Annotated in this window: 58 protein-coding genes (2 of these 58 cut by a window edge); 32 read left to right on the top strand and 26 right to left on the bottom strand. The window is 40.5% G+C overall.

Features of this window, described 5'->3' with window-relative positions:
* From H5162_RS02380 to H5162_RS02350, 7 genes are all read left to right on the top strand, one after another.
* Positions 1-1,089: the 3' portion of an acetate kinase gene (locus H5162_RS02380; protein WP_182777553.1), read on the top strand. The gene continues 123 nt to the left of window position 1, outside the view; 1,089 of the gene's 1,212 nt are visible here — the last part of the coding sequence; its start codon lies off the left edge, out of view; the stop codon is at positions 1,087-1,089.
* Positions 1,090-1,091: 2 nt separating this feature from the next.
* A complete protein-coding gene (pta, locus tag H5162_RS02375) occupies positions 1,092-3,242 on the top strand; it encodes a phosphate acetyltransferase (protein ID WP_182777551.1) in 2,151 nt (716 codons plus the stop codon).
* 224 nt (positions 3,243-3,466) lie between these two features.
* Entirely contained in the window at positions 3,467-3,865 is a 399-nt protein-coding gene (locus H5162_RS02370; protein ID WP_182730970.1) for an ACT domain-containing protein, read from the top strand.
* Entirely contained in the window at positions 3,865-4,359 is a 495-nt protein-coding gene (locus tag H5162_RS02365) for a PTS glucose transporter subunit IIA (RefSeq protein WP_145233732.1), read from the top strand. The genes H5162_RS02370 and H5162_RS02365 overlap by 1 nt, the downstream gene beginning before the upstream one ends.
* Before the next feature lie 5 nt (positions 4,360-4,364).
* Positions 4,365-4,712, top strand: a complete 348-nt coding sequence (locus H5162_RS02360; RefSeq protein ID WP_182777549.1) for an ArsC family reductase — start codon at positions 4,365-4,367, stop codon at positions 4,710-4,712.
* Positions 4,709-5,839 carry a succinyl-diaminopimelate desuccinylase gene (gene dapE / locus H5162_RS02355; protein ID WP_182777547.1) on the top strand — a complete coding sequence of 377 codons (1,131 nt, stop codon included), beginning with the start codon at positions 4,709-4,711 and terminating at the stop codon, positions 5,837-5,839. The genes H5162_RS02360 and dapE overlap by 4 nt, the downstream gene beginning before the upstream one ends.
* Entirely contained in the window at positions 5,836-6,537 is a 702-nt protein-coding gene (locus H5162_RS02350; protein ID WP_145233724.1) for a M15 family metallopeptidase, read from the top strand. Before dapE ends, H5162_RS02350 begins: the two co-directional genes overlap by 4 nt.
* Here the strand turns inward: H5162_RS02350 and H5162_RS02345 are convergent.
* Positions 6,518-7,399 (bottom strand): DMT family transporter, encoded by an 882-nt coding sequence (locus H5162_RS02345; RefSeq protein ID WP_145233722.1) that lies wholly within the window; start codon positions 7,397-7,399, stop codon positions 6,518-6,520. The two genes, H5162_RS02350 and H5162_RS02345, sit on opposite strands and share 20 nt — an antisense overlap.
* Positions 7,400-7,739: 340 nt before the next feature.
* Between H5162_RS02345 and H5162_RS02340 the strand changes: the two genes are divergently transcribed.
* Genes H5162_RS02340 through H5162_RS02325 form a run of 4 tightly spaced genes read left to right on the top strand, consistent with a single transcriptional unit; the run spans position 7,740 to position 10,673 of the window.
* Positions 7,740-9,104, top strand: coding sequence for a tetratricopeptide repeat protein (locus H5162_RS02340; protein ID WP_182777544.1), 1,365 nt, complete (start codon positions 7,740-7,742; stop codon positions 9,102-9,104).
* 8 nt (positions 9,105-9,112) lie between these two features.
* The gene (locus H5162_RS02335) at positions 9,113-9,538 is read left to right on the top strand and encodes a YcfL family protein (RefSeq protein WP_145233718.1); all 426 of its coding nucleotides are present in this window, start codon (positions 9,113-9,115) and stop codon (positions 9,536-9,538) included.
* A gap of 11 nt (positions 9,539-9,549) precedes the next feature.
* Positions 9,550-10,185, top strand: coding sequence for a penicillin-binding protein activator LpoB (gene lpoB, locus H5162_RS02330; protein WP_145233716.1), 636 nt, complete (start codon positions 9,550-9,552; stop codon positions 10,183-10,185).
* 20 nt (positions 10,186-10,205) lie between these two features.
* Positions 10,206-10,673: a glycine zipper 2TM domain-containing protein gene (locus H5162_RS02325; protein WP_182777592.1), complete on the top strand. Its 468-nt coding sequence runs from the start codon at positions 10,206-10,208 to the stop codon at positions 10,671-10,673.
* A gap of 71 nt (positions 10,674-10,744) precedes the next feature.
* On the opposite strand, the gene H5162_RS02320 is transcribed toward H5162_RS02325, so the two are convergent.
* Together H5162_RS02320 and H5162_RS02315 are read right to left on the bottom strand one after the other, a co-directional pair.
* A complete protein-coding gene (locus tag H5162_RS02320) occupies positions 10,745-11,962 on the bottom strand; it encodes a pyridoxal phosphate-dependent aminotransferase (protein WP_145233714.1) in 1,218 nt (405 codons plus the stop codon).
* 106 nt (positions 11,963-12,068) lie between these two features.
* Positions 12,069-12,413: an Hpt domain-containing protein gene (locus H5162_RS02315; protein ID WP_145233710.1), complete on the bottom strand. Its 345-nt coding sequence runs from the start codon at positions 12,411-12,413 to the stop codon at positions 12,069-12,071.
* A 149-nt stretch (positions 12,414-12,562) separates the two neighbouring features.
* Here H5162_RS02315 and H5162_RS02310 point away from each other — a divergent pair, with 149 nt between their 5' ends.
* A complete protein-coding gene (locus H5162_RS02310; protein WP_145233708.1) occupies positions 12,563-13,168 on the top strand; it encodes a tRNA-uridine aminocarboxypropyltransferase in 606 nt (201 codons plus the stop codon).
* The gene (locus tag H5162_RS02305; protein WP_182730976.1) at positions 13,165-13,944 is read left to right on the top strand and encodes a CLCA_X family protein; all 780 of its coding nucleotides are present in this window, start codon (positions 13,165-13,167) and stop codon (positions 13,942-13,944) included. Before H5162_RS02310 ends, H5162_RS02305 begins: the two co-directional genes overlap by 4 nt.
* Here H5162_RS02305 and H5162_RS02300 read toward each other — a convergent pair.
* From H5162_RS02300 to apbC, 3 genes are all read right to left on the bottom strand, one after another.
* Entirely contained in the window at positions 13,895-16,363 is a 2,469-nt protein-coding gene (locus H5162_RS02300; RefSeq protein WP_182777542.1) for a bifunctional diguanylate cyclase/phosphodiesterase, read from the bottom strand. The two genes, H5162_RS02305 and H5162_RS02300, sit on opposite strands and share 50 nt — an antisense overlap.
* Positions 16,364-16,633: 270 nt before the next feature.
* Positions 16,634-17,221: a dCTP deaminase gene (gene dcd, locus H5162_RS02295; protein ID WP_182777540.1), complete on the bottom strand. Its 588-nt coding sequence runs from the start codon at positions 17,219-17,221 to the stop codon at positions 16,634-16,636.
* Positions 17,222-17,224: 3 nt separating this feature from the next.
* On the bottom strand, positions 17,225-18,304 hold the full coding sequence (gene apbC / locus H5162_RS02290) for an iron-sulfur cluster carrier protein ApbC (RefSeq protein WP_182730978.1): 1,080 nt from the start codon (positions 18,302-18,304) through the stop codon (positions 17,225-17,227).
* A 176-nt stretch (positions 18,305-18,480) separates the two neighbouring features.
* On the opposite strand from apbC, the gene metG reads away from it, so the two are divergent.
* Positions 18,481-20,505 (top strand): methionine--tRNA ligase, encoded by a 2,025-nt coding sequence (gene metG / locus H5162_RS02285; protein WP_182759796.1) that lies wholly within the window; start codon positions 18,481-18,483, stop codon positions 20,503-20,505.
* Positions 20,506-20,638: 133 nt separating this feature from the next.
* On the opposite strand, the gene H5162_RS02280 is transcribed toward metG, so the two are convergent.
* From H5162_RS02280 to lepB, 3 genes are all read right to left on the bottom strand, one after another.
* Complete coding sequence (locus tag H5162_RS02280; RefSeq protein WP_182777538.1) at positions 20,639-21,028, bottom strand: hypothetical protein; 390 nt, start codon at positions 21,026-21,028, stop codon at positions 20,639-20,641.
* 115 nt (positions 21,029-21,143) lie between these two features.
* Positions 21,144-21,572: a hypothetical protein gene (locus H5162_RS02275; RefSeq protein ID WP_182777536.1), complete on the bottom strand. Its 429-nt coding sequence runs from the start codon at positions 21,570-21,572 to the stop codon at positions 21,144-21,146.
* Between the two features lie 347 nt (positions 21,573-21,919).
* A complete protein-coding gene (lepB, locus tag H5162_RS02270) occupies positions 21,920-22,570 on the bottom strand; it encodes a signal peptidase I (protein WP_145233690.1) in 651 nt (216 codons plus the stop codon).
* A 163-nt stretch (positions 22,571-22,733) separates the two neighbouring features.
* Here lepB and H5162_RS02265 point away from each other — a divergent pair, with 163 nt between their 5' ends.
* Positions 22,734-23,459 (top strand): flagellar brake protein, encoded by a 726-nt coding sequence (locus tag H5162_RS02265; protein WP_259397101.1) that lies wholly within the window; start codon positions 22,734-22,736, stop codon positions 23,457-23,459.
* A 54-nt stretch (positions 23,460-23,513) separates the two neighbouring features.
* Here H5162_RS02265 and H5162_RS02260 read toward each other — a convergent pair whose 3' ends face one another.
* The 4 genes from H5162_RS02260 to aceK all read right to left on the bottom strand — a co-directional run bounded on the left by H5162_RS02260 (position 23,514) and on the right by aceK (position 27,077).
* Entirely contained in the window at positions 23,514-23,768 is a 255-nt protein-coding gene (locus tag H5162_RS02260; RefSeq protein ID WP_145233688.1) for a DUF2999 family protein, read from the bottom strand.
* Positions 23,769-23,830: 62 nt separating this feature from the next.
* Positions 23,831-24,793 (bottom strand): zinc-binding dehydrogenase, encoded by a 963-nt coding sequence (locus H5162_RS02255; RefSeq protein ID WP_182777534.1) that lies wholly within the window; start codon positions 24,791-24,793, stop codon positions 23,831-23,833.
* 21 nt (positions 24,794-24,814) lie between these two features.
* Entirely contained in the window at positions 24,815-25,207 is a 393-nt protein-coding gene (locus H5162_RS02250; protein WP_182734820.1) for a hypothetical protein, read from the bottom strand.
* Between the two features lie 52 nt (positions 25,208-25,259).
* Positions 25,260-27,077 (bottom strand): bifunctional isocitrate dehydrogenase kinase/phosphatase, encoded by a 1,818-nt coding sequence (aceK, locus tag H5162_RS02245; RefSeq protein ID WP_182777532.1) that lies wholly within the window; start codon positions 27,075-27,077, stop codon positions 25,260-25,262.
* A 104-nt stretch (positions 27,078-27,181) separates the two neighbouring features.
* Between aceK and H5162_RS02240 the strand changes: the two genes are divergently transcribed.
* Together H5162_RS02240 and H5162_RS02235 are read left to right on the top strand one after the other, a co-directional pair.
* Positions 27,182-28,129, top strand: coding sequence for a LysR family transcriptional regulator (locus tag H5162_RS02240; protein WP_145233680.1), 948 nt, complete (start codon positions 27,182-27,184; stop codon positions 28,127-28,129).
* Between the two features lie 149 nt (positions 28,130-28,278).
* Positions 28,279-28,728, top strand: coding sequence for a hypothetical protein (locus H5162_RS02235; protein ID WP_149981184.1), 450 nt, complete (start codon positions 28,279-28,281; stop codon positions 28,726-28,728).
* Between the two features lies 1 nt (position 28,729).
* Here H5162_RS02235 and icd read toward each other — a convergent pair whose 3' ends face one another.
* Positions 28,730-29,989 (bottom strand): NADP-dependent isocitrate dehydrogenase, encoded by a 1,260-nt coding sequence (gene icd, locus H5162_RS02230; protein ID WP_182777530.1) that lies wholly within the window; start codon positions 29,987-29,989, stop codon positions 28,730-28,732.
* Positions 29,990-30,156: 167 nt separating this feature from the next.
* Here icd and H5162_RS02225 point away from each other — a divergent pair, with 167 nt between their 5' ends.
* A complete protein-coding gene (locus H5162_RS02225) occupies positions 30,157-30,969 on the top strand; it encodes a hypothetical protein (RefSeq protein ID WP_182777528.1) in 813 nt (270 codons plus the stop codon).
* Here H5162_RS02225 and H5162_RS02220 read toward each other — a convergent pair.
* From H5162_RS02220 to H5162_RS02200, 5 genes are all read right to left on the bottom strand, one after another.
* Entirely contained in the window at positions 30,958-33,660 is a 2,703-nt protein-coding gene (locus H5162_RS02220; protein WP_182734828.1) for a 7TM diverse intracellular signaling domain-containing protein, read from the bottom strand. The genes H5162_RS02225 and H5162_RS02220 overlap by 12 nt on opposite strands.
* 30 nt (positions 33,661-33,690) lie before the next feature.
* Positions 33,691-35,961, bottom strand: a complete 2,271-nt coding sequence (locus H5162_RS02215; RefSeq protein WP_145233672.1) for a TonB-dependent receptor — start codon at positions 35,959-35,961, stop codon at positions 33,691-33,693.
* A 106-nt stretch (positions 35,962-36,067) separates the two neighbouring features.
* Positions 36,068-38,314, bottom strand: a complete 2,247-nt coding sequence (locus H5162_RS02210) for an NAD(P)-binding protein (RefSeq protein ID WP_182734830.1) — start codon at positions 38,312-38,314, stop codon at positions 36,068-36,070.
* A 9-nt stretch (positions 38,315-38,323) separates the two neighbouring features.
* Positions 38,324-39,280 carry an acetoacetate decarboxylase family protein gene (locus H5162_RS02205; RefSeq protein WP_182777526.1) on the bottom strand — a complete coding sequence of 319 codons (957 nt, stop codon included), beginning with the start codon at positions 39,278-39,280 and terminating at the stop codon, positions 38,324-38,326.
* A gap of 69 nt (positions 39,281-39,349) precedes the next feature.
* Positions 39,350-39,901, bottom strand: coding sequence for a dienelactone hydrolase family protein (locus tag H5162_RS02200; protein ID WP_182734834.1), 552 nt, complete (start codon positions 39,899-39,901; stop codon positions 39,350-39,352).
* A gap of 449 nt (positions 39,902-40,350) precedes the next feature.
* Here H5162_RS02200 and H5162_RS02195 point away from each other — a divergent pair, with 449 nt between their 5' ends.
* On the top strand, positions 40,351-40,494 hold the full coding sequence (locus H5162_RS02195) for a hypothetical protein (RefSeq protein ID WP_182717921.1): 144 nt from the start codon (positions 40,351-40,353) through the stop codon (positions 40,492-40,494).
* Between the two features lie 126 nt (positions 40,495-40,620).
* Positions 40,621-41,478: a TIGR02285 family protein gene (locus H5162_RS02190; protein WP_145233663.1), complete on the top strand. Its 858-nt coding sequence runs from the start codon at positions 40,621-40,623 to the stop codon at positions 41,476-41,478.
* A gap of 50 nt (positions 41,479-41,528) precedes the next feature.
* On the opposite strand, the gene H5162_RS02185 is transcribed toward H5162_RS02190, so the two are convergent.
* The 5 genes from H5162_RS02185 to rnm form a co-directional block, all read right to left on the bottom strand.
* A complete protein-coding gene (locus H5162_RS02185) occupies positions 41,529-42,107 on the bottom strand; it encodes a YceI family protein (RefSeq protein WP_145233661.1) in 579 nt (192 codons plus the stop codon).
* Positions 42,108-42,110: 3 nt separating this feature from the next.
* Positions 42,111-42,665 (bottom strand): cytochrome b, encoded by a 555-nt coding sequence (locus H5162_RS02180; protein ID WP_149981004.1) that lies wholly within the window; start codon positions 42,663-42,665, stop codon positions 42,111-42,113.
* Between the two features lie 177 nt (positions 42,666-42,842).
* Positions 42,843-43,676, bottom strand: a complete 834-nt coding sequence (locus tag H5162_RS02175; RefSeq protein ID WP_182731448.1) for a ScpA family protein — start codon at positions 43,674-43,676, stop codon at positions 42,843-42,845.
* 15 nt (positions 43,677-43,691) lie between these two features.
* Complete coding sequence (locus tag H5162_RS02170; protein WP_145233655.1) at positions 43,692-44,312, bottom strand: L-threonylcarbamoyladenylate synthase; 621 nt, start codon at positions 44,310-44,312, stop codon at positions 43,692-43,694.
* Complete coding sequence (gene rnm / locus H5162_RS02165) at positions 44,305-45,162, bottom strand: RNase RNM (protein WP_145233653.1); 858 nt, start codon at positions 45,160-45,162, stop codon at positions 44,305-44,307. Before rnm ends, H5162_RS02170 begins: the two co-directional genes overlap by 8 nt.
* A 423-nt stretch (positions 45,163-45,585) precedes the next feature.
* On the opposite strand from rnm, the gene H5162_RS02160 reads away from it, so the two are divergent.
* The 6 genes from H5162_RS02160 to trpA are packed head-to-tail and all read left to right on the top strand — an operon-like array spanning position 45,586 to position 52,231.
* Complete coding sequence (locus H5162_RS02160) at positions 45,586-47,154, top strand: anthranilate synthase component 1 (protein WP_182777524.1); 1,569 nt, start codon at positions 45,586-45,588, stop codon at positions 47,152-47,154.
* A 1-nt stretch (position 47,155) separates the two neighbouring features.
* Positions 47,156-47,773, top strand: coding sequence for an aminodeoxychorismate/anthranilate synthase component II (locus H5162_RS02155; RefSeq protein WP_182777522.1), 618 nt, complete (start codon positions 47,156-47,158; stop codon positions 47,771-47,773).
* 53 nt (positions 47,774-47,826) lie between these two features.
* Positions 47,827-48,855 (top strand): anthranilate phosphoribosyltransferase, encoded by a 1,029-nt coding sequence (gene trpD, locus H5162_RS02150; RefSeq protein ID WP_149981183.1) that lies wholly within the window; start codon positions 47,827-47,829, stop codon positions 48,853-48,855.
* Positions 48,848-50,212: a bifunctional indole-3-glycerol-phosphate synthase TrpC/phosphoribosylanthranilate isomerase TrpF gene (gene trpCF / locus H5162_RS02145; protein WP_145233647.1), complete on the top strand. Its 1,365-nt coding sequence runs from the start codon at positions 48,848-48,850 to the stop codon at positions 50,210-50,212. The genes trpD and trpCF overlap by 8 nt, the downstream gene beginning before the upstream one ends.
* Positions 50,213-50,219: 7 nt before the next feature.
* Positions 50,220-51,404 carry a tryptophan synthase subunit beta gene (trpB, locus tag H5162_RS02140; RefSeq protein WP_145233645.1) on the top strand — a complete coding sequence of 395 codons (1,185 nt, stop codon included), beginning with the start codon at positions 50,220-50,222 and terminating at the stop codon, positions 51,402-51,404.
* Entirely contained in the window at positions 51,401-52,231 is an 831-nt protein-coding gene (gene trpA, locus H5162_RS02135) for a tryptophan synthase subunit alpha (RefSeq protein WP_182731444.1), read from the top strand. The genes trpB and trpA overlap by 4 nt, the downstream gene beginning before the upstream one ends.
* 60 nt (positions 52,232-52,291) lie before the next feature.
* Here trpA and H5162_RS02130 read toward each other — a convergent pair whose 3' ends face one another.
* Positions 52,292-52,561 carry an HU family DNA-binding protein gene (locus H5162_RS02130; RefSeq protein WP_145233641.1) on the bottom strand — a complete coding sequence of 90 codons (270 nt, stop codon included), beginning with the start codon at positions 52,559-52,561 and terminating at the stop codon, positions 52,292-52,294.
* Between the two features lie 174 nt (positions 52,562-52,735).
* On the opposite strand from H5162_RS02130, the gene H5162_RS02125 reads away from it, so the two are divergent.
* Together H5162_RS02125 and H5162_RS02120 are read left to right on the top strand one after the other, a co-directional pair.
* Positions 52,736-53,329 carry an inner membrane-spanning protein YciB gene (locus H5162_RS02125; RefSeq protein WP_182777520.1) on the top strand — a complete coding sequence of 198 codons (594 nt, stop codon included), beginning with the start codon at positions 52,736-52,738 and terminating at the stop codon, positions 53,327-53,329.
* Positions 53,330-53,389: 60 nt separating this feature from the next.
* Complete coding sequence (locus H5162_RS02120) at positions 53,390-54,031, top strand: CPBP family intramembrane glutamic endopeptidase (RefSeq protein ID WP_145233636.1); 642 nt, start codon at positions 53,390-53,392, stop codon at positions 54,029-54,031.
* Between the two features lie 66 nt (positions 54,032-54,097).
* Here the strand turns inward: H5162_RS02120 and H5162_RS02115 are convergent, their stop codons facing one another.
* Complete coding sequence (locus H5162_RS02115; RefSeq protein WP_145233634.1) at positions 54,098-55,522, bottom strand: sodium-dependent transporter; 1,425 nt, start codon at positions 55,520-55,522, stop codon at positions 54,098-54,100.
* A 316-nt stretch (positions 55,523-55,838) separates the two neighbouring features.
* Between H5162_RS02115 and H5162_RS02110 the strand changes: the two genes are divergently transcribed.
* The 4 genes from H5162_RS02110 to H5162_RS02095 all read left to right on the top strand — a co-directional run.
* Positions 55,839-56,141: a YciI family protein gene (locus H5162_RS02110; RefSeq protein ID WP_145233632.1), complete on the top strand. Its 303-nt coding sequence runs from the start codon at positions 55,839-55,841 to the stop codon at positions 56,139-56,141.
* A 218-nt stretch (positions 56,142-56,359) separates the two neighbouring features.
* The gene (locus tag H5162_RS02105; RefSeq protein WP_145233630.1) at positions 56,360-56,623 is read left to right on the top strand and encodes a PepSY domain-containing protein; all 264 of its coding nucleotides are present in this window, start codon (positions 56,360-56,362) and stop codon (positions 56,621-56,623) included.
* Positions 56,624-56,626: 3 nt separating this feature from the next.
* Positions 56,627-57,301 (top strand): response regulator transcription factor, encoded by a 675-nt coding sequence (locus H5162_RS02100; protein WP_016709350.1) that lies wholly within the window; start codon positions 56,627-56,629, stop codon positions 57,299-57,301.
* A protein-coding gene (locus H5162_RS02095; RefSeq protein ID WP_182777518.1) for an ATP-binding protein crosses the window boundary here: on the top strand, positions 57,295-57,671 show its 5' end (the start). It continues 961 nt past the right edge of the window; only the first 377 of its 1,338 coding nucleotides appear in the window; it begins with the start codon at positions 57,295-57,297; the stop codon falls past the right edge of the window. Before H5162_RS02100 ends, H5162_RS02095 begins: the two co-directional genes overlap by 7 nt.

Here is a 57,671-nt window from a genome sequence, read left to right as displayed (position 1 = left end):
GGCTCATCGTCGCCATCTGTGAAATACAAATACCTTGGCAAAAAACAACTGATAGAACTTGCGCCTAATCAAGCTCACAGTGCAGCAATCGATACCTTAGTTAGCCTTATCAACGAACACCATTTAGCTGAAAACCTTATTGCAGTAGGTCATCGCGTGGTTCACGGCGGCGAGCACTTTACTAAATCGGTACTGATTGACGACGATGTAATTAAAGGAATCACCCAAGCCGCTACTCTTGCGCCATTACATGGGCACGCTAATTTATTAGGCATTGCTGCAGCGCAAGCATCATTCAAGGGACTACCGCAAATTGCTGTGTTTGATACCGCGTTTCATCAAACCATGGGCAATGTTGCCTATTTATATGCCCTTCCTTATAAACTTTATACTGATTATGGTGTTAGACGTTACGGCTTTCATGGTACCAGTCATTATTATGTTGCAGGTCAAACAGCAGCCCTTTTAAACCAGCCTATTGAGCAAAGTAATTTTATCAGCGCTCACTTAGGTAATGGCTGCTCTGTGTGTGCAATTAAAAATGGCAAAAGTGTTGATACCAGCATGGGCTTAACTCCACTAGAAGGCTTAATGATGGGCACCCGCAGCGGAGATATTGATCCGGGTTTATTTAACTTTTTAACCACCCAACTTAACTACGATGCACAACAAATTGATGACTTATTAAACCAACAAAGCGGCTTACTGGGTATCAGTGAACTTTCTAATGACTGTCGTACAATAGAAGAAGCTGCTGTTGCAGGAAATGAAAAAGCCATTTTAGCACTGGAGATGTTTTGTTATCGTTTAGCAAAACAAATAGCCGCATTTATGGTGCCATTGCAACGCCTTGATGCGTTAATTTTTACCGGTGGTATTGGTGAAAACTCCGATATTATTCGTGATAAAGTAATAACACAACTGAGCTATCTTGGCCTTGATTGCGATAGTACAGCTAACCTTGCAGCCCGATTTGGCACACCAGGGGTTATCAGCAGTAATAATGCAAAAACAAAAGCAGTAGTAATGCCAACAAATGAAGAGTGGGTCATTGCTCTTGATGCCGCCTCAATTGCACAGGAGTTATAATTATGGCACGTCGAATTATGCTAGTACCTATCTCTACTGGGGTTGGTTTAACATCGGTCTCAGTCGGGTTAGTGCGTGCGTTAGAACAAAAAGCGGTCAAAGTTAATTTTTTCAAGCCCATAGCCCAGCCTCGCTCAGGTGAAACGGGCCCTGAAAAATCAACACAAATTGTCACCCAAGGCTCACCTATTACACCACCTACTCCTTTTGCACTAAATTATGCAGAGCAAATGATCGGGGATGGAAAAGGTGATGATTTACTTGAAGAAATTGTTGAGCGCTTTGAAAATGCCATAGGCAACGATGTAGTCGCAATTATCGAAGGTATGGTCCCTACTCGCCGCCAACCTTATGCAGGTAGAGTAAACCGCGAAATAGCACAAACTCTCGGCGCTGACATTGTGTTTGTGCTCACTCCTGGTAATGACAGTAACGATCAAATTGAAGACCGCCTAGAAATTGCAGCCGGGTATTATGGCAGTGTTGACCATGCCCGCGTATTAGGCTGTATTTTTAATAAAGTAAATGCACCACTGGATGATGAAGGCAGAGCACGCGCCGATCTCGTGGAAGCACATAAACCCGACGAGCTTGACAATGAGCTCAATCGCTTAGCATCTTTACCTATTTTTAGAAAACATCCGTTTATGTTACTTGGCTCGATCCCATGGGATTTTGAGCTGGTTGCTCCGCGCGTTAAAGATTTATGTGCGTATTTAAAAGCTGACGTGATCAACGAAGGTGATATGGCTCATCGTCGTCTACGCCGCGTAACATTTTGTGCCAGAACAGTGTCAAATATCTTAAATCATTTTACCCCAGGCGCACTGCTGGTGACCCCAGGCGATCGTTCAGATGTGTTAGTTGCGGCCTGTTTATCAGCCATGAATGGCACTAAATTAGGAGCTATCTTATTAACTGGTGGTTTTAAACCTGAGCCACGGATCATGACCTTGTGCGAACAAGCGATGGCCACTGGCCTGCCAATCCTCAGTACAGATGCTGACACCTGGCGTACTTCATTGCTACTGCATAACTTTAATATGGAAGTACCGTGCGATGACGTACAACGAATTGATAAAGTAAAGCATCATAATGCCAGCCATATTGATTCTGACTGGTTAGATACGCTTGCTAAAAGTGTCGGCAAAACTCGTAAAATGTCACCTCCAGCATTTCGTTATTTACTCACGGATAAAGCCCGCCAAGCGGCAAAAACTATAGTGTTACCTGAAGGCAATGAGCCTCGAACAATAAAAGCCGCCGCTATTTGCGGTCAACGTGGTATTGCGAAGACCATTCTATTGGGCGATCGAGAAGAAATTGAACGTATCGCTATACAACAAGGTGTTGAGCTAAACGAAAATGTAACCATTATCGAACCTCATGATGTGATCAACGACTATGTTGCGCCTATGGTTGATATTCGTAGAAACAAAGGCCTGACTGAAGTGGTTGCCCTTGAACAGCTCCAAGACAACGTTGTGCTTGGCACTATGATGTTAGAGCGTGGTCAAGTCGATGGTCTTGTCTCGGGTGCAGTAAATACAACCGCCAACACCATTCGTCCGCCGCTGCAATTAATAAAAACAGCACCAGGGTCATCATTAGTCTCGTCGGTGTTTTTTATGTTGCTACCTGATCAAGTACTGGTATACGGGGATTGTGCCATTAATCCTGATCCAACCGCTGAGCAATTAGCCGATATTGCCATTCAATCTGCAGACTCAGCCGCCGCATTTGGTATTGAGCCACGAGTAGCGATGATAAGCTACAGCACCGGCACGTCAGGCACTGGGGCTGATGTAGAAAAAGTCCGTCTGGCAACAAAGTTAGCGCAACAAAAACGCCCTGATCTGATCATCGATGGTCCTTTACAATATGATGCGGCGATTATGGAAAATGTCGCACTTAAAAAAGCACCAAATAGCCCAGTGGCTGGTAAAGCGACGGTGTTTATATTTCCAGACTTAAATACCGGTAATACCACTTATAAAGCGGTGCAACGAAGTGCTGATTTGATAAGTATCGGCCCAATGTTGCAAGGTATGCGCAAACCCGTCAATGACTTAAGCCGCGGTGCTTTGGTTGATGATATTGTCTATACAATTGCGCTTACTGCTATCCAAGCGGCACAAGCCGAAAATATTTAACACCATGGGTAAAGTGATTGCATGATGATCACTTTACCCTGTGCATTTCTTTAGCTAATAAAAATTATGAATAAAATAAATAGCTTAGCGTTGTTATACCTCCCTATTCCCAACCTTATCCACAGAAATTGTGGACAACATTGCTCTTTTATTTAAGTAAGATAATCTATACTATTGATCAGTATACACAGATGGGAAGTCTCACAATTAAAAAAGGGGTAGCAATGTCTAAGCAAACGTTACAACTGCATAGTACGGCCTTTACCATTCATAGCCTTGATGTTGATAGCGAGATCCCCGCTGCTTTATTCAAACAATCAATGTTTATTATCGCCAAAACCAACGATGAGTTATCTATTGTTTGCCCTAGCCAGTTCGCCATTGAAAGCCTTGATGCTGAGCACGATTGGCGCGCGTTAGAAGTGATCGGTCCACTTGGTTTTTCATTAACCGGAATAATGGCAAATATTTCTGGAGTTTTAGCCACAGCAAATATCTCTATTTTTGCTATTTCAACCTACGACACCGATTACGTTTTAGTAAAACAACAGCGTATTAAAGATGCCATCAGCGCGTTAAAAAAAGATGGCTATCAGTTTCTCAATGAGCCCAAATTAACATAATGAAATACACGGATATTAGTTATTTACCACAACGTCAGTTAGCGGCTAACAGTATTGCAATTTGTAGCCCTTTTAGTGGTAAAGTTGCCCCATTAAGCGAGCACCCAGAACCCTTCTTTAGCTACGGCACACTTGGCCCAGGGATAATGGTTGCCCTGAGCAATCATAAAATATTAGCGCCCTTTGATGGTACATTAATGCAAGTAAAAAATGCCGGTACTGAATTTATTTTACAAGCCAACAATGGCTTAAAAGTGCTTCTAAATTTATATTTAGACCAACAGCAACACATTAAACACACTCATATAGCCCAACTCAACGGCAGTAAAATAACCAAAGGGCAACGGCTCGCTTATTTTGATCTTAGAGATCTCAATAGCCCCTTACTTGCCAGCCTTATTTTACTTAACGGGCATCAACTTAAACCAATACATTATTCTTTATCTCAGGTTACAGCTGGGGTAGATACTCTTTTAACACTAACTAAGAAGTAATTAATATGACGACTCTTTACGGCATTAGTAACTGCGACACTATAAAAAAAGCCAAAAAATATTTAACCGATAACAACATTGACTTTAATTTTCATGATTACCGTAAAGACGGCATAAGCCTTGATATGATCACTGAGTTTGCAACGCACATCAACTGGCAAGATCTGGTCAATAAACGTGGCACAACCTATCGCCAATTATCAGATGAGCAAAAACAGAACCTTGATAAACACACTGCCTTGGCAATTTTGGTAGCACAACCAGCAATGATCAAGCGCCCAGTGCTTATTCGCAACAACAGCTATCATTTAGGTTTTAAACCAGCGCAATATGATGAGATTTTTGCATCATGAATCATCCCGTCATCGAACTTGCACAAGCCTTAATACAGCGTCGCTCAGTCACCCCTGAAGATGCAGATTGCCAAACTATGATGAATGAGCGATTGGCACAGCTTGGTTTTAATATTGAATCACTGTTTTTTACTGACACCCAAAATACATGGGCGCGTAAAGGCGACAGCTCACCGCACTTTTGCTTTGCAGGTCACACTGATGTAGTACCAACAGGACCAGAAAAGAACTGGCAGCACCCGCCTTTCTCTGGCTTTCTAGCCGATGGCATGTTGCATGGCCGTGGTGCGGCTGATATGAAAGGCTCTTTAGCTGCCATGGTGGTAGCAACCGAGCGATTTGTAACTAAACACCCCGATCATAAAGGCTCAATTTCTTTTTTAATTACCTCTGATGAAGAAGGCCCTTTTATCAACGGCACCACGCGAGTAATCGATACGCTGGAAGCCCGAGGTGAAAAAATAGATATGTGTTTGGTTGGCGAGCCTTCATCGCGTGATGTACTGGGTGATGTCGTTAAAAATGGCCGCAGAGGCTCACTGACTGGCTTTTTAACTGTTAAAGGCATACAAGGTCATGTGGCTTATCCGCAACTTGCTCTAAACCCTATTCATATTGCAGCGCCAATGCTTGCCCAGTTGAGTCAAACGGTATGGGACAACGGCAATGAATTTTTCCCTGCTACTAGTTTTCAGATTTCAAATATTAATGGCGGTACGGGAGCTGGCAATGTGATCCCAGGCGAGCTTGAAGTGCAATTTAATTTTCGCTTTAGTACCGAAGTAACTCATCAGCAACTCCAGCAACGAGTTAACGACATTCTGGCTGAATATGATTTTGCATACGAGCTGAGTTGGATTGTTAACGGTCAGCCATTTATCACCGAAGGCGGCCCGCTTATTGATGCGACGGTTGCAGCCATCAAATCAATAACTGGCTTAAATACCGCACTTGAAACCACTGGCGGTACTTCAGATGGACGTTTTATAGCACAAACCGGCGCAAAGGTTATTGAACTTGGCCCACGTAACGACACCATTCATAAAGTGAATGAGTGCGTTAATTGTGATGATCTCATTGCACTTGCTGATATTTACGAGCAAATTCTAGAGCAACTTTTAACATGATCCCTGCTAAGCTCACATCGCAGCAGTTGGCTGAGTGTGCCTGTGGTAAAGACGAGCTACTGCTTGTTGATTATCAAGATCATAAACTGCATAAAGACATTATTGATGACTTTATGCAGTTGCAAAATGCAGCTCGCGATGCAGGCTTTGCACTGACTATTGCATCAAGCTTTCGTAACTTTGAACGTCAAGCATTGATTTGGAATGCTAAATTTAATGGTCATCGACCTGTGCTCAATAAGCAGCAACAGCCCGTTGATTTAGCCTCCATGACAGACATTGAAAAATGCCATGCCATTATGCTTTATTCAGCCCTACCGGGAAGCAGTCGCCATCACTTTGGTACTGATCTTGATATTTTTGACCAAGCCAGTGTTTCTGATGACTATCAGCTGCAGTTAGAGCCTCACGAATACCAAGACAATGGCCCTTTTGCAGCGCTGACCAAGTGGCTTGATAGTCATTTAGAAAAGTATGGCTTTTATCGCCCTTATCAACATGATTTAGGCGGCGTTGCGCCTGAACCTTGGCATATTAGCCACATAGTGCAATCTGACATTTTACTACAACATCAGAGTTTAACCGTATTAGCTGATACTATAAATAACAGTCAGCTTGCCGGCAAAGCTGCTATTTTGGCGAATTTGCCGCAACTGTATCAGCGTTACGTGCTGAATGTCAGCCCTGCGGTTGTTTAGCCAGTAAAAAAACCAGCACAGCGCCAAGAATAACGGCGCTGGCAATAACAAACTGAATGCTTAGTTCTTCCGCTAAAAATAACATCCCTGCCAGTGCAGCTATCACTGGCACACACAGCTGAACCACTGCGGCTTGACTGCTTTTTAATAAGGGTACGGCAACATACCAAACACTATAGCCAATACCCGACGCAAGAGCACCAGATGCACATGCAAGCGCGATCCCCTGCCAACTGATCCCCGTTAAATAACCAAAACCCACGATCAACAATATCGGTAATGCAAATAAACTACGCACAAAATTAAACGTTGTGGTTTTCAGTGGGGATAGACACACTTTTCCGCGAATACTGTATATCCCCCACGCAATACCGCTAATCGTCATTAATAATGCTGGGCTCATTGACGGCATCGTTGCCGATGGCAGCATTAAATACACAAAACCAATGACAGCGATAATAAATGCACACCACTGTACAGTCGTGAGTCGCTCCTTGTTGAAAATCCCCCAGCCAATCATAGTCAATTGAACAGCAGAAAATAAAATCAACGCGCCAGTTCCAGTGTCCAATTCTACATAGGCAATTGAAAAACATAACGCATAAACCAGTAAGCTAACACTGCTGCGCCAACTACCACGTTCATGCTCTGCATTATTAAGATTGTTATCTTCCCTAGCTACAGACTCTGTTGGTGTTGCTTGTATAAGGAAAATAAATCCTAAACACAATGCGCCACTGAATAGCCGCAAAGCTGTAAAATTCCATGGATCAATGTAATTTTGTGCTAATGCCATACGACATAAAAGAGAATTAGCTGCAAATGCCACTAGGGCGAGTACCGTAAACAGTGTTGCTTTCAAAGTGATCCTTAGTTTTAATCTTGCTAAGCATTAAACCCTATGAGGTGAGTTATTCTATCGTTTAGTAGTCGGCAACCACTCGATCCATTAATTAATCAACATAATAAGAAAATCAGCTACCTGTTTGCCTGAAGTACCTATTTATACAGGATTGCCATAATAGCGCAAAGCTTACCTTTTGTTTTGATCATTCGAATGTATCGTGCAACAACTCAGTGACCAATGATCGCGTAACTATTTCTTATAAACACGGTGATTGCTACGCTTTTTTACATTGTTTAACATCTTCTCTGGATTAGATTATGCTAATCTGTATTAACGCTTATAAAAGGAGTGCCATGTGCAACGCAGTGTTATTTTTGGCTTTTGTGTCATGCTAAGTGGATGCAGCACAATTGGGTTTAGTGATCTGTTTTCAGATTACGCTACCCAAATGACGCCTGTACGCCAAGCTATTAAGACCAACAATATCGGCCAAGCCCAACAGCTTTTGCCGACTAATGGGCAGTCACATAGTAACTACTTGCTCAATCAATTAGAGCAGGCCCGTTTAAGCAATTTAAATAATCAAAATGAGGCTGCAAGACCACAGTACGAAGCGGTATATCAGCAAATGGAAATAAAACGCCAAGCAGCAAAAATACAAGTAAGCGCAGGGCTTGAACAAAGTAACGCCCTTTTTACCAATGATTCAGTCATTAGCTATACGCCAGCGGCTTATGAAATGAGTATGCTGCACAGTTACCAAGCACTTAATTATATATATCAACATAATATTGAGGGCGCATTAGTCGAAGTTCGCCGTGCAAATAAAGTACAAACAGATGCGTTAACGGCTAATCAAGACGACATAGATGCTAGCGTAAAAGCAGCACAAAAACATTACCCAAGTATGGATGAGGTGATCAAAAACGTAAAAAATGGCTATCAAAATGCGTTTACATTTTATCTGTCAGGTTTGCTCTATCAAAGTAATAAGCAATACGATGATGCCTATATTGATTATAAAAAGGCATTAGAGATCAACCCTGAAAACACCTATTTGCAGCAGGTTGTACTGCAATTAGCAAAACAGCAAGGATTTGATCAAGATTTTGCCGAGTATAAAAAACGCTTAGCTGAATTGCCAAAACAAGTCGCCAACAGCGGTGACGTTGTGGTCTTGATCGAACAAGGTTTAGTGCCAGAAAAAGATGAATTTGTGTTGCGCCTGCCGATTAATACATCCGGTGGTGATGCTCGTTTTTATAGCTTAGCGATGCCCGTTTATAAAGATAGAGCCTATATACCAACGGTTAATGCCATTAGTATCGGAACACAGACTTTACCTTTGAGTCCATTGGTAAGAATAGAAGCGTTAGCGGCTAAAACACTTGAAGAACAAACACCTGCAAGAGTATCGAGGCAAATACTAAGGTTAGTCGCTAAAGAAAAAGTACGGGCAGAGCTGGCTAGAAGTGGCGGCGATGTGGGTAATATACTCGCTAATCTATACAACCTAGCCTCTGAGCAAGCAGATACCCGCAGTTGGTTAACTTTACCTAATCAAATAAGTGTTGCGCGCACCCAGTTAACAGCAGGAGACCATGTTTTAAAACTTGCCAATCAGAAAGACATAAACTTTACGGTTAGTAAGCAAGGGTTAACCTTGATTTATCTAACCTCTATTAACAACTATTTTAATTCCCATGTAGTGCAACTTTAGGAGCTATCATGAAATATTTAGTGCCATTATTAACGGTCTGTCTACTTGCTGCCTGTACCAGTAGACCGACTACATCAGGTATAAGTGTTGAACAAGCTTCAGCGCAATACCAACAACAGCTAAAAGTCGATAATCCTGCACTAGGTAAAAAGCTGGCCATTAGTGATGTAAAGACTCGCCAAACGAATCAATTAACTGATGTTGTTGTCACACTTTCGAGTCAGTATAAAAAATCACAATATTTACAGTATCAATTTACCTGGTATGACGGCGATGGTTTTGTGATCAAAGGCAATCATTCTCCTTGGCAATCATTGACTTTATTTGGTTTTGCTAACGTGCAACTGCCTGGCCTTGCACCTACATCTGATGCGGTTACATTTTCATTAGCGGTACGCGAAGTATCGACACAAGCACAAGAATTTAAAGATTAAAGGACACCATTATGAATACAGTAAACACAACTAAAAAACCAACGCTTAAAACACTCTCGGGTTTTGCGTTGTTAGGTTTGAGTGCGCTTGCCCTCAGTGGCTGTGCCAATAAAGCCGTAGTCAGCTACGGAGACGCACAAGCTGTAGAAACAACTGATATTAACTTCGGTTCAACTGACTTACAAAAAGTCGCTAGCCAAATGACGGATTCACTGTTGGCATCACCTGTGGTCGGCACATTAACAGCTAATACTCGACCAATCGTATTTGTTGAACGTATAAAAAACAAAACCAGTGAACACATTGATACTGAATCAATTACCGATTCAATTTCAACACAATTATTGCGCAGTGGTAAATTTCGTTTTGTTGATATGGGCCGCGTAGAAGCCGCTCGAGAACAATTGAACTTTCAAAATGATGATGCCCTAGTAGACCCAACTAAAGCGATTGCATTTGGCCAACAAGTTGGCGCGCAGTATATGCTTTATGGCAACCTGTCGAGCATCGTAAAATCGAATGCCGATAAAGCCGACGTATACTATAAATTCACAATGCGCTTAATGGATTTAAAAAGTGGCTTAGTAGAATGGGCGGACGAAACAGAAATTCGTAAAACCCGCGAAAAATCAACCTTTGGCTGGTAATTCAGCTGAGGAGGTAAATGATGAATAAACTCATACTTGGGCTGTGTACAGCCCTGCTCATCAGTAATCCAAGCTTTGCCGCATACGAACGCAATAAAGCCGTTCCTGTCCAGCAAGTACTATTTGGCAGTGTTCAATCTGTACGTAATATTACCGAGCATGAACTTGTTCAAGACAAAAATAGTGGCTGGAAAACCTTTGGCGGTGCATTACTTGGTGGCGTTATTGGTAACCAATTTGGCGGCGGCAGTGGTCGCACCGCAGCAACTATTTTAGGCTCGGTCATCGGTGGCAGTGTGGCGAACAACAGGCAACAAAGCAGCCATTATAATCAATACCACTTAGTCGAGTTAATGATCAAAGTTGAAAATGGTGAACAATTTATGGTGGTACAAGACAAAGACAATCAAATGATATTTAGAACTGGCGACAGCGTGCGCTTAGTGTATTTATCAGATAATACAGTCCGCGTTGATAAAGCCTATTAAGCTATTACATTAAACTAAAAAGCGAGCAGTATTAATGCTCGCTTTTTAGTATTTATAACTTTATTACTACGTTAACTTTGTCTGTAATCGCTAAAAAAGCGTTGCATCTTACTCATAGCAGTCGTTAAATCATCTTTGTTAGGTAAAAATACCAATCTGAAATGATCTGGATTTGGCCAGTTAAATGCTCTTCCGTGAACCAGTAAGATCTTTTCTGCTTTGAGTAAATCTAAAATCATTTTTTCATCATTTTTGATATTAAAACGCTCAGTATCTACTTTGGCAAATGCGTACAATGCTCCTTTTGGTTTTGCACACGAAATACCTTCTATCGCATTTAAACCACGCCATGCAATATCACGTTGTTCGTATAAACGCCCACCGGGATTTATTAAATCATCAATCGACTGTACGCCACCTAATGCTTGCTGGATCGCATATTGTGCCGGCACATTGGCACATAAACGCATAGAGGCTAAGATATCTAAACCTTTACGTAAATCATCCATCAATGCAGTACGGCCACTTAATACCATCCACCCCATACGCAAACCCGCTGCGCGATAGGTTTTTGCTAAGCCATTAAAAGTAATGATCGGCACATCATCACACAGTGCACCAATGGAGCTGTGCGTGATCCCATCGTATAAAATCTTCTCGTAGATTTCATCACTCAATAACAGTAATTTATGTTCACGTGCAATATCAATTAACTGCTGTAAAAGTGCGTCGTCGTATACTGCACCCGTCGGATTATTAGGGTTGATCAGCACTAATGCTTTAGTTTTTGACGTGATTTTACTTCGAATATCAGCAATATCAGGGAACCAATCTTGCTCTTCATCACATAGGTAATGGACTGGATTACCACCCGCAAGTTTGACTGAAGCGGTCCACAATGGATAATCAGGTGCTGGGATCAACACCTCATCATCATTATTCAGCAAAGCTTGGGTCGTCATTTGAATTAATTCACTGACCCCATTACCAATATAAATATTATCGACGTCTAGATTATATAAACCACGTTGTTGGTAGTGCTGATAAATAGCCACACGGGCTGAGTAGAGGCCTTTGGAGTCACAGTAGCCTTGGGCTGAATACAAGTTACGAATAATATCGCGGTGCATATCTTCAGGCATATCAAACCCAAATGCCGCAGGATTACCAATATTCAATTTTAAAACTTTTTGGCCTTCATCTTCCATTTTGCGAGCCTGAACTAACACCGGCCCACGAATGTCATAACAAACGCCTTGTAATTTATGACTCTTTTTAATTTCTGACATTTTTACCTCTACTAGTGGAACAGCTAGATTAACCTAGTAAAGGGGCTAAATACCAGTGGATTTAATACTTCAAAACTGAAATAAATTCACGTCTGGGTATAGCTAACTAACGGCTTTGTAACCAATCAGTTAACTTAGCTGCTGAACCGGCAACTTGGTTGTCAAGCTGCTGAGCTGCCGCAAGCGCCTGAGAAACATCATTATTATTTAAGCTTTGTTCAATTTCTCTGGCCACCTGAGATAGACTGCTGGCACCAAACTGCGCGGCATTTGATTTTAAACTATGAGCATGGCGACTTGCGACTTGGATATCACTATGTATTGTAGCCAATACTTCAGAGCCTAATCGTTCAAATTCAGCACAACAAAAAGTCAGCGTATCGCTAAATTGCTCGCCTAATAACGATTCCATACTTTCCAATGCGCTTTCATCAATGACTATTGTATTCATTATTCATCCTTTTGTATTTAGCAACACTAAACCAGTAACTTATACTATTTTATACTTTATCGTTCTATAGAAAAAAAACCAACTAATTGTCTCATTAAGCGTATAATTAGCGGGTTTTTCAACTTATTGCTATTAAACAAGATTATTTTATGTCCCGTTCATTGTGTGTTAATTGTAAATTTAGTCTACAAACGTGCCTTTGTGAAGATTTGTCGGTACTGGAAAATAAACTCAAAGTTATAATTTTGCAGCATCCTAGCGAAGTAAAAATCACTAAAAACACCGCCCGTTTACTCACACTGTGCCTAACGCAATACGACATCATGGTAGGAGAAACGCAGGCTGATTTTGCACAACTAAGCACACTACCCGTTGCCACAACAGCCTTACTCTACCCTGATGATAATGCCATCCTACTGGATGATGAAAGTACCGCAGCACAACAATTTAAAAGCCGGTTAAGTCATCTAATTGTAATCGATGGCACCTGGAAAAAAGCATTTAAGATCATGCAACTTACCCCAGCCCTTGCGGCTTTTAAAAAGGTCAGCTTTACGACGATCCCACAAAATCGATATCGTATTCGCAAAGCTCCCCGTGCAGATAGCCTCTCCACATTAGAAGCGGTTGCACATAGTTTAGCCTTGATTGAGCATATTAACCCTGAACCTCTGTACCACGCACTGGAAGCACTCAACAGCAAACAAACCCAGTTTATGCCTGAGCATGTTAAAGCGCGTTATCAAGCCAAATGAGTGCTAATAATCGCTTAAAGCGCGGGTTTTACCGCCAGGGACCGGATTATCGATTTGATGACCAAGTTGACTTTAGTGATATCCGCGATACATTTGGTTTTCGTACTATGGTGGTGGGTAAATGGGTCACCAAAGAAGAACGCTTTATTAGTGCTAATTTAATTTACGACGCACTAGCCGATTTAGCGCAAATACTGCAAGTGCCGCCAAAGACCATTGGTCTGAGGGGGAAACTCAATTTTGCTTTTGGCCATGGCGGTCAACAACACGTCCAAGCACATTATAATAGCCGTACTCGAACTCTTGCGCTGGCAAAAAATGCAGGTGGTGGCGCGCTGGCGCATGAATGGTTTCATGCGTTTGATCATCACATAACTAAGCACATATTTCCCCAGCATTCGCCACAGCATTTTGCCTCTAAACTTTGGCTGGAGCACACGATTGAGCAAAGTCACCCACTAAACTTAGCATTAAATAAGTTTTACCAAGGAGTATTTCTAGAACCAACCGGTCAACACGCTAATCAATATGTTTTAGACTGTATAGAATTTGATAAACAACAGCAGCAGTTTTATATGAGTATGCCTGAAGAGCTAGCTGCGCGTAGTTTTGAAGCATGTATTGCTTGTAATGAGCAGATCGTTAATCACTTTTTAGTCTCTGGGCTCAATAGCTCAGCACTTATTTATCCTAAACACGATAGCTTGAAAATTTGTAATCACGCACTTAATAATTATTTTTCCCAATTAGGTCAACGACTTTTTCAAGATCATTAACAAATACTGTGGTGGTTTCAAGATTTTCTTCAAGCCACTGCATGTAATCGTCAAACGGTAATGGTCGTGAAAAAAAGTATCCCTGACCAACTTCACAGCCATAGCTTTGTAATTTAGCCATACTTTGGCTATCTTCTATCCCTTCGGCCACTACGTATGAACCCAGTGATTTGGCAATATCACAGGTAGCACGACAAATTGTTTGATCATTTTTAGAGTATTCAATATTCATTACAAATTGCTTATCTATTTTTATTTCATCAAAGCCCATTTTGCTCAAATACGCGAGTGATGAATACCCCGTGCCAAAGTCATCAATTGCTATTTTAACGCCAATTAAACGGTAATCATTCAGGGCATTTTTTATATCAACCCCCTCAAAGAGTGTTGCCGATTCCGTTAGTTCTAACATTACATTAGCCGGGTTGAGTTGATGCTCATTCAACAACGTTATAAATAACACTGGTAAATCTTTACGCAGCAAATCTTTAGCCGAAATATTGATAGATACAATATGCTCAGGCAATAATACAATCATTTTCTTTTGATATTGCAGTGCTTGCGTAATAACCCATTCGGTTAAATCTGAAATTATCCCTGATGATTCAGCAATAGGGATAAATAAATCAGGGGGAACATTACCCAATTGTGGATGCTCCCAACGTAATAAAGCTTCCGCGCCGTGCACTTTACCGGTGTTTAGATATATCTGCGGTTGAAAAAATAAACTAAGCTGATCGCATTCAATGGCTTCTTTTAGAGCTGATGCAATCGCAATGCGCCGTTGCGATAACGTCACATTCTCTATATTAAACATATGCCAGCGTTCACCATGAAGGGGTTTAACCGCCAGTGCTTGCAGCCCTCGCTGGACTAGTTGTAATGATGTACTGGCATGTAGAGGATAATTTGCTACACCGATTTCAACTTTATCAATTAAGTGAATACGTTTATGAGTGAGACCCTCAGCAAAGACACTATTAATCACACATACAAACTGTTCTATTTGGCTTAACTCTAGCTTGCCGATTATCACGACCCCATAAGTACTGTCATCTAACCTGGCAATACAACGACTATGCTGATGGTTAGCTTCAACACACAATACATTCATTGAGGCTAATTGCTGCGCTAATTTGCCCATGGTTAATTTTATCTGCTCATTTACATGTTCATAGCCAAAATTTGCTCGAGCATTAATCAGTACAGCAGGCCTAAATAACAATAAAGAATGTTCGATTGCTAATTTCACCTCGCTATCAAGGCGCTTAATTAGTAACTGTTTATTGGGTAGTTTTGTATCGTCGTCATGAGTAAGACTGTAACTATATTGCTTAACACACTTACGCTCATGAATAAGTAACGCCATCACAGCAGCAATCACATTTACCACCAGTAACACATCGTTAAATTGCTGTATCTGTGCACCTGCCACCAGCGTTGCTTGCCAACATAACGTTTGTAAAATCACTGCAAACCAGGCAAGTACAAACTTAAATTGCACCACTTTTTTGGTATTACTTAGCCAATAAAAAAATAAATAACTCAGCATCACTAACATAAAACCTAAACATAGAATTACCACGGTTAGATGTACTGATTGCTTCATAAAACAGCTTAAGATGGCTGCAAAACAAAATAAACTTATATAAACTGTTAACTTATCTTGTCGAGCATTTAAAAGGTTCTGCGACTGTAAATAATGGATAAAGTAAAAATTAATCACCCCCAATGCCAGCACTTGAAATGAAAACTGTAGCTTTGTATACCATAAAGACGCAAATTCAATATTAAAGTAATTCAATACCCCTTTTGCTATTAAGAACTCGCTTAACACACATACAAGGTATGCAAGTAGGTAAAGTGATTTTGCTTGATAGGATAAACCGTATACAGTGCCAACAACGGCAATACACAACAGCAATAATCCTGTTATCAAAAAGAAATTTCGCAGTTTAGTGTTGGTCAACTTAGCAAAATGCGTACCTGTAGAAAGCCCAACACTGAGCCATTCATCTTCACTGTGACGAACATAGACTACAGCCCAGCGAGTATCTTCTTCTGTAGGCAAAATTGCATGTGGCAGTACCTTATTAACGTAACGGTATGCATCATTATTTACTTCAGCTAACGGGTTGAAATTCTCATCAAGAGTATAAAAATCAAGCTGTGCTAAATGGGAGTTATCTGCATAAATTACCTCAATCTTTGATTGCGACCGTTTATTTAAATCAACAATAAACCAATAACCTTGCTCTGCCTTGATACGAACATGTGATAAATCTGTTTTTGAGTCTGTAGCGACAACTTGTTCTAGTAGAGGTTTGGTAGTTTGAAAAGGCGTATTTGCTGGCACTATCCAGCCACTGGAAATCACTTCATCAGCCAGCAAAGGCGTTGTAGCAGTGATGCTAAACAATATTAACAAAATCTTTATACAATATGTTCGCGCTAATATGCTTGCCTGATCCACTGTCACTCCATGTGCATTATATAAATAGTACATTATAAAACTATAATTAAAGTATGGAGGTATTAAGTGAAATTGCCAGTAAATAACCTAAACTTGGGAATAATATGTCAGTAAAATGCTTAAGCAGAGTGTATGGTAATTAAATCGAGTGATTATATTCTTAAGTAATAAAAGGCCTATCAAATGATAAGCCTTTATTTTAAAGCTATATTTTAATTAGTTACTATCATCACTAATACGACTTGCAACTGCGCTGGTTTGATCTTTATATTTAGCATCTTTACGCGTGTTGTACGGATTTTCAGCAGGGCCTGACATGGTCTCAAAGCTCATAGCGCCGATTTTCATCATTGGTCGTAATGCCAACGGCAATTTACCGGAGTTATAAAACTCTAACACGATATTACCAGACCAACCGGGATCAATCCGATGGGCCGTTACATGCACCATTAAACCTAGACGTGCCAAAGATGAACGGCCGTCAAGCCAGCCAACGATATCTGCCGGCAACGTGACTTTTTCATAGGTCATCGCAAGGGCTAATTCACCTGGGTGTAAAAAGAATGCATCGCCCTCTTTTAACACGATTTCATCGCTCATTATTGATTCCATTGCTTTATTAAGCTGATCTTTTGGACCACTTAAATCAACATAAGCTGCTGTATGATCTTGAAATACAAGAAACTTATTACCTAAACGTAAATCTGCCGTTACCCCAGAAATCATTTCATCGGTCGGACTTGGCTCAATAATAATACGCTGTTGGGCAATATATTCTTTAATATGGGTATCTGATAATCTCATTAATTAATCATCCGTAATCACAATTTCGACTGAATTATGATGGGGTTGTTGATAGTAAAGCATACTGGCAATCAGCCGCGCAGCATCAGCATATGTTTCACTCACCGCAGCCTGGTTATCCATCGCAATTAATTTGCCTTGCTCTGAGTATTCGCGAATATCAATCGCCAAAGGAATTTGCGACAACACAGGCACACCATGACGCTGAGCTAATTTTATTGCGCCATCCTTGCCAAACACATGATTTGGTTTGCCGCAATGTGAGCATAAAAAATGACTCATATTTTCAATCAAGCCCAATACTGGCACATTCACTTTATTAAACATGGCAATGCCTTTTTGCGCATCAGCAAGTGCTAAATCTTGCGGAGTCGTCACAATCACCGTGCCACTGGCAGGTACTTTCTGACTCATAGTAAGTTGAATATCCCCAGTTCCTGGTGGCATATCTACAATCAGGTAATCAAGTTCACCCCATGCAGTTTCATTTAACAGTTGCGTTAATGCGCCCGACGCCATCGGTCCACGCCAAACTGTGGCATCATCACTAGGCACTAAAAAGCCAATTGATTGTGCTTTGATGCCATTAGCGTCAAATGGTAGCAATTGCTTGTCATTTTTAGCCGTGGGTGTTGCTCCTTCAAGGCCTAGCAACATTGGAATAGACGGGCCATAAATATCCGCATCTAAAATCCCCACTTTCGCGCCTTCAGCTTTGAGTGCGCCCGCTAAATTTACCGCTGTGGTTGATTTACCCACACCACCTTTGCCTGATGCAATCAACACAATATGTTTTATCGCTTTGAACTTACATGCTTCAGTCAGCTCAATGCTTGCGTTAATTGTCACTGCTTGATTAAGTTGTTGGCTTACAAACGCTGCTACCTTTGGCATTTCAGATAACGCAGCAAATGGCAGCGTTAAATGAAGCAATATTGATTTATCATTTTTTGATTCAATGCTTTTAATGAATTTTTCATCAATGCCGACAGCAAAAGCGGCACTGCGATACCCTGCTAAGGCAGTAAGAATCGGTTGTTTTTGCACCGATTTAGAGGAGAATAGTTTCGACAATCCAAACATAACAATAAAATAGTGTTTCTTTGATGAAAATTGCCTCGGAATTATGTAACATTCAGGGCATTAACACCAGTCAATTAATGAAAATCGGCCAACCACGAAGGTGTTTCCTTTAGGTTTGCTGATAATATTATGATTTTCATCCGTTCCTTAACAGGAACCGTCAATTCGGAATGATTATGGCACAGCGAAAGATCCTCATTACCAGTGCATTACCTTATGCCAACGGCCCAACACATTTAGGCCATTTATTGGAATATATTCAGACTGATATCTGGTCACGTTTTCAAAAACTACAAGGCCACGAAGCTTATTATGTTTGCGCCGACGATGCCCATGGCACGCCAATTATGCTCAATGCACAAAAGCAAGGGATCACGCCGGAAGAAATGGTAAAAAATGTCAGCATTGAACGTCAACGTGACTTTGCAGACTTCAATATTAAATTTGATAACTACCACAGCACCCACAGCCAAGAAAACAAAGAGTTCAGCGAGCTTATTTATAATCGCTTAAACGATGCCGGTCATATCAAAAAGCATACTATTTCACAGTTATTTGATCCTGAAAAAGGCATTTTCTTACCCGATCGCTTTGTAACTGGTACGTGCCCAACCTGTAAGTCTGAAGACCAAAATGGCGACAGCTGTGACGCATGTGGCGCAACATATAGCCCAACAGAGCTTATCAACCCGCGCTCTGTGATGTCAGGTGCTGAGCCAGTACTTAAAGACTCTGAGCATTACTTTTTTGACCTGCCAGCATTTGAAGGCATGTTAAAAGAGTGGCTTCACTCCGGCACTATTCAGCAAGAAATGGCCAACAAACTAGACGAATGGTTTGCCGATGGCCTGCAACAATGGGATATCAGCCGCGATGCGCCCTACTTTGGCTTTGAAATCCCTGGTGCGCCTGGTAAATATTTTTATGTCTGGCTTGATGCGCCAATTGGTTACATGGCCAGCTTTAAAAACTTATGCGACAAACAAGGCATCGACTTTGATGCATTTTGGCAAGAAGGTTCTGACGCTGAGCTTTACCACTTTATCGGTAAAGATATTATCTACTTCCATAGCTTATTTTGGCCAGCAATGCTTGAAGGCGCAAAATTCAGAAAGCCAACCAATGTATTCGCGCATGGTTTTGTAACGGTTAATGGCGCTAAAATGTCTAAATCGAAAGGCACGTTTATTAAAGCGCGTACATATTTAGAAAACCTCGACCCTGAGTTTTTACGTTATTACTACGCTGCTAAACTTAACAGCGGCATCACCGATCTTGACTTAAACTTAGAAGACTTTGCACTACGTGTAAATTCAGACTTAGTTGGTAAAGTGGTTAACATTGCCAGCCGTTGCGCCGGTTTTATTACTAAAAAGTTTGACGGTAAATTAAGTGACACTGTCATGGAGCCGCAATTATTAGCTGAATTCCAAGCAGCTACCGATACCGTTGCTCAGCACTATGAAAACCGTGATTATAGCCGTGCTATTCGTGAAATAATGGCGCTTGCTGATAAAGCAAACCAATTTATTGATACCGCAGCACCATGGGTATTGATCAAAGACGAGACGAAACAAGAACAAGCTCACCAAGTGTGTTCGCTTGGGCTTAACTTATTCCGCGTGTTAATGACTTACTTAAAACCGGTATTACCGGGTATGGCGGCAAACGTAGAAGACTTCTTAAATGATGATCTATCTTGGCAAGGCGCGCAAACTGCGCTTGTTAGCCACCCTATCAATAAATTTAAACCGTTAATGCAACGTGTAGAAATGGATAAAGTAAATAAAATGGTCGAAGAATCAAAAGAAAGCTTACTCGCTGCAAAAGACAAAATCGATCCAAACAGCCCTTTGGCAAAAGAGCCTATTGCAGCTGAAATCGAATTTGACGATTTTGCCAAAGTAGATTTACGTGTAGCTAAAATAGCCAAAGCAGAGCACGTTGAAGGCGCTGATAAACTACTTAAACTAACGCTCGACTTAGGCGGCGAAACACGCCAAGTATTTGCAGGTATTAAATCAGCCTACGCCCCTGAAGACATTGAAGGCAAACTTACGGTTATGGTTGCCAACCTGAAGCCACGCAAGATGCGCTTTGGCATGTCAGAAGGCATGGTACTGGCAGCAGGCCCTGGTGGAAAAGAAATCTATATTTTGAACCCAGACGACGGCTCAGAGCCAGGTATGCGTGTAATGTAATTCGACTTTAACTAGTTAACACTAAAAAGCCGTTGTTTTAAACAACGGCTTTTTTAATTGCCAGAACAAATTGTTTTTCCAGCACATAAAATTGTGGGTGCTGAGGTTAGCGACCTGCGGCTACCCGGTTAACTTAACGTTTGGATGACCATAGCCAAATCATATAATTGGTAAAAGAAAAAATTATAAGTGGTATACCGAAAAACATTAAACCAAAATAAGGCCCTGTTAGTGCTGATATTAAGTAGTAACCTACACCTTTAAAAGGCTCACCTGAAATTAACTCAAATATACTTCTTAAAAAGCTCGATAAATACAGAGCTAGAAAGCCCATGCCCAAACCTAAAAGCTGTACTTGGTACTTTTTGGTTTGTCTGTGAGTTATTGGAGCAAAGTAATAGCCAACTATAAACCCTGAAAGTGCGCAAAAGCTACCGACGAGATCTGTGCCCAGCCAAATGAATAGTGGCCAACTGGCAAAAGATAAGATGACTGCATATTTCAGCCTTTCAGAAACTCTCAATATGGGCACCATGTTTAGTTAAGTTAACACCCGCATAAATTGCGGAAAATGCTTGGCTATAATTAGCGAAGAATGAGAGCCAGCCAAGCGTTTGAAGTCATTTCTGATGCGTTTATTATACCTTCTTTATCGGTAATTCACTTATTTTATAGACTCGAAAAGGTCCCATACAAAAAGTGATTAAGCCATCATTTTTCTTCGGAGCTCGGTAATTCACAGTAATATAAGCCTCATTTATCGTATCAGTCTTAATTGTAAAGGTTGATACTTTATAATCAGCTAGCTCATGATTGCTTTCAAAAGCATATGGTTCAGAAATAATTGTAGGAACATACAAGGTTACCCTATCAATTTCACCTAGAGAGATTACACCTCTTACAGCCTCAGCAACACCATAATTAACAGGGTAATAAACCGTTATTTCTGATAAATCAGCGAAATTATCTTGAGTTATAAACGCCGCTACTTTCTTTATTTCGCTTTTTTTATCACAAGAAAAAGTTGATATTGAAGTAAATAAAAATAACAAAACTAAAAGTTTCACTGAGCTTCCTTGAAGGTATAACAATTTTATCTACGACATTTATCTTTTTACAAACAGAAAAATATCCATATATTACAATGCATTTATCTTAGCTATCAAACAGATACCTGTAAACAACTAGTTAACTTTACCTCATTTTTTACAAATGCAGCAATATACAAAAATGCTAGAGATCAGTAATATCTGACAAAATCATAAACACTATTTTTATATACAGTTTATTGTTAGGTGAGAGTCAACAACGCTAAATTTAATCGCTAAGCTATTTTAAGTTTTAGCGCTGTTATTTTTTGCACTACTATTCTTTATCAGTGCTATCCTTTACCAGACTATAACAGCGCTTACTATTACTGTAATTCTTTTAGAAGCCTGTTTTTACGTGGTAAATAATAGTCATCGTAATCCAGTGAAACTATCACCCGCTTTGCCCTTCCGAGCAATTCAGCTCTTGGTACTAAGCCTATTACTCGTGAATCAGCACTGTTATCACGGTTATCCCCCATTGCTAAATACATATCTGTAGGGATGATAAGTGGATCAAAATTTTGCATATAAGAGCGCTGCTTAGCGAGTTTTACGGTATGTTTTATGCCATGCAAATTCTCTATTTCCACTCGGTTTATGGCGGTTTCAGCTACAGTTTCGTAATCAAGCTTTTCACCATTAATAACAAGTTGATTATTAACTAAAGCAACAGTGTCGCCCGGTACACCTATCACTCTTTTTATTAGGCGATTTTGTGCCGCAACAGAATCAAATACAATAATATCGCCGGCCTCTGGCTCGGCTAGTTTAACCAGCGAAATTTTAGTAAAAGGCACTCGTAGGTCATACGCCATTTTATCTGTCAATATACGGTCGCCCTCAACAATGGTTGGCTGCATTGAACCTGTGGGTACTTCGTACCAGTCAGCCACTGCACTTCTAAAAACACACATCAGCGAGATAAATACGATTAATGAGCGGTTATTTTTCCATATTTTATAAAGGTATTTCACAGTTTTGTTCCATAAGTTAGTATGTTATTTAATAGACAAAGCAGATATTTATCAGTTCAATCAACTTTGTAACAAGGCGTGTATTACTTCTATTAATTAAGGCTAATAAACTAATACCAGTCGTTTTTCGTAGTGATTTTTTAGTTCTTTTGATGGATACTATTTGGAAACAAATAATAATAACTACGTATATATGGAAATTACACAAGACAGACCAGCGCAAGCTAGCAAAGCTAAGTTTTGCTTAGACTTACTGCCTGGTAAATTAATCGACATTCAGTTCACCAACCCATTAAGTGTCAGATTTAAACTCTCTTTAGTTGGCTATGAAGCTGGTAAGTATTTAATTTTAAAGTACCCTGTCCAAGCAAAAAAAAGCCAATATGCTGATGTGTTAAAAGAAGGCAATGGCGCAATTGTACGCTATATAGTCGAAGGTGAACGTGGGGAGTGCGTCGCTTTTTCGACCACTATATTAGCTATTTCTTTTCGACCAGAAAAGTTACTTTACCTTGCTTACCCTAAGAATATTGAGAGTCGGCAACTGCGTGAAGTCAGCCGTTTACAAACCCATATACCAGCAAAGATTAGCATTAATAAATCGCATAGTTATGGCAGTGAAAATCTATTGCAAGGTTTGATCATCGATATTTCACCGACTGGTTGTCGCTTTACTGTGCATGTTAATTCAGGGTTTTTAGCGCTTAAGAAACGCCCCGTGTTTGTGCATGTTCTATCGCCTATCGACAACAGTGCCGTGGTGATCAGTGCGCATGTGCGCAACAATCAAATGCAGGGAGATCGTTTAAGTGTAGGCATCGAGTTTGCCGCACATGAACAACAAAAAATGCAAAACTTATTGGCCGCTTACACGATAGACATTGCTTAATAATTGCATGTTTAACAAATGAGAGTAACTAAATGTACTCTCATTGATAACTCGTTATTGGTTTTTAAACTGCTGCTTAGCTTTTTCAAGCTCACCTTCACCAATACCAAGTGAATCAGCGGCTTCTTTGATTAAATGAGGCTGGGTCATTACTAAGCCCATTAGTGCTTGTAACTTCTCTGGCGGAATACCGAGTTGCTGCACAAGTGCCATTGCCATCATTGGGTTTTGAGTAAATGCTTGAAAAAGTTCGTGTACTTTTTCATCGCTAACATTGTGCTCTTTTAATGTTGCTATAATTGGGTTCATGTTTTTGCCTTAAATCGCTTTATAGTTGCCCATAGTTATATGGGCAAATATTGGTTTTTAAACTAATGAACTAATAATACAACTTTTCCGGCATTTTCGTTTCGTTCAAGAATGGCGTGTGCCTCACCAGCGTCTTGCCAAGGCAACGTTTTATAAATATTAAAATCAAACTGTTGATTTGCTATATCGTCATAAAATTTTGCTACAAACTCATCGCGTAGTTGGCGTTTAAACGCTTGACTGCGATTGCGCAGTGTTGAGCCATGAAACGAAATACGCTTTTGTAACAAGAGTGCAAAATCTACTTCTGCGAAGCGACCATCTAAAAATGCCAGCATAATTATTTGGCAATCCATGGCGGCGATTGCTGCATTTTTACTTAAATAGCGCCCAGATACCGGATCAACAATCACGTTCGCCGTTAAACCATGGTTTTGCATGTAAGCAACAAAATCGTCGGTTTTGTAGTTGATTACATGATCGGCACCAAGCGCTTTGGCGTGTTCGCACTTTTCATCGCTACCTGCGGTAATAACAACCGTTGCCCCAATACGTTTAGCCATTTGAATAGCTGCCCCACCCACGCCACTTGCGCCAGCATGGATCAGTGCTGTTTGGCCTGCTTGTAACTTACCAAGTTGAAATAACGCACCAAACGCGGTTAAGTATACTTCGCTGATCGCTGCACCTTGCGCCATAGTTAAATCACTTGGTAAAGCCATTAATTGTGCTGCATCGACCGCTACATATTCGCTATATGCACCGCCTGCACACAAAGTAAATACCGCTTTATTACGCCAGCTTTGATCAACCTCGGTGCCAAGATCAATCACAGTGCCTGCGCATTCAAGCCCTAGAATGGGGCTGTCGCCCTGTGGCGCTGGATACTTACCTTGACGTTGCATACAATCAGCGCGGTTCACGCCGATAGCAGCAACTTTAATTAACACTTCATTATTTTTTAATTGCGGTTTAGCGGTGTCGCTTAATGTTAAATGCTGATCTTGATGAGAAATAAATTGCATTGCAGCTCCTGAATTGATGAGTTAATCGATTTTACGCCACACTTCGGCTTCAACTAACTTACCATTTTCTGTTAAAGAATGATGCCACAAATCTCCTTCAATTTTGTAATCAAAAGCCATGGTTTTGCCAAGCAACGATTCAATATTACCGTAAGCAAAAGTCTCTACAAATTGTTGGTTTTTTAAGGTGTACTGCCCGCCACCTGCATAATGAAACTGGCCATTTTTTTGGGTGATGTAATTAAAATGAGTGGCGGTTATTAGTTTAACTGAGGTCAGCTCTGGTGCTTTGGCAGTCACATAACCTTGTTCAACTGCATATTTCCCTTCCACAAACTCCCAACTGCCTAATAGCGGGTTAGCTATAACCAGCGGTGAGGTGATAAATAAACTTGCTAATAATAAAGATTTCATGGTTTTCCTTGGTTTTTATTTTATGTAAGCTTACCTTTTTACACACCAAAAATTAATCAGACTTATGGGTAATAACCCCCGGCTGAAATCGCCAACTTTGTTTGTATGGATACACATCAGCCAATTGCCCAGCATTGATATCAGCTTGGCACTGAAGCCAAAAATCAGGACTAAATAAGTCTTGATGTTGCTGGCAAAAATGACTAAATGCTTGCTGATCAGCACTAAAAAACACTTTAAACTGACTCGGGAATACATCATTTTCGGCAACATCAAAATAGCTTTCGCTGCTTAGTTCATCAAAACTATTTTCACTGCTCGGTAAGTCTCTAAAGTTACAATCAGTTAATGGGCAAATTTCATCATAATCATAAAATACCACGCGCCCCCAACGGGTCACACCAAAGTTTTTCATCAACATATCACCGGGGAAAATATTAGCCCCGGCTAACTCTTTAATCGCCTTGCCGTAATCAAGCATTACATTATTCAGTTGTTTATCGTCACATTGATTGATGTATAAATTAAGTGGTGTCATTTTGCGCTCAACGTATACATGCTTAAGCACTAAGGCTTTATTTGCAATAGCCATGCTTGAGCCGATACTCGCTCGCATATGGGTAAGCAATTCATCGCTAAAACGATTTAAATCAAATGCTAAATAACGAAATTCATGGGTGTCGACTAAACGGCCGACTCTATCCGCTTGTTTTACAAAGTCGTATTTTGCCATCACCTGTGCTTTGGTTGATGTTTTAGGCGCGCTAAATTTATCTTTTATTACCTTATAAACATAATCTGAGCCAGCAGTGGTAAATACTAGCATTACCATGCCTGGCGTGCCGGGGGCAATAATGTACTTATCATCTATTGGACTATTGTTGGTGGTGTCGACCTTATAGCGATAAAACTCTGTTTTGGCATGTTTAATAAAGCCAATGGCATTGAATAATTCAAATCGTTGCTTATGTGGCATTAGCACTGATAAGTAATCTACATAGCGCGCGGGTTGGTCGGTATCAACCATAAAGTAGGTGCGAGCAAAGCCGAATAATAAACTCAGTTGATCTGCGCCCATCATCACCGCATCAAGCTTTAAACCGCTTTGGGTATGTAAAATAGCGACAGCAAAGGGCATGTTATCGCCATTTTTAGCAATACAACGACCTATTAAGTAGCAGGCTTTATTTCTAAAAAACAGTGAATTAGCGTATTCAATATAGCCATCGTTTAAATTCATCAGCTCATACACTTGACGACATTGCTGCTGCGCACCTAACGCCAAAGTACGCTGCAAAATATCAACATCATGAGCTAAATCTGTAAATCCAACTCGAAAAGCTTGTCGATAAATAAGTTGCTCCACCGCCTGGCTAAAGCCATTTTGCAATGAAATACGACTTACTAAATTATCAAATGGCCGAGATTTAGTGCGGTATTTGGCTTTTAAAACAAATAGATGCACGGTGCGAATTTTTCTATCATCCCAAATCGAGCCAAAAGTTGAATTAAAAAATGTATGCGCAATCGGTTGGTTTTCATGATCTTGCACCATTTGGCCATAAATATGCTTTGCCTGCTGCCACAGTCGCGGATCGTTGAGCTCTTTAAATGCAATGACTCGCACCGCTTCACTAACATTTTTAACCTGCCTCTCATATACTTGTAAACGCTCGCGCATTGCCGATTGTACACTTTGCCATTGCCGTTGCTCAAAACGACTTTGTGCACCTAAGGTAATATTTAAAAACTCAGCAAACATCGCTTCAAAGCCTGCGAATACGGCACGCGCTAATTTGGTCGCAATGACTTGCTCAATTGCGTTGTTAGTTTGAGTCGATAACGTATTTGCTGTTTTTAGCTCTAGCATATTTCTATCACTTATGATGACTATGTCTATTTAGTGGTTTACACACCTTAGCAAGCACGCTTTAATTTAGATAATTAATACAGCGAATGAATAAGATTGATCAAATGAATATAAGAAATGTCGATCTCAACTTGCTTGTGTACTTAAATGTACTGATAGATGAGCGAAATGTCTCGAAAGCGGCAAATAAATTAGCATTAACCCAACCAGCAATGAGTAATGCACTAAAACGTTTACGTGATTTATTTGACGATCCGCTCCTAGTTCGTGCCGCAGGCTCTATGACTCCTACTGCAAAAGCGCTGAGTTTAAAACCTGAAATAGAAGCGCTGTTAAAAATGGCTGAGGCAATAACCCAACCCAGTGATATGTTTGATCCAACCACTGGCGAACTCACCTTTAGAATTATGGCGAATGATTATTTAGAATCAACGCTAGTCGCGCCTTTTATTACCCAGCAACTCAATAAACATCCAGGACTTAATTTTGATGTGCTTAGCCCCAGCGATGTTAGCCTGCAAGATATGGAAAAGGGCAGCATTGACTTAGCCATCAATCGCTTCAACGGCCTACCACGGTCTTTTCATCAGGCCAGTGTCTGGCGCGATAACTATTGCTGTTTAATGCATCCAGCTAACCCATACTTAAAACAGCCTGATCTAGAGCAATACTTAGCGTCAGAGCATATTTGGGTAAATCGTGCAGGCTGGGGGGCTGAAGCTGCCGTCACGAATAAATCAGGTAGCCAAAAGCTGGGATGGGTAGACGAAGCTCTTTGGCAGCTTGAACAAACCCGTCATATTCGGGTGTTTACTCGTCATTACATGGTGGCAAGTTTGCTATGCCAATCGCCACAACTGATCGCCACACTACCAAGACGACAAGCAATGCTGCTAACTAAACATACCGAGTTAGTGATTAGTCCTGTGCCGTTTCAAATTGTCCCAATTGAAGTAAAAATGCTTTGGAGCCCTTTACTGCATCATGCCAGCCCACACCAATGGTTACGCCGCGAACTGCAAGCGTTCGCTAATACGATTGCTGATCGCTAGAAAGCTCTAATTAAAATGGAGCTCTCTCGTTATTATTGATTAAATCAATATCAGTTATTGAAAACAACAATTTCATAAATAGTGTGCTTAGGGCTACAGTGAAGTCATACCAAATGAGTTAACCACTAACACTGAGAGACAACATTATGATGCAAACTACAGCAAGCTTCACCCAACAAGACGGATTATTTATCGACGGCCATTTACATGCGTTCATCGAACAACAACTTTGTAAGCAAACCACCCTTGAGTGTAATGATGTTTACCAAGCATTGGCGACTCTGGTTGATGAATTTGGCTGTCAATGTCGTAAAAACAAACATTTTGACAATGACAGTTTAGATGTACAAACGTTATTGCATGCGTATCAAGTTGAGCATAATCACCCGCATTGTCATGTTGATGCACAAACAACAACTGCGGTATTAGATGAATATTGCTGTCAGGTGCCAGCTATTATTGTTGTTGCTTTAATGGATACATTAAGCGGTACACCAAGCGATGAACACAATGCAAAAGCAATTTATCAACGTGCTGCAACACTGACTAATCGCCCTTGCATGTATCGTGCAAAGCTCTACAACGCCAATGCAGCGTAGCTCATGAAACTTTTAAACGCTCGATTATCCTTTGTGTAAAATCACTGCAACTGAGGATGGTCGAGTTTTGCTGCTCTGCTTGTAAATCAAAGGTCACTTCACCGGCTATGAATGTCTGTTGCAAAGCCAGCTCTATACTGTTGGCCGCTTCGTGCCAATTCATAAACCGTAGCATCATCACCGCACTTAAAATACTACTGGTAGGATTTGCACTATTTTGTCCAGCAATACGCTCAAACGTGCCATGAGTTGGTTCAAAAAAAGCCACTTCATTATTTAAATTTGCTGCGGGCATAATACCGATACCGCCCACTTGTGCAGTCAACATATCTGCTAGATAATCGCCATTTTGGTTGGTTGTTACCACTACATCAAATTGCTCAGGATTCATTAACGCTTGCTGGAGCATGTTATCTGCAATCACTTCTTTAATAACTAACGGTGCCAAGCCCTCACGCGGTATTTCTAGCCAACGGCCATTACTGTGTGGTATTGCTGAGAACTCAGTTTGCGCCACGGCAAACCCCCAACGCTTAAACGCACCATCAGTAAATTTAAGTACATTGCCTTTATGCACTACCGTTACCGAGTCACTATTTTGTTCAAGCGCATACGCTATTGCATAGCGCACTAGCCGCTCTGACCCTTCTTTAGAAATATTTTTAATGCCAATACCACATTGTTGATCAAAGCGCAGACGGGTTACGCCCATTTCTTGGCATAAAAAATCCAGCATTTTTTCGGCTTCGACACTGCCAGCTTGCCATTCAATTCCAGAGTACACATCTTCAGAGCTATCGCGGATCACAACAATATTGGTATTTTCAGGTTTTTTTAACGGTGACGGTAATGCGCAATAGCCTTTAATCGGCCGCATATTTACAAACAAATCCATTTCATGACGAAGAGCAACATTGAGTGAACGAAAACCTCCGCCAATCGGCGTGGTTAAAGGCCCTTTAATCGCTATTTTAAATTGCCGAACCGCATGAATTGTCTCTTGCGGAAACCAATCCCCATCATATAGCTGCGCAGCTTTTTCACCGTTAAAGACTTCCATCCAGTGAATTTTTCGCACTCCTTGATAACATAACTGCACAGCATGGTTCACAATGTCGCGCATACAAGGGGAGATATCCTGCCCTACTCCATCACCATCAATGTAAGCAATGATCGGCTGCGCCGGAATATGCCACACGCCTTTATTATCAATGCTAATTTGTTCACCCTTTGGTGGGATTTCAATGTGTTGATAACCCATAACCTGCCATATTTTTATTATAAAATATCATATAAACATTAAACCATGGTTGGCAGTGAGTGTCGTGGTTTTAGCATCTATACTTATCATTCAACAATAAAATAGTGAACGGATTTTATGCTTTACTCGGTCTTCTGTGAGCAATTAAAAACCATTAAGTACCAGATATGAAACTGTTTAATCGAATTTTATTCGTTACTTGTTTAGCGAGTACATCTGTTTTCGCAGCCCAGCTTGATCCTCAAAGATTAACCGAGCTGTCAAAAAGCAAGCAGCAGATAATACTGCAATGGCTGAATTTTAGTCTTGAGCAAACTCAGGCAACTTTAGGCCCACTGCCATACTCTAATTTACCCATTTATTTACACCCTCGGTATATTGCATTTGAACCCGTGCCTTGGGGAAGTGTGCGCCGTGGTGATCCAGATGGCATAGAGTTACATTTTGATCGCTTTGCCAGTTTTACACAATTACGCGATGACTGGACCCTCTACCATGAAATGGCACACCTTTACTTACCGTTACTACCCTATTCGGGCTTCTGGTTAAGTGAAGGATTTGCAACCTATATGCAAAATATAATAATGCGTGATAGTAAAGTGATCACTAGGGAGCAATTTATACAACGACTATCTGCAGGGCTTGAACGCGGACGTCAGCAAACGCGAACAAAGCAACAGCCATTAAGTGAACTTGCCGACGATATGTGGCAACAAGGTGCACAACAAAGAGTTTATTGGAGTGGTAGCGCATTTTTTATTGAAGCAGAGCTGGCTTTACAGCAACAAGGACAAAGCTTGACACAATTAATAAAACGCTATAACGAGTGTTGTTATAGCTCAAAAACAACAGCAAAAAAACTGGTCACAACATTTGATCAGCTTTCACGCAGCGCCATTTTTTCAACCTTATATGCCCGTTATACACAGCGTACTGATTTTCCGGACATTACCCGTGAGCAGCTTATTTTACTGAGGTGAGTGACATAAAATATCATCAATTTCATCAAACACTTGATAAACTAAATGGCTATCTAACATCACGCTATCGGCTTTAAGGGCTTTGTCTAACTTGATTGCATGTTGGTACAATGTTTCGCACTCAAACATTCCAGCAGTTCCTTTTAGCATATGAACACTTTGTGCAAACCCTGTCATATCGCCATCTGTATATTGCTTGGTTATTGTTTCTCGCTGCTTTTTAAGCCCTTTTATGTACACCTGTTTAAGCACCTCAAATTCATGCTCTGGCAATTTTACATCTTCAAGCATTTCGATATCTAAATAACTAGCAATTTTATGACTAAATTCACTGCGGTCAATTGGTTTGCCTATATGATCAATAAACCCTTGTTTTAGATAGCGATCAACTTCATGCTTCATAGTATTTGCTGTAAGGGCAACAATGGGGGTCGTTAATCCTGTTGCCTGCATAATATGAATCGCTTGTTCGCCATCCATTACTGGCATTTGAATATCTAATAAAATCAAATCAAATTGATGATCTAGGGTCGCTTGCACTGCATCTTTGCCATTTTCTACCGCAGTAACCGTTAACCCCATTCGCTCTAAAATACGTTTGATCAATTCACGGTTTTCAGGATGATCTTCCGCTACCAGCACTTCACCCACGAGATTTCGCTGATCTTGACTTGGCAGCTCTTTTTCTTTGCTTATAGAGATCTCATCAAAACTATTGATCCAACGTACTCGTTCAGGCATATATAGCGCGATATTGAGGCTAAACTCACTGCCACTGCCAACATGGGAATGAACGGTGATATTACCATCTAACTTTTCGGCTAAACTTTTTGAAATATTTAAACCGAGTCCTGTACCGCCATATTTACGTGAGATCGATGAGTCAGCCTGATAAAACGGCGTGAACAAGTCTTGTTGCTCAGCCTCTGTCATCCCGATGCCGGTATCTTTAACTTTAATGACAAGCTGCTCTTTAGTGCAACTCACCACTAATTGAATATGCCCTACCGTGGTAAATTTTAATGCATTAGCTGTTAAGTTTAACAATATTTGTCGTAATCGGGTTGGATCAGAAATAATCCAATCAGGCAGTGGGAATTGGTAATCAACTTTAAATTTAAGACCTTTATCACGAATTTGTTTGCCTAATAGCGATTCTATATGCGCAATGGTTGCAAATAAGTCAGTCTCGACTAAATCAATTTCAAGGCGATTGGCCTCTATTTTTGACATATCAAGTATGTCGTTTATGAGTCCTAAAACATGGCGGCTGTTTTGTAAAATAACCCGAATACCATGATTTCGTTCGTGAGGCTTAATATCGCCTAAAATAATACCATCTGCGTAGCCTATAATAGAGGTCATTGGCGTACGTATTTCATGACTCATATTTGCTAAAAAACGGCTCTTAGCTTCACTGGCATCAGTGAGTTCTGACGCCAATTGTTGTAACTCCTGCGTACGCAATTGCACTTTTTGCTCGAGGTTTTTAGTAAGCTCAACATTCTCATCATGTAAGATACTAAATTTATTTGCCACTGCAAACGCGAGTAACATCGCATCTAAGGCGGTGCCAATCAAACCTAATAAGTACAGATCGATTGCAATCGGCGTCAGTACACCTAAATTAGTTAAATTTCCCACCATATTAGGAATTGCCATCGCTAGGTAAGCAAAGACAAAGTATCGCGCGGGTTTAAAACCACTCATCCAACTGCGAACCCCTATGTACATGCCTAAGCATAAGGTGCACCCCGTTACTATGGTTGCCCAAATAAACCCAAAACCTGGCCACATAGCAGCGAAAGGCAAACCTGCGGTTGCCACCACAGCTAATATAATTGATGCTTTGGCTAATTGTGGAAAACTGTCTTTTAGCTTAAGCAAATTATTGAAAAATAAAATGTTAGTTAATGGTATTAAAACAAACCCTAGCCAATGAAAATGGGCATTATAAAAACCAAATAGTTGATCTGGAATATGGAAAAACTGGCTCCAGGCAAATACCCAGCATGCTGTAAATAAGGCGTAATAAAGGTGAGTTACATCCCGTGCGCCAAAATATATTAATAAGTTATACAAACCCAGCGCAATGCCTACCCCAAAGCACAACATCATCACCATATTTTCGATGGTGATCTGGGTAAAGAAGTCTGCATAGGGTTTTAATACCAGTTTAGGAGGAGTGTAAAAGTAGTCACTTTCATACTTGGTGATCAAAAAGTAACGCTTGCCTGGTGTAAGTGCTATTTTATTGCCGTAATGAAAAGCAAATTCGTTTTTTTCAATCCCCCCTGTTATGTAACGCGCGGCCTCAGATGTGGGATCGGCCATATCATATACACGTGTTTCAATACGCGATACTAAGGTGTTGTAAGGGAACAACACTAATTCAGCTAGCTGAGTCTGATTTTCAAGTTCGACAACTAACCAATAACTTCCGCCATAATATGTGGTACTTGTTTGTGGTTTTTTATTGTCAAGCCACGTCGCAATCTGAGTGCTGTTATCAGGAAACCCTTCATAACTTGCCGCTAATAAGGTACCAACTTGAAACAAATTTATATCTTGTTGTTGCTCTGTATAAACAAACACACCCGCTGACTGTGTTGCTCGCACTTCGCAGACATATATTGTTAGCAAGCCTAAAAAGACTACATAGCAAAAACCTTGTATTGCTTTTAACAGCATACAATACGCCTCAGTTTAATGACAAAAAGATTAGAACTGATAACTGATATCCAAACCATAGCGGCGACCTTCCCCTTTAAAATCTTCCAACATGCCAAGGAAAGAGCTCAAATCAAACTTCAAATTACTGTACTCACTGGCAAATAAATTTTTCCCCCACAGTACAAAACCTAGGTTATCTAATTGATAACGAATATTACCATTGACTAAACTATAACCATCTTGCATAGCATACGGATTTTGGTTTTGATCAAAATAATAGTCTGATTGATAATCCACTAGTAATTGTGTTGTTAAGGGATTACCAGCAAGCTCTAAACGATATTCTACGCCTGCACTAACATTCCACTTTGATGTAAATGGCAGCCGATTATGAGTCAAACTGTTACCCAAAGGATCAACAAATTCTTCAAATTCCGCATGGGGAATGTAACCCATCGCAAAACGCATTGAAAGTGCTTTAGTCGCTTGATAATCGAGTTCAGCTTCAAGGCCATAGATCACTGAATCACCAACGTTCTCTAATAATTGCACGGGTGGCTTTTGTGGTGAGTCTGATGGTTGGTTCATAAACACTTGCTGATCATTATAATCATAATAAAAAGCAGCCCAATTAAACCGCACACCTTGCTCAGGCCACCATGATTTAGTACCAATTTCATGCGCATTGAGACGCTCTTTGCCATAGTCAGCTAATTCGGCTTGCTCTGGGGAAGATAAAAACCCGCCATTATAACCACCACTTTTAATCCCATTTGCAAAACGGTAATAGCCATGGGTTGTATCGTTAATAAGGTAGTTCACAGCAAACTGGCCAGAAAAACCATTATCAGATTGCTCGCCTTGCACATGATAAAATGGCACTAAAACCCCTGCTAAATCACTCGGATCAACTACCATATTTAATTGTGCCACTGAGTCATAATCAAGTGACTCATAGGAATAACGTAGTCCAACACTTAGCAACCAATCTGAATTAAGTTGATAGTCTAACTGGCTGAAAGCGGCAATATTTTGCGTGTCAATTTGGTTATCATAGAAGAAGGTTGCGGTTAAGTCGGTGGCTAATATACCGCGATAATCTCTTAAAATATCGTTAATATTATCTTGTTTGATTGATTCATCTGCGTAATATAAACCACTGGTTAAAGTATGTTTGTTCCATTGCGTTTGCAAGCGTAACTCTTGGCTAAATAAGTGAGTATCTAAACCTAGATTTCCTTCGCATAATCGCGCTGGTGAGCCATCACAATTAAATGCATGATCGCGCTCTAATTGGTTATAACTACTAATCGAAATAATTTCGTTAAACTCATTTAATTGCCAATTAATATGTGCACTAAACCCTTTACCATCCGTTTTATGCGGAGAATCGTTATTAACTTTAACCGTGTAAAAGTCATCACTGGCATCATTGAAGCCAAAGTTATCATAGCAATTTGTCGAACCAGCTTCGCTAGGACTACATAACTGACCTGTTAATGGATCCGCCACTACACCGATATTACCGACAGGCTGCACAATACCCTGCCAATCTTCGAGGTGCGCTTGTAACAATACCTGTACAGTATCAAACTCACTTAATAGTGATAGCCGTGCATTGGTTTGTTGCATTCCAGCGGTAGGTGATTGTGCAAAAGTATTGGTGGTTGAATAGTCATAGTCTTGATGATTTAAAGCGACACGAAACGCGCTGTTATCACTTAATTGATTGTTATACATAGCATCAATACTAAACGCGTTATTATTTGCTATACCCGCTGTTAAATACCCCGACTCGTTAAATTCAGGGCGTTTAGTGCGAATTAAAATTGCTCCGCCAGTTGAATTGCGGCCAAATAAAGTCCCCTGCGGACCACGCAAAATATCCACTTGCTCAATATCAAAGAAGTTAACGATCTGATTACTTGCAGATCCTACGGCAATGTCGTCTACATAAATAGCCACAGGCGAGGTGTTCGCCGTATTGTAGTCAACTAAACCAACCCCCCGGATATTCACCGCCGGTGGCGTACCTTCAGCCGCATTTTGGCTGATTTTTAAATTAGGCGCGAATACCGATAACTCTGTTGAATCTTTATAATGTTGATTTTTAAGGCTATCACCTTTGACCTGACTAATGGCAATACTAACATCTTCAATTGCCTGCGCGCGTTTTTGGGCGAACACCTCAATGACTTCGAGGCTTTGGCTAGAGCCACTCGAATCGTCATTTTTTGCCTGTGCAGCCACAGCAAAAACGAGGCTCGACGAGCACAGCAGCAATATATGATTTGAAAAAGGATAACGTTGGCTTTTCATTAGATGGTGAACCTTAATACCGACAATGTAAAGATATTGTAATTATTTACGATTATAGACTAATTTATTGATTAAAGTCGCCAAGTTATCCATTAATTAGCTAGTTTTACTGCGCTTCAAAGGCATTTTCACCACTGATCTGCTGCGGATACCCACACAGTGCTCGTGCTGTTTGCATTCCAGCCATAACCGCAGCTTCAACACAACCTGCATTAACACCTGTTTTGATCCAATCGCCGGTAATAAATAAATTACTAAATTGCGTGCCATCAGTTGCTAAACGATATTGACTGGAACCTGAAACCGACAGCACATAACGCTCACTTGGATCAACATTCACTCGCCAGTACTGTTGATCTAAGCGCGCTGATTCTGGCACGTCATGCTGTGTATATAAAATGGACCAATCAAAGTCATTATCGTTATAAGCTAACGGCCATAATGGCTGCATATTAGTTGTTAATAGTTGTGTTAAGTTAGTTTTTACTTGTGCTTTTGCCCGTGCAGGGAAACCATGATCACTCTGTGGTGGATACTCTTGACAAGGAAATGCACTACAAAAATAGGCAATATTCTGCGGACTATTGCTTGCAGGCCACTGCTCTTTATCAATTAAGTTTTGCATTGCAGCCCAAGTATCAAACGGTTCGCTAAAACCACTCAAAATAGGCCCTTCTTCACTTGGCGGCATATACTGCCAACCTAACTGTTGATCTGTTTTATTTAACCAAATCTGACTGGCTTGTGTAGCTACCGAAAGAACATTTTTAGCCTGAGCAGCAAAGTTGTCGTCTATTGCTAATAATTGTGGGCAAACATGCTCTAATGAAGCAACTGAGACCCCAAGGATCAGCCGGTCAAAATCATCTTTAAACTGCAGTGTTTTAGTTGGTAGTTGTGCGCCAAAATGTGCTTGGTAACAGCTGGGCCAATCACTCCAAAATGATTCTAAATTTATATTATTCTGCTTTAGTAACAGGGCCTGCTCGTGGTTTATCTGCTGATAAAGAGGCTCACTTGGCCAGCAAGCTAAGTTTTTCACATCAATTAATGGCTGATACTCTGATGAGTTATTTAAACTCACTTGCTGTTGTAATAACACAGAAGCAACACAGTTTTGGCCACTTTCATCAATCCCAGGTGTAAGTTGCTGTAGTTGATGGAAGAATTCAAAGTTAACGCCTCTTTGTTTTAATAGTTCATACAATGGCGCAAAAATAACATCGCCCATTCCCGCCTGCATTTTCCACATTACCCCACCGCGATAACACAATGCGATTCTAAGCATGGCAAGTGCAGCAACTCCAGCTTCTACATTTGGTTTTTTAAAATCACCTTGTGGGTAGGCAAACACTAAATCATAAAAACCACGCACGGGCGCAGAATCGACACTGTATTGTTTATTCGCACCATTTTTTAATAACCATTGACGAAAATCATACTTGTTAATGACCCCAAAACCATCGCGATAAACTTTATCTTTAATCAATCCAACCAGCATCGCTATCGCTAAATCGGCACAAATATAAATACGCCTCAACTCTGCATTGTCATCCAGTAACTCGGTTAACTCTTGGTTAATCCAGCGTTTTAGTTTTCTGACAATATACCAAATCACTAAACTATCTTTCTTCTCAGAAATTTGTGGCTGCAGTGTGTTGTTACTTTGCACAAAGCTATTTAATTTATCGACAAGTAAGCTAGGTGTTGAAGTGATTTCTTGATTGAGATTTTGTATATCGTTGGTAAAGGTTTGCCATGCATCACTGCCATCAGAAACCAAGGTCTGAATTTGTTGATGAAAATGGCGTAGTAGGTATCTATCTCGTGGTTTTTTTGTCGTTAATTGTGTGCTCTTAGCTTGGACTCTGGCGGCCAGTTCAAATTGTGGTATCCATTTTTTTAGCCATGCAAGGGTCATTTTTACAAAGTCCCACACGGTAATATCTAAACTCCCATTCGCAGGATTGCCAGGTAAAACAGGAAAGTCTATAGGCCACGTTTGCCACTGTTCATCAATGTGCTCCTCAAGGGCAATAAAACTATGCGGTTTAAGTGCTTGTTGCCAGGTACTCAGTGCACTCGTTGGCGGACGCTGTAGCTTGTCGTATACAGTTTCAATGGTTTTAAAACTATTAACATAGGCACCAAACCAGACATGTAAACCATGCTCTTCTATGCGCTGCCCCATAACAGCATTACGGCCACTGGCTCCTTTTCCTCCTAAACGCCAACCTTGTTGGTACACTGTAATATGTCTTTTTTGCTGCCAATTAGGTTGTTCAGTCAGGTATAAAGCAGCCGTCATTGCGGCAACACCACCGCCTATAATAACTATTTTTTCTTGCTCCATAATGGATCCTTACTTAGGGAGTATTTGTGTAGCTTGAAGTTGGTCAAAATCCATCTTGATATAAAACGGCAAATACACAGCTTGCGCTCCTAGCTGTAAACCAAACATTTGCGCTAAAGGAAAACTATCTAGTAGCTGTAAATGTAGCTGATAAGCACCACTGAGTAGCTTAAATTGATGGATTTTCTTTATTTCTGAAGGAGAGTGCATAACTGCTTGAAAAACAGCCTTATCGCCTTGCCCGTCAGGAAATTGCTTAAATAGTATTTGATCCATCTGTGGATTCACAAAACCCTGTAACAGCTGCTTTAATAGCGAAAAATCAATACCAAGATGATCCCCATCAAACAAATTGGCGACATGCTCGCCAAAGTCCTCTAATACAGATAATAAGCCATCGCTTTGCGTCTTGACGTTTTTGGTGACTGAAAATAAATGCTGTGATTGTAATTTTGACGTTGGCGAAAAATGCTTAAAACAATCCAGTGAAACTGAAAAGTCGGTTATATCACTTACCGAACTGGGCATCTGGTAATCACATAAATATTTATTGTAACCCCATGTTTCTCTGCCGTTTATTAATGCATAAACATTATTTACGCAAATAAACGCCGGATACCAATAAAGATGAGTAATATCTTCATCATTGCCTTGCTTTTCAACCTTTGCAACTGGTAACCAAATAATAATATCAGTCTCTTGCATCCAACCGTGCTCACTAAAAGGCGGCGTTAATGAGGCAATTTTTTCTATGTCGGTAAAGGTTAATAATGCATATTCGCCTATGCCTTTAAAATATAACTCATCCGTTGCAACAATATTAAGCGTTGTATCGATATACTGTTGAACTTTATCCTGATCTATTTTTGCAAAAAAACCATACATATTTGCATTAGTCATTCGACATGGTGGCTTTGCAACAGGGTTTGATAAAAAGTGACTATAAGGAGGTAGTTGTACGGTCATGATTTATAATTATTTTATTGGATAAAAAAATAAGTATAGCCAAGATTTTTTACAAGGTAGTAATTTCAGTTAATTATTTTCAGTGAGCAAGTATTGGCTATATTGTTGATAACCAAAGCTATCGAAGCCTTTTGACAAGGGATTCATAAACCCATGACCGTAGTCTGCACGCTGGCATTGCACTTTGATTTGCTGCTCTAAACAAGCGAGCACAGGAAGAATATCAAAGTGCACTTCTTGCTTCGCAAAAATAAACTCGCAGGCCACGCTGGCAGACAAATCTAAATAATGACGAACTTGATTTGGATAAAATGCCACTAATCTTTTTATCTGTGAATTTTTCACAGTTGCTTGGCTTCGCCACGCAGCGGCTCCACCAGCACTAAAACCGATTACCGTAGTTGGTTTAGTTACTCTACTAAGAATGGTATTAAGCTTGTTGAAATAGTTATCGTGACCACACTCAGTGATAAATAAATCATACTGTAATTGCTCATCAATCACTGGCTGCAATTGCCCATCGTACGGATCGACAATTATGCTTTTAGCGTTAAATTGCCGTGCAAAGTGACTCAAATGAGCGGTTTTACCAAAAATATCACTAACGATAATGTATTCCATAGCCAAATCTTATTATTTACAGTTAAATTACCGCACAACAGTTAAAATACCGCTAAACGTCTTTTTCAGATTAGCTAATTAAAATACAGCAGTTAAAATACAATGGCTAGAATAAAGTTAAAATAATGCTTGCGTAAATAAAATTACTGGGGTAAATTGTCCTCTTGGTCCTAAAAAAGCCTCGCGGTTAACCTCTTTACCCTGATCCAGTAATCCCCGCAAAACGTATATTATAGAGCTAAGTTATTGTACGGCGAGAACCCCAATTCAGACTACGGCATATTTTTAAATAGTCGCATAAATGTCATAAAGATCGTCAACACTGTAATGAAGCTAAACACAACACGGTCTATCTAATTGTGCTTTGAAAGCTAATAAAGAAATTAGCGCACATTAAAGATAACAAGAAAAAAGTGAGTTTTATTATGTCTTATAGTTACAACGGATCTATGATCCAAATCGCACATCCAGTGCAATCAATTTCAGTAAATAAACAACGTGTTATTTTTTCTGATACACAAGGTTTAAAAAATACCTTATTTACAAAAGCAAGTGACGCACGTCAATTTGTTAAATGGTTAAAAGCCAATTAATCGATAATGATTTGCTTCCTCGCAATTTAAATGACGCCAGCTAATGCTGGCGTTTTGCTTTTTTTAAGCTAACTATTCAACAGCTGCTACACTTAGTATATTAATAATTTATCTGTGGTTGAATTAATGCATTATGCCTTTCGTTATGCTTTTTTATCATTGTTAATTAGCACTCCTTTGCATGCTAAAACAATTGATTGGATAGTCACTGACTTTGCCCCTTATTATATTTTTAACGATCAATACGCAGGAACAGGCCGCGATGAAGGTGTTATCGCCTTATTAGAACAACAGCTTCCTAGCTATACATTCAACCGTACTATTTTTCCATCAAGTCGCACAATACAGGAGCTGTCTAACCCAAATCATACTTACTGCATGCTCTCGCTATACCAAAGCCCGCACCGCAAACAACACATCAGCTTTAGTGAACAGACTTCGACGGTTGGCTTATCGCCTTCTATTGCTATTCACCAAGAGCTTGTGCAACATCTCAAGCTTGAAACAAGTACACCTGTATCATTGAAAACCCTACTCAATCAATACCAACTTGCACTGGGGATTTCTATGAGCCGATCATACGGTAATGCTATTGATGCAGTAATTAATAATAGTGCCGACGCATCCATAATTATTCGACCTGGTCGCGATACCCTTGCCAGTTTGACTTACATGTTAAAGAAAAAGCGCATTGATATTTTATTGGGCTACCCAAGCGAGCATTACTATTTAGCAAAATCGATGGGGTTTGAAGATCAGTTAATGCAATTGCCTCTGACTGAAGCTCCCGATCTGAGTTATGGCTATATTGGCTGTACTAATACCGAGCAAGGTATCGCACAAGTTGAAGTGCTTAATGCAGCACTGAAAGAAATAAAACAACAACCAGCCTACCATGAAGTGTTATTACGTTGGTTACCAGATAATTTAAAACCGTTACTAGAGCAACGTTTACAAGCAAACAAAAACGCCCCAACTGAGTGAGGCGTTTATCAATATTAGCATATTTATTTAACCTGAATTCAGGTTAGGTTTTACTTACGCACACCTTCAATATATAAACCAATATCAACATGTGTAGATGCAGGACCTAGGTTGTAATCAATACCAAAATCAGCAAGCTTTAAACTGGTTTCACCTTCAAAGCCAACTCGGTAACCACCCCATGGATCTTTACCTTCACCAATTTTATCGATTTCAAAGGTAATCGTTTTTGTTACACCATGAAGGGTAAACTCACCTGTTACATCAGCTTCATCACCCTCTTCATCAAACTTAATTGACGTACTTTTGAAGGTCGCTGTTGGAAACTTATCAACATTTAAAAACTCTTTACCACGTAAATGCTTATCACGTTCAGCATGGTTCGAATCGATACTTTTAGTATCAATATTAACCATGATCTGTGATGCATCTGGGTTAGCTGCATCGTAGCTAAAGCCGCCGTCAAAAGTATTAAAACGACCGTGTAACCAGCTATAACCTAGATGCTTAATTTTAAAATTTACAAATGCATGGGCACCTTGAGTGTCAATAACATAATCTGCAGCGTGTGCAGTATTAGCACCAAACAATGTTGCTGCTACTGCAGCTGAAAGTAATATTTTTTTCATTTATTAATCATCCTTTTGTGGTTTTATCATTCTAACTAAGGTTTTATCTTTATCGATAAAGTGATGTTTTAACGCCCCAAGAGCATGTAAAACCACTAATCCTATGAGGCTACATGCCACATAGTAGTGAACTTTACCTGCAATATCTGCTTGATTAGCTACTGAAAAATCAATTGCGGGAATACTAAATAAGGTAAACACCTCAATTGCACGACCATCCGCAGTAGAAATCAAATAGCCTGAAATCACAATGACGCTAAGCAGTAGATATAAAAATATATGTACTGTATGCGCTACATTATTTAACGCTTTACTGCTGCCCGCTACTGGCTCAGGCTGCGTGCCCAATGCACGCCAAGCAAATCTAAAAATTAATAAAGCAACTAAGGTGATCCCTACGCTTTTATGTAAATCCAAAGAACCTTTATACCAACTATCGTAATAAGTAAGTTCAACCATGTACAAGCCAAGGCCAAATAAACCAATCACCATTACCGCCATTAACCAATGTAATAAAATGGCAACCACACCGTACGAAGATTTTGTATTTTTAAGCATGTGTTATTAATTCCATTATCGAATGACATCAGAATAGCGCGTACCTAGATAGAAGAAAATAGCTAATAACAAACAAGTTATGTGCGTATATGCACAATTAAGATTAAATTTAGGAAGTTAGCAAGTTAGCAAGTTAGCAAGTTAATCAATGATAAACATCATCACCCTAATAATTGTTTAATTATTTTCAATCAAACCGATATAAATTTGTGTTGTAGGATCGACTTGCAAGCAAGTGATAAGGTTTTCTTTGATGAGCTCTAGCATAGCAATAAAGCTAACCACTACACCACTGCGGCCTTCGTCAAAAGTGAATAAGTCAGTGAAAGGAAGTTGCGTGCCGGCTGTCGATAACTTTTGCAAAATTAAACTCATTCTTTCGCGAGTTGATAAAGCTTCTGCGGTTATTTGATGATGCTCAAAAGTTTTAGCTCGCGCCATCACATCACTGAGCGCAAATAGTAAATCTTTTAAATCAACATCCGGTAACAATTGAGCATGCTCGCTCTGCTCAGGCACTAATGCGTGGGCAATAAAAATATCACGGCCAACACGTGGAATATCATCAAGGTTCTGCGCAGCTAGCTTAAATTGTTCATACTCTTGTAAACGACGAATTAATTCAGCCCGTGGATCTTCTTCTTCCTCAAGCTCTTCATGTTTTGGCAGTAATAGTCGTGATTTTATTTGTGCAAGTAATGCCGCCATCACCAAATATTCACCAGCAAGCTCCAATTGGAACTCGGTCATCATTTCAACATAACGGACATATTGTTCAGTAATGCTAAAAATCGACAATTCCAGAATATCTAACTTATGTTTTTTTATTAAATATAGTAATAAATCAAGTGGCCCTTCAAAGGTTTCTAAAATTACTTCTAGAGCGTCTGGCGGAATATACAAATCTTCCGGGGTATTCATTACTTCTTTGCCATGCAAAAAAGCCAGCGGCAACTTTTGTTGCGCCGGCTCTCGTATTTGAGCTACATCATCAGTATGTAGTTCGTTCATGGTTTATCGGCGTAGTTATTCAAATGGAGCTGTATCGCCACAGCCTACACGCAGCACCTCAACTGTATCTTCTGACAGGTCGATTACTGTGGTTGCTTGCTCAGCTAAATAGCCGCCATGAATAATTAAATCAACTTGATTACCTATGCGATCACGTATCTCGTCCGGATCAGACTCAGTAAACTGCTCACCGGGTAAAATTAATGAACACGACATCAATGGCTCACCTAACTCTGCTAGCAATGCGCAGGTAATTGGATGTTCTATTACACGAATACCAATGGTTTTTTTCTTGTCGTTTAACAAACGTTTTGGTACTTCTTTAGTGCCTTTAAAGATAAACGTATAAGGCCCGGGTGTATTGTTTTTAATTAATCTAAATAGTTGGTTATCTACTCGTGCATAAGTAGAAAGCTCAGATAGATCACGACATACTAAGGTAAAGTTATGGTGTTTTTCAATACCACGGATGCGCTCAATACGCTCTTTTGCTTGTTTGTTACCTAAATTACAGCCTATTGCATAGCCTGAATCGGTTGGGTATACCACCACACCACCTTGTTTGATAATGTCGACCGCTTGATTAATTAAGCGTGGTTGTGGATTATCCGGATGAATATGAAAAAAATCACTCATTTAGTTCTCCTGTTTGCCCTTCCCAAGTTTGCCAAACGCCTTGGCAATCTTTTGGCAAATATAAGTTTTTTCCTAATTCTAGCCAACTAGTAGGAAAATGAAAATCAGATCCTTGCGAACACAGTAAATCGTATTCACGGCTCAATTCGCCTAAAAACTGTCGCTCAGTCGGTGCTTGTTGTGGTTGTGCAACTTCCATTGCATCGCCACCGGCATCTTTAAACTGACTCAATAATTTGCGCAGCCATTTATTTGACATTTGATAACGCCCAGGGTGGGCAATCACAGCAACGCCACCTGCGGCATGAATGGCGGCAATGGCGGTTTGCATATCACACCAATCGCTTGGTACATAACCCGTTTTAGCGCGGCCAAGGTATTTTTTAAACACCCCAGGAATTGTGGTTGCAACGCCACGAGCAATAAGTGCTCTTGCATAATGTGCACGGGTAATTTGTGCATCTGCGGCAAGCTCTTGCGCTTGTTGATAAATGCCATCAAAGCCATTTTTCTCTAAACGACGACCGATCTCGACAGCTCTATCAGCACGTTTTTGCTGTTGGATAGTCAATAAGCTGGTCAATGTTGACTCGTCAATATCTACGTTTAATGCCACGATGTGGATCTCAAAACTTTCCCACTTAGTGGAAATTTCAACCCCTGATATCAAGGTTAATGGTAGAGATTCGCTTTCTATATATGCTTGTGCAGGTTTAACCGCAGCAGTGGTGTCGTGATCAGTGATCGCAAACACATCTATATTTTTTTCAACTGCACGCAATAATAATTGCTCAACAGTTAATTGCCCGTCAGAATGTGTGGTATGACTGTGTAAATCGTATTTTATCAAAAGAGAAGACTGCTCATATTAAATGTGCGAAAGTTGTTATTAAGTATAACAAAATTTTTTAATAAATTGTTTTAAATAAATACTTGACACTAACGCAGTTGATACGGTTTACTGTAGTCACTTGAGACACAAATAGAATTACAACAATGATAAATTCAATCCAAAACACTATCTGGTGGTGGCACTCGTAAATTATCGGGTGATGAATTGTCGTGTCTAACACATTCTAAACCCGCTTATTGCGGGTTTTTTTATATTTAAATTTTAGGGTAACAAACATGAATAACGTAGCAACTTTTACACATCATTGGTGGTGGCGCCTGGTATAGCGGGACGGTAATGGTCTATCTGAAACATAGGTATCGTTATTCAAACCCCGCATAGCTTAGCTTGCGGGGTTTTATTTTTTTGAGGGAATGAGGTTTGATTTTTAGTCATATAACAACAACGCCAGGTGAAGTTACTAGCATCACCGAAGTGCGAGAATATATACATAGCCCATTGGCACTATATGGATTGCTTGATAAAGATAATTCATTACTCTTAGAGTCAGCAGAAATTGATTCTAAAGACAGTGTCAAAAGTTTAATTTTGGTAGATTGTGCACTAAAAATAATCTGCACAGGTAAAACAGTCACAGTAACGGCGCAATCTAATAATGGTCAGCAATTACTGCCTTATTTACAAACTAAATTAGAAAACTGCCATACTCAATTAAACAAGCAAACTCTCAGCATCGAATATCAAGCTATCGATCATAATATTGATGAAGCCTCAAAGCTGATTGCCGATAATGCTTTTAGTGCCTTGCGCTGTTGTATAAATAGTATCAGCAGCACCACAAACAATCCATTTTCGTTATTTTTAGGCGGTGTGTTTGCTTACGACATGGTAGCCAACTTTGAACAACTGAGTGATGTACCAGATGGAGAAAATAGCTGTCCTGATTACGTATTTTATTTAGCTGAAACCTTAGTGGTAATTGATCACCAAGCTAAAACCACTGAGCTGATTGGTAACGTTTTTAATGGCCCTGATGTGCATGCAAACTGTTTTGAAGTGGGTAAAAAGCTCGAACGTTTAAATACCTTATGCGACCAAGCCGATAGCTATAGTGCGCAGCAAAGTGCTGGCAGCAGTGACGTCAGTGTTGATATTAGTGACGAGCTCTATTGCCAACAGGTCAATAGTTTGAAAAAACACATTGTCGATGGCGATATTTTTCAAGTTGTGCCATCGCGTACCTTCTCGTTAGCTTGCGCCAACCCACTACATGCCTACAGCCAACTAAAAAAACAAAATCCAAGCCCGTACATGTTTTATATGCGCGACAGTGAATTTGCGTTATTTGGTGCCTCTCCTGAGTCAGCTTTAAAGTTTTGTGCTACATCACAACAAGTTGAAGTATATCCAATTGCAGGAACTCGCCCACGAGGAAAGTTTGCTAATGGCCAAATTAATCCAGATTTAGACAGTCGTATTGAACTGGAACTGCGCAACGACCAAAAAGAGCGTGCTGAGCATTTAATGTTGGTTGATTTAGCACGAAATGACGTAGCTCGTATCAGTGTCCCGGGAACTCGCCACGCAAAAGAGCTATTAAAAGTCGACCGTTATTCGCAAGTAATGCATTTAGTGTCACGCGTTGTTGGCACATTAAAACCTCAGCTGGATGCCCTACACGCTTACCAAGCCTGTATGAACATGGGCACTTTAGTTGGTGCGCCTAAAGTCAGCGCGGCAGAGTTGGTAAGGCAAACTGAAGGTAAGCGCCGTGGTAGTTACGGTGGTGCGGTAGGTTATTTAACCGGTGACGGCGCCATGGACAGTTGCATTGTTATTCGCTCGGCCTTTGTTAAAAATAATACCGCGTATGTACAAGCCGGTGCCGGAGTTGTGTTTGACTCAGACCCTCAATCTGAAGCCAATGAGACTCGTGCTAAAGCACAAGCGGTTATTACAGCCATTCAATCGACGTACCAAGGACACTAAAATGAGTCAAAACATAAACAACTTAACGGACTTAAAAATCTACTTTTTAGATAATTTTGATTCATTTAGTTATAACTTAGTCGATGAACTTTCTATGTTAGGCAGCGATTTAGTGGTATATCGTAACAACATAAACGCGCAGGTGATTTATGACAAAATGTGTGCGGAAACGAAACCAGTGATTTTAGTACTGTCGCCGGGCCCAGGTACCCCCACTGCGGCGGGCTGCTTAATGGCATTGATTGAACTATGCAAAGGCCGTTTTCCAATGTTGGGGATTTGCCTTGGCCAACAAGCACTAACACAAAGTTATGGCGGTATTATTGGCCATGCTGGAGAAACCGTACATGGTAAATCATCAATCATTGAGCTTGGTGAGCACCCAGTATTTGCAGGTATGGGTGAACGTATGCCTGTGGCACGTTATCATTCACTGATGGCCACGAAAGTACCCGACAGTGTTGCAGTGATAGCCCACTATGAGTCAATACCGATGGCAATTTATCATCGTGACGATAAAGCCCTTGGCTATCAATTTCATCCTGAGTCTATTTTGACGCCCAATGGCGCCGCGCTACTTCAACAAAGTATGCAATTTTTAGCCAGTGCACAGCAGTAGAGGATAGTATGTCAGTAAACCAACAATCAGCCAGTGAGGCGAGCATTGGCTCAATGATTGATGTGTTATTAACGCAAACATCATTAAGCTTTAGTCAAAGCCAACAGTTATTTGATGCCATTATGCAAGGCAAAGTAAATGACATCGAACTGGCAGCCATCTTAGTGGCACTGAAAATAAAAGGTGAAGTAAGCGACGAAATCGCAGGAGCAGCCGCATCGATGCGTGCTAATGCGATACCTTTTATTACTCACTTAACAAACCTTGTCGATAGTTGTGGCACTGGCGGCGATGGCTCAAACACTATTAATATTAGCACCACCGCCGCCATCGTTGCTGCAGCTTGCGGTATAAATATGGTCAAACACGGTAATCGCAGTGTTTCGAGTAACTCCGGCTCCGCTGATTTACTCAAAGCATTGGGCATCAATATAGACATGAACCCAGCACACGCGGCGCAGTGTTTAGAGCAAACCGGCTTTACGTTTTTGTTTGCTCCGCATTATCACAGCGGCGTACGCCATGCTATGGGTGTGCGAACGACCTTAAAAACCCGTACTATTTTTAATATTTTAGGGCCATTGGCAAATCCAGCAGCACCGGATGTGCAATTATTGGGGGTATATGATGAAAGTTTATGCTTAGCGATGGCACACACCTTAAAAACGTTAGGTACACCGCGCGCAATGGTCGTTCATGGCTCGGGCACCGATGAAATAGCCTTGCACGGTGAAACGACCGTAGCAGAGCTTAACAACGGAAAAATCAGCCAGTACACACTTACCCCTGCTGATTTTGGTCTTGCAAACTATTCACTTGAACAACTTGCCGGTGAAGGGCCAGAATATAACGCCAAGGCTAGCATGGCTATTTTAGCTGGTAACGGCACCGACGCGCACAATGCGGCCATTATTGTTAACGTTGCTGCGTTGCTTTATTTAACCAATAAAGCCGACGATTTTAAAAGTGCCGCGATGCAAGTTAAAGAGGTTTTACAAAGCGGCCGTGCATTGAATACCTTAAATGCCATTGTCATAAGCAGTAATAAAGAATACGCAAACTCCGAGGTAAGTAATGGCTAATGTATTAGACAAAATAGTTGCAGATAAAAAAATAGAGCTCATTGAACGCAAATCCAAGCGCCCTCTTGAGAGCTTTAAGCATCAAGCAATACCCACAAATCGTGATTTTTATAAAGCCCTTGCAGCGCCTGGCACTCAGTTTATTTTGGAATGCAAAAAGGCCTCGCCGTCAAAAGGCCTTATTCGAGAGCCGTTTGATTTAGCCGAGATCACCCGTGTTTATAAAAACTACGCTAGCTGCATCAGTGTGTTAACCGATGAAAAATATTTTCAGGGTAGTTTTGATTATCTCGAATTTGTGCGCAGTCAAGTAGAGCAACCATTGATCTGTAAAGATTTCTTTATTGATGAATACCAAATTTATTTGGCCCGTATTTATGGCGGCGATGCTATTTTATTAATGTTGTCAGTACTCGATGATACGCAATATCAATCGCTTGAAAAAGTTGCAAAAAGCCTAAACATGGCAATCCTCACCGAAGTGAGTAACGAAGCTGAAGTACATCGAGCTCTGGCACTCAATGCGCAAATTATTGGTATTAATAACCGTGATTTACGTGATTTGAGCACAAACTTAGCTACCACTGAGGCACTAAGAAAGCTTATTCCTGATAACAAAGTGGTTATTTCAGAATCAGGTATTTACACACACCAAGATGTAAAACGCTTGGCCCCGTTGTGTAATGGCTTTTTAATCGGTAGTTCACTGATGGCTGAGCGTGATTTAGAGCGCGCTTGTCGAAGCGTAATTTTAGGTGAAAACAAAGTTTGTGGCTTAACCCGTAGCCAAGATGCCATTGCCGCTTATGAAAGTGGTGCCGTTTATGGGGGGCTAATTTTTGCACCTAAATCCCCTCGTTTTGTTGATTTAGATTGTGCAAAACAAGTTATGCAAAGTGCCCCGCTTGCTTATGTAGGCGTATTTGTAAACGCAACAATCGCAGACGTTGTCAATCATGCTCAGAGCTTAAAGCTTGCAGCAGTGCAATTACATGGCCAAGAAGATGCAGTCTATATAAACGAACTGCGTCCTTTGCTACCAAGTAATTGCCAGATTTGGAAGGCACAAGCTGTGAAGGATAGCTTGCCAGCACCTGTCAATGGCGTTGATCGCCACTTATACGATACTCACAGCGATACGCAAGCCGGCGGTACCGGTAAGACCTTTGATTGGGCAATACTCAAAGAGACTAAGCAGCCATTTATGCTTGCTGGTGGCTTAAACCCAGAAAATATTCAAGGTGCATTATATCAAGGTGCGCATGGACTCGACCTAAATTCAGGGGTTGAGCAAAGCGCCGGTAAAAAATGCCCAAACAAATTAAATGATGCATTTATCAGCATCCGTAAATATTGAGGTTAATATGAATAATCCAGCTTATTTCGGCGAATTTGGCGGCATGTTTGTCCCAGAATTGCTAGTACCAGCACTTAAACAACTCGAAAACGAATTTAATAAATCGCAAACAGATCCGGCTTTTCAAGCTGAACTGGAAAAGTTACTTAATGAATATGCTGGCCGTCCTACGCCGCTGACATTAACGCGTAACTTAATTAAAAACCCAAAAGTAAAATTATACTTAAAGCGTGAAGACTTACTGCACGGTGGCGCGCACAAAACGAATCAGGTGTTAGGCCAAGCACTATTAACTCAACGCATGGGTAAAAAACAAGTTATTGCTGAAACAGGCGCAGGCCAACACGGCGTTGCAACGGCGCTTGCGTGTGCATTACTTGGTTTAAAATGCCGTATTTATATGGGCGCTAAAGACGTGGCACGCCAACAACCAAACGTATTTAGAATGAAACTAATGGGCGCTGAAGTGATCCCGGTTACTGCAGGCTCTGGCACATTAAAAGATGCCGTAAACGAAGCGCTTCGTGATTGGTCAGCAAATTATAAAGAAGCGCATTACTTACTTGGTACTGCTGCAGGTCCTCACCCATTCCCTACCATCGTTCGTGAGTTCCAAAAAGTGATTGGTGAAGAAGCAAAACAACAAGTATTAAAAGCTGAAGGTCGCCTACCTGATGCGGTGCTTGCTTGTGTAGGCGGTGGCTCTAACGCCATTGGTATGTTTACAGATTTTATTGACGAGCCAAGTGTAAAACTCATTGGCGTAGAGCCCGCTGGCAAAGGGCTTGATACCCACGAGCACGGTGCAACAATCTGTAAAGGAACTAAAGGTATTTTGCACGGTACTTATACCTATATAATGCAAAATGATGATGGCCAGATTGAGGAATCATATTCTGTCTCAGCGGGTCTTGATTACCCAGCTGTTGGCCCACAACATGCGTTTTTACATGAAACTGGCCGTGCGCAATATGTGGGTATTACAGATACCGAAGCATTAGAAGCATTCCAATTACTGGCTAAAAACGAAGGGATTATTCCTGCGCTCGAATCAAGTCATGCACTAGCTTACGCACTGAAGTATGCAGAGCAGCAAACTGAAGAGTCAATTTTAGTAGTGAATTTAAGTGGTCGCGGCGACAAAGACTTATCACACGTTATGGATGTACTTTCTAAAGGGGATCAGTTATGAGCCAGACAGCAATTCAAAAAACAGACCGCTACGGTAAAATGTTCGCCCGTTTAAGCGAGCTAAATCAAGGTGCATTTGTGCCGTTTGTTACAATTGGCGATCCAAATAAAGAACTGAGCGTTGAAATAATCAAAAGCTTAATTGATGGCGGCGCTGATGGCTTAGAGCTGGGTATTCCATTTTCAGACCCAATAGCAGATGGTCCAGTTATTCAAGCTGCCAATATTCGCGCCCTTAAAGTAAATATAAATACCCAAGATTGCTTTGATATCATAAAGCAAGTACGCCAGTACAATGCTGATATCCCAATTGGTTTATTGTTGTATTCGAACTTAGTGTTTAAACGCGGTTTAGAGGCTTTTTACCAAGATGCCAAAGCAGTTGGCGTTGACTCAATTCTAGTTGCAGATGTGCCGCTTCATGAATCTAAAATGTTTCGCAAAGCGGCAATGAGTAATGGCATTGACCCCATTTTTATAGCCACGCCTAACGCACCTGATGACACTTTACGCGAATGTGCCTCTTATGGCCGTGGTTATACTTATTTGCTATCCCGTGCGGGTGTAACAGGCACAGAAACTAAAGCACAAATGCCGGCGACATCAATTGTCACTAAACTAAAAGAATACCACAGCGCCCCTGCGTTATTAGGTTTTGGGATTTCAACCCCTGATGATGTAAAAGCAGCACTTAATGCCGGTGCAGCAGGTGCTATATCTGGCTCGGCGGTAGTGAAAATTATTGAAGCGAATCTCGATACCCCTCAAGCTATGCTCAGTGGTTTACAAGAGTTCGTAGCGAGCATGAAAGCTGCAACTGCGCTGTAAGTTCATACTTCGAAAATAAGAAAAGGGCCTGTTGCGGCCCTTTTCTGGTAATCAAACGCGTTAAAGACTCTCTTTCAACGCTTTTGCTGCTTTAAATACAGGCTTGTTAGCGCCTTCAATGTCTATTGCCTCTCCCGTTTGTGGATTGCGTCCTGTACGTGCGGGATAATAACTTAACGCAAACGTGCCAAAGCCATTTACTTGCACTTGATCACCTTCTGATAATGATTTAGTGATGGCTGCAAGCATGCTTGATAACGCCGCTTGAGAATCTTTTTTAGTTAATTCACTGTGTGCAGACATTGCACTAATCAGTTGTGCTTTATTCATAAAATGCTCCTAAAAATACCGCTTACTCAGTCACTGTTCAGCAGATTTTGGTAATGATTGAATACAAAGGCACGCAGGCTAAGGGTTAGTAACTACTAAGTCAACCTTGTAAACAACACAATAAGTTGATACAACCTCTGCAACTATTCTTTGGTTTTATTTTTTGGGCATTCTATGCATGCAATAATTGAGTTTATTCCGCTAATTTTATTTTTTGCGGTATTCAAGTTAGTTGATATTTACTGGGCAACGGCATTATTAATGGGCACCACTTTTCTGCAGGTCGCTTATTCTTATTTTAAAATAGGCAAAGTGCCTACACGCCAATGGTTGTTTTTTGCCATTGCAGTGATTTTAGGCACTCTTACGCTGGTGTTTCATGATGAACAATTTGTGAAGTGGAAAGCCACTATCATCTACGCTGTGCTCTCATTAAGCTTATTGATCAGTCGCTACTTTCTTGGTAAAAATTTAGTTAAACAAGCACTCAGTGCCATTTTAAATAATGCATCAGACTCTGAGCAAGAAATTACCGTACCTAAGTCGCTTTGGGATAAACTCAACATATTGTGGATAGCGATCACAGCGGGAATATCAGCGTTAAATATCTATATCGCTTATAACTTTTCTCTAGATTTTTGGGTTAACTTTAAAGTGTTTGGCTTAATGGGGATCACATTTGTCAGTCTTTTTGCCACTATCATCATGTTGTATAAATATTTACCCGATGAAGATGAGCCCAAAGTAGACAATAAAAAGCGCTCTTAATGTCATAAATATGTCGTCTTAGCTTGTTAGCCTAGTATACAAAATCACGCTGAGACGACCTTGAACGCCAATCAATACCGCTGGTTTGAATTTACCTTTATATTTGTATGCCTTCCTTTGCTGGGTTTTTACCTTCGTGCCTACCTTGCTAATTGGCTGATCCCCGCGTTAATCGTGTTAATGAGTGTCTGCGGTATGTTGCTGCTAGGCGATCCCCACTTTAAACGCTTTAGACTTACCAGCCTTGGTCAATTTTCCGCAGTGAAACGCCGACTGTTTAGTTTCTTTTTTATCGGCGCACTGTTTTCAGGGGTTTTTTACGGGATCATTAATCAAGGTAATTGGTTTATGCTGCCTCGAAACTCATTTAATGACTGGTTAATGTTACTCGCGTTCTATCCATTATTGTCAGTCATGCCGCAAGAGTTGATATTTCGAACCTATTTTTTTCATCGTTATAAACGCATCATGCCAAAAAAAACGGTGCGCATAATTGTTAGCGCCACAGTATTTGCTTTAGCGCATATTGTTTATGCTAATTGGGTAGCAGTACTACTGGCATTTATAGGCGGGTTATTATTTGCATTTACCTATGCTCAAAGCCGCTCCACGTTTGTCTGCGTTATCGAACACAGCTTATGGGGACTGTGGATGTTTACATTAGGAATAGGTCAGTACTTAGATTCGGCAACAATCTCTTAACTGAAAAAGCCGTGCTAATAATACTTAACACGGCTTAATTATGGGAAGCTCAATTAGTTGTATTAATTAAAAACCGAAAATGCTCATAGCAAAAAACTTAGTCGCTACGGTATTAATAAATATAACTACTAAAATTACCGGAATAAAGGTTGATAGCGAAAAATTAACGTATTTTTCAGTAAAGCTACCTGCATAGCCTGGACAACCTTGGCTTAGCTCTTCACTTAAACGTACTTTTTTCCAGCGATACATCACGAATAAACATACCATTAAACCATTCAATGGCAAGATAGTGTCGTAAAATACATCATACACAATATCAAATAAGCTTTTAGACGCTCCACCATAGTTAGTAAATGAAGTTAACCCTTCAACCATACCAAACGACATAGTACATAACACTGTCAGTACACCGATGCTACCAGTTAATATCAGTAACGCCATTTTACGACTTATGCCTTTACGGTCACTTAGCGTAGCTGTTGGCACCTCAACGATGGATACCAACGAGGTAATTGCAGCAAAAAATACCAGCAAGAAAAACACAAACGCAACAATTGATGCACCAACATAGCCAATATCAGTTTGTAGCGCGAGTAAAATCTTTGGTAAAAACTCAAAAATCATCGACACAGATGAGTCAGACAATTTAGTAGGATCAGTATCTGGGTTAAAACTAAAGATAGCTGGTAGCACCATAAGACCGGCAATAAACGCCACCAGTGAATCAGTCAGTGCAACCATTTTAGCACTGCCAACAATGTCATCCTTTTTCGAGATATATGAAGCGTAAGTCATCAATATACCCATACCCAACGACAATGAGAAAAACGCTTGCGCTAATGCACCGTTCAAGACACTGGCATTCATCTTAGAAAAATCAGGGATAATATAGTACTTAACGCCAGCCATAGCATTGTCTAGCGTCAATACATACGCCACTAATGCGATTAGCAATACGAACAATGCTGGCATTAAAAACTTAGCTGCTTTTTCAATCCCTTGCTTAACACCACCGACTAAAATCAAATTAACAATTAATGCCACAGCAGCCATATACGCAAACACGCTGGAACTATTAATAAACACCCCAAAGCTTTTTGGATCAGCCAACACATCTAAGTTACCAACCGCAACTTGGCTTAAATAACCAAAAATCCATACCGTGATAACCATATAAAACACAGCAATCATAAACGGGGTTAATACTGCTAAAAAGCCAGCAAAACTCCACTTAGTATCATTACCAGATAATAACTTGTAAGAGCCTAATGGATCTTTTTGTGCTTGGCGTCCCATTGCCATCTCTGCCATCATTACTGGCAAACAAATAAACACAACAAACAGCGCGTAAACGAGCAAAAAAGCACCACCACCATTTTTTGTTGCTGAGACTGGAAAACCAACCAAATTACCAATACCGACCGCAGAGCCAGCAGCTGCTAATATAAATCCAAGGCGGGAGCTAAAATGCTCACGAGTATCGCTCATTTAAAAACCTTATTATTATTTTGTACCATTCAAGCGACTCTACCAGTGTTGTGCTGGGCTTTTCAAGCAGATTCCGCTTAAAAATATAATGATACTGTAAACCTTAGAGGTTGTTGTTCTTTTAAGATTAAAATTTGTTCAAGCTAACAGTGATTAAATCGCAGCATCAATTTACAGCCTCGAAAGTTAACTAAAAACTGCGTAAAGCTTTCGCGCTTTAATAGCGCTCTAAACTAATCGTAATTTATTCGCCTATTAATTTTGCTGTGCTAATATCAGCATAATTCCAATAATATTCAAATCCAGAGAACACACCATGTTGTATATGATTTACTCAACTGATGTTGAAAATAGCTTAGAATTAAGAAAAGCCGCCCGCCCTGCTCATTTAGCACGCTTACAAGAATTAGACGAGCAAGGCCGATTACTGACAGCAGGTCCATTACCTGCCATTGATAGCGCCGAGCCAGCTGACGCTGGTTTTACTGGTTCTTTAGTGATTGCAGAATTTAGCTCATTAGAAGCAGCTCGCGAATGGGCTGCAGCAGATCCTTACGTCAACGGCGGCGTATATGAAAACTCACAAGTTAAACCGTTTAAAAAAGTTTTTCCTGGCTAAGTAAAACCAACAATCAAACAGGATTATTTTATTTAAATGAACCAGATTTTAATGCAATGGGTATAAGACTTTGAGTCAAATCACCACAATTCAGTGTTTGTTCACCGGATGTTAATTAAACTCTGCTGCATTGAATCATCAGATTTAGTGATTTTTCACTTGAATTATAGCTACTTGGTTCATTAAACTATTCAGGTCTGGTTTAGGAGTTTCTCATCATGCGTACTGTGTTAGCTCTCAGCGTCGCCATCACTGTGCTATTTTCGAGTGTTTTTTCGACTAGTAGCCAAGCTGCATCTCAAGTCAATAAAGCTGAGATAAATAAAAAACAAGCTGTTGAGCTTGCTAAAAAAGTCGAAGATGGTAAAACTCTTAAAATTACCGTACTTAACGATATTTATACTGTAAGAATATTAAAATCGGACGGCCATGTCGTCGACGTTCATGTCAATAAAAAGACCGGCGAAGTGAAGAAGGATTAAGAAATGCGAATTTTAGTAATTGAAGATGATTTACACTTAGCAGACAATCTGCGTAATGCATTAGAAAAAGAACGTTATAGTGTCGATCTCTGTCATGATGGCGAAGCTGGTTTATTTCACATCACAGAATATCCTCTTGATATGGCGGTAGTTGATTTAGGCTTACCAAAAATTGACGGTATTGAACTGATCAATAAAGCCCGCGCACAAGGGATTACAATTCCAATTCTGATTTTAACAGCACGTGACCGTTGGCAAGATAAAGTTGAAGGACTTGATGCTGGTGCTGATGACTATTTAACTAAACCATTTCATGTTGAAGAGTTAATAGCGCGGTGTAACGCGTTGATCCGTCGTAGCGCAGGTAAAGCAAATCCTGAAATGACTGCTGGGCCTATTAAAATTCACACCCGCTCACAACAAGTGTGGGTTGATGACCGAGAGCTAAGTCTCACCGCATACGAATACAAAGTGCTTGAGTATTTAATGGTTAATCCACAAAAAGTGATTTCCAAATCTGAGCTAACAGAGCACATATATGATCAGGACTTTGATTTAGATTCAAATGTAATCGAAGTATTCGTACTGCGCTTACGTAAAAAGCTTGACCCTGATGGTACTTTAAACCCAGTAGAAACACTACGCGGACGCGGTTACAGGCTTAAAAGTCAGTGGTAGCATCGCAAATACCGTTAAAAGTAAGGCAAGGATTTATCCTTGTCTTTGTTTTATTGGTCGCTTTACCCATTTTATTCTTCTCTATTGGTAAGGCATACTATGCTTCGTTAGTCGAAGCCACCGAAAAAACCCTCGAAGCCCATTTATATTCTTTAATTTCAGAAGTCGATTTTACTGAGCGCGGCATTATCATGCCCAGCACTATTTTAGCTCCTGAATTGAATCGTTTAAATTCTGATACTTATGCGATGATCTATCGTGAAGAACAGCCTGTATGGCACTCTGAGTCGGCGGTAAATGTTAACTTTGTGCCTGACGAACTAGAAACCAAAGCAGGCGCTGCCGACTTTCGTCGTGTGGAATATAAAAA

The sequence above is a fragment of the Pseudoalteromonas sp. SR41-8 genome (assembly GCF_014163915.1).
In the GTDB taxonomy this organism is placed as follows: Bacteria; Pseudomonadota; Gammaproteobacteria; order Enterobacterales; family Alteromonadaceae; genus Pseudoalteromonas; species Pseudoalteromonas rhizosphaerae.
Note: the sequence above shows the minus strand (reverse complement) of the source record. Positions and strands in the feature narration are given on the sequence as shown.

Bases quoted from the DNA above. Each gene is read 5' to 3' on its own strand.
- pta (WP_182777551.1), top strand. From the start codon at position 1,092: ATGGCACGTCGAATTATGCTAGTACCTATCTCTACTGGGGTTGGTTTA.
- H5162_RS02370 (WP_182730970.1), top strand. From the start codon at position 3,467: ATGTCTAAGCAAACGTTACAACTGCATAGTACGGCCTTTACCATTCAT.
- H5162_RS02365 (WP_145233732.1), top strand. From the start codon at position 3,865: ATGAAATACACGGATATTAGTTATTTACCACAACGTCAGTTAGCGGCT.
- H5162_RS02360 (WP_182777549.1), top strand. From the start codon at position 4,365: ATGACGACTCTTTACGGCATTAGTAACTGCGACACTATAAAAAAAGCC.
- dapE (WP_182777547.1), top strand. From the start codon at position 4,709: ATGAATCATCCCGTCATCGAACTTGCACAAGCCTTAATACAGCGTCGC.
- H5162_RS02350 (WP_145233724.1), top strand. From the start codon at position 5,836: ATGATCCCTGCTAAGCTCACATCGCAGCAGTTGGCTGAGTGTGCCTGT.
- H5162_RS02335 (WP_145233718.1), top strand. From the start codon at position 9,113: ATGAAATATTTAGTGCCATTATTAACGGTCTGTCTACTTGCTGCCTGT.
- lpoB (WP_145233716.1), top strand. From the start codon at position 9,550: ATGAATACAGTAAACACAACTAAAAAACCAACGCTTAAAACACTCTCG.
- H5162_RS02325 (WP_182777592.1), top strand. From the start codon at position 10,206: ATGAATAAACTCATACTTGGGCTGTGTACAGCCCTGCTCATCAGTAAT.
- H5162_RS02320 (WP_145233714.1), bottom strand. From the start codon at position 11,962: ATGTCAGAAATTAAAAAGAGTCATAAATTACAAGGCGTTTGTTATGAC.
- H5162_RS02315 (WP_145233710.1), bottom strand. From the start codon at position 12,413: ATGAATACAATAGTCATTGATGAAAGCGCATTGGAAAGTATGGAATCG.
- H5162_RS02310 (WP_145233708.1), top strand. From the start codon at position 12,563: ATGTCCCGTTCATTGTGTGTTAATTGTAAATTTAGTCTACAAACGTGC.
- H5162_RS02305 (WP_182730976.1), top strand. From the start codon at position 13,165: ATGAGTGCTAATAATCGCTTAAAGCGCGGGTTTTACCGCCAGGGACCG.
- dcd (WP_182777540.1), bottom strand. From the start codon at position 17,221: ATGAGATTATCAGATACCCATATTAAAGAATATATTGCCCAACAGCGT.
- apbC (WP_182730978.1), bottom strand. From the start codon at position 18,304: ATGTTTGGATTGTCGAAACTATTCTCCTCTAAATCGGTGCAAAAACAA.
- metG (WP_182759796.1), top strand. From the start codon at position 18,481: ATGGCACAGCGAAAGATCCTCATTACCAGTGCATTACCTTATGCCAAC.
- H5162_RS02260 (WP_145233688.1), bottom strand. From the start codon at position 23,768: ATGAACCCAATTATAGCAACATTAAAAGAGCACAATGTTAGCGATGAA.
- H5162_RS02255 (WP_182777534.1), bottom strand. From the start codon at position 24,793: ATGCAATTTATTTCTCATCAAGATCAGCATTTAACATTAAGCGACACC.
- H5162_RS02250 (WP_182734820.1), bottom strand. From the start codon at position 25,207: ATGAAATCTTTATTATTAGCAAGTTTATTTATCACCTCACCGCTGGTT.
- aceK (WP_182777532.1), bottom strand. From the start codon at position 27,077: ATGCTAGAGCTAAAAACAGCAAATACGTTATCGACTCAAACTAACAAC.
- H5162_RS02240 (WP_145233680.1), top strand. From the start codon at position 27,182: ATGAATATAAGAAATGTCGATCTCAACTTGCTTGTGTACTTAAATGTA.
- H5162_RS02235 (WP_149981184.1), top strand. From the start codon at position 28,279: ATGCAAACTACAGCAAGCTTCACCCAACAAGACGGATTATTTATCGAC.
- icd (WP_182777530.1), bottom strand. From the start codon at position 29,989: ATGGGTTATCAACACATTGAAATCCCACCAAAGGGTGAACAAATTAGC.
- H5162_RS02225 (WP_182777528.1), top strand. From the start codon at position 30,157: ATGAAACTGTTTAATCGAATTTTATTCGTTACTTGTTTAGCGAGTACA.
- H5162_RS02220 (WP_182734828.1), bottom strand. From the start codon at position 33,660: ATGCTGTTAAAAGCAATACAAGGTTTTTGCTATGTAGTCTTTTTAGGC.
- H5162_RS02215 (WP_145233672.1), bottom strand. From the start codon at position 35,961: ATGAAAAGCCAACGTTATCCTTTTTCAAATCATATATTGCTGCTGTGC.
- H5162_RS02210 (WP_182734830.1), bottom strand. From the start codon at position 38,314: ATGGAGCAAGAAAAAATAGTTATTATAGGCGGTGGTGTTGCCGCAATG.
- H5162_RS02205 (WP_182777526.1), bottom strand. From the start codon at position 39,280: ATGACCGTACAACTACCTCCTTATAGTCACTTTTTATCAAACCCTGTT.
- H5162_RS02200 (WP_182734834.1), bottom strand. From the start codon at position 39,901: ATGGAATACATTATCGTTAGTGATATTTTTGGTAAAACCGCTCATTTG.
- H5162_RS02195 (WP_182717921.1), top strand. From the start codon at position 40,351: ATGATCCAAATCGCACATCCAGTGCAATCAATTTCAGTAAATAAACAA.
- H5162_RS02190 (WP_145233663.1), top strand. From the start codon at position 40,621: ATGCATTATGCCTTTCGTTATGCTTTTTTATCATTGTTAATTAGCACT.
- H5162_RS02185 (WP_145233661.1), bottom strand. From the start codon at position 42,107: ATGAAAAAAATATTACTTTCAGCTGCAGTAGCAGCAACATTGTTTGGT.
- H5162_RS02180 (WP_149981004.1), bottom strand. From the start codon at position 42,665: ATGCTTAAAAATACAAAATCTTCGTACGGTGTGGTTGCCATTTTATTA.
- H5162_RS02175 (WP_182731448.1), bottom strand. From the start codon at position 43,676: ATGAACGAACTACATACTGATGATGTAGCTCAAATACGAGAGCCGGCG.
- H5162_RS02170 (WP_145233655.1), bottom strand. From the start codon at position 44,312: ATGAGTGATTTTTTTCATATTCATCCGGATAATCCACAACCACGCTTA.
- H5162_RS02155 (WP_182777522.1), top strand. From the start codon at position 47,156: ATGAGTCAAAACATAAACAACTTAACGGACTTAAAAATCTACTTTTTA.
- trpD (WP_149981183.1), top strand. From the start codon at position 47,827: ATGATTGATGTGTTATTAACGCAAACATCATTAAGCTTTAGTCAAAGC.
- trpCF (WP_145233647.1), top strand. From the start codon at position 48,848: ATGGCTAATGTATTAGACAAAATAGTTGCAGATAAAAAAATAGAGCTC.
- trpB (WP_145233645.1), top strand. From the start codon at position 50,220: ATGAATAATCCAGCTTATTTCGGCGAATTTGGCGGCATGTTTGTCCCA.
- trpA (WP_182731444.1), top strand. From the start codon at position 51,401: ATGAGCCAGACAGCAATTCAAAAAACAGACCGCTACGGTAAAATGTTC.
- H5162_RS02130 (WP_145233641.1), bottom strand. From the start codon at position 52,561: ATGAATAAAGCACAACTGATTAGTGCAATGTCTGCACACAGTGAATTA.
- H5162_RS02125 (WP_182777520.1), top strand. From the start codon at position 52,736: ATGCATGCAATAATTGAGTTTATTCCGCTAATTTTATTTTTTGCGGTA.
- H5162_RS02115 (WP_145233634.1), bottom strand. From the start codon at position 55,522: ATGAGCGATACTCGTGAGCATTTTAGCTCCCGCCTTGGATTTATATTA.
- H5162_RS02110 (WP_145233632.1), top strand. From the start codon at position 55,839: ATGTTGTATATGATTTACTCAACTGATGTTGAAAATAGCTTAGAATTA.
- H5162_RS02105 (WP_145233630.1), top strand. From the start codon at position 56,360: ATGCGTACTGTGTTAGCTCTCAGCGTCGCCATCACTGTGCTATTTTCG.
- H5162_RS02100 (WP_016709350.1), top strand. From the start codon at position 56,627: ATGCGAATTTTAGTAATTGAAGATGATTTACACTTAGCAGACAATCTG.